General features: G+C 56.7%; 48 protein-coding genes (2 of these 48 cut by a window edge). 2 read left to right on the top strand and 46 right to left on the bottom strand.

The window, feature by feature from the left end:
- Positions 1-813: the beginning of a hypothetical protein gene (locus KJ970_01985; protein MBU2689666.1), read on the bottom strand. 4008 nt of this gene lie to the left of the window's left edge; only the first 813 of its 4821 coding nucleotides appear in the window; the start codon lies at positions 811-813; its stop codon lies beyond the left edge, outside the window.
- A 287-nt stretch (positions 814-1100) separates the two neighbouring features.
- Here KJ970_01985 and KJ970_01990 point away from each other — a divergent pair, with 287 nt between their 5' ends.
- Entirely contained in the window at positions 1101-1850 is a 750-nt protein-coding gene (locus KJ970_01990) for a PEP-CTERM sorting domain-containing protein (GenBank protein ID MBU2689667.1), read from the top strand.
- A gap of 114 nt (positions 1851-1964) precedes the next feature.
- On the opposite strand, the gene KJ970_01995 is transcribed toward KJ970_01990, so the two are convergent.
- The 33 genes from KJ970_01995 to KJ970_02155 form a co-directional block, all read right to left on the bottom strand.
- A complete protein-coding gene (locus KJ970_01995) occupies positions 1965-4145 on the bottom strand; it encodes a hypothetical protein (protein MBU2689668.1) in 2181 nt (726 codons plus the stop codon).
- Between the two features lie 134 nt (positions 4146-4279).
- Positions 4280-4978, bottom strand: a complete 699-nt coding sequence (locus KJ970_02000; GenBank protein MBU2689669.1) for an NYN domain-containing protein — start codon at positions 4976-4978, stop codon at positions 4280-4282.
- A gap of 30 nt (positions 4979-5008) precedes the next feature.
- Positions 5009-10516: a hypothetical protein gene (locus KJ970_02005; GenBank protein ID MBU2689670.1), complete on the bottom strand. Its 5508-nt coding sequence runs from the start codon at positions 10514-10516 to the stop codon at positions 5009-5011.
- A 283-nt stretch (positions 10517-10799) separates the two neighbouring features.
- Positions 10800-13013 carry a SpoIIE family protein phosphatase gene (locus tag KJ970_02010; GenBank protein MBU2689671.1) on the bottom strand — a complete coding sequence of 738 codons (2214 nt, stop codon included), beginning with the start codon at positions 13011-13013 and terminating at the stop codon, positions 10800-10802.
- Between the two features lie 127 nt (positions 13014-13140).
- Complete coding sequence (locus KJ970_02015) at positions 13141-13809, bottom strand: HEPN domain-containing protein (GenBank protein ID MBU2689672.1); 669 nt, start codon at positions 13807-13809, stop codon at positions 13141-13143.
- Between the two features lie 374 nt (positions 13810-14183).
- Complete coding sequence (locus KJ970_02020; GenBank protein MBU2689673.1) at positions 14184-14576, bottom strand: response regulator; 393 nt, start codon at positions 14574-14576, stop codon at positions 14184-14186.
- An 83-nt stretch (positions 14577-14659) separates the two neighbouring features.
- Complete coding sequence (locus KJ970_02025) at positions 14660-15832, bottom strand: hypothetical protein (GenBank protein ID MBU2689674.1); 1173 nt, start codon at positions 15830-15832, stop codon at positions 14660-14662.
- 21 nt (positions 15833-15853) lie between these two features.
- On the bottom strand, positions 15854-16018 hold the full coding sequence (locus tag KJ970_02030; protein MBU2689675.1) for a hypothetical protein: 165 nt from the start codon (positions 16016-16018) through the stop codon (positions 15854-15856).
- 188 nt (positions 16019-16206) lie between these two features.
- Positions 16207-19806 (bottom strand): hypothetical protein, encoded by a 3600-nt coding sequence (locus KJ970_02035; GenBank protein MBU2689676.1) that lies wholly within the window; start codon positions 19804-19806, stop codon positions 16207-16209.
- Positions 19807-19855: 49 nt separating this feature from the next.
- Positions 19856-20851: an ROK family protein gene (locus KJ970_02040; GenBank protein ID MBU2689677.1), complete on the bottom strand. Its 996-nt coding sequence runs from the start codon at positions 20849-20851 to the stop codon at positions 19856-19858.
- A complete protein-coding gene (locus KJ970_02045) occupies positions 20848-22170 on the bottom strand; it encodes a bifunctional folylpolyglutamate synthase/dihydrofolate synthase (protein ID MBU2689678.1) in 1323 nt (440 codons plus the stop codon). Before KJ970_02045 ends, KJ970_02040 begins: the two co-directional genes overlap by 4 nt.
- Complete coding sequence (gene accD, locus KJ970_02050) at positions 22167-23102, bottom strand: acetyl-CoA carboxylase, carboxyltransferase subunit beta (GenBank protein MBU2689679.1); 936 nt, start codon at positions 23100-23102, stop codon at positions 22167-22169. The genes KJ970_02045 and accD overlap by 4 nt, the downstream gene beginning before the upstream one ends.
- A 3-nt stretch (positions 23103-23105) precedes the next feature.
- Positions 23106-23627 carry a ribosomal protein S18-alanine N-acetyltransferase gene (rimI, locus tag KJ970_02055; protein MBU2689680.1) on the bottom strand — a complete coding sequence of 174 codons (522 nt, stop codon included), beginning with the start codon at positions 23625-23627 and terminating at the stop codon, positions 23106-23108.
- On the bottom strand, positions 23581-24297 hold the full coding sequence (tsaB, locus tag KJ970_02060) for a tRNA (adenosine(37)-N6)-threonylcarbamoyltransferase complex dimerization subunit type 1 TsaB (protein MBU2689681.1): 717 nt from the start codon (positions 24295-24297) through the stop codon (positions 23581-23583). Before tsaB ends, rimI begins: the two co-directional genes overlap by 47 nt.
- Positions 24278-24769, bottom strand: coding sequence for a tRNA (adenosine(37)-N6)-threonylcarbamoyltransferase complex ATPase subunit type 1 TsaE (tsaE, locus tag KJ970_02065; protein MBU2689682.1), 492 nt, complete (start codon positions 24767-24769; stop codon positions 24278-24280). Before tsaE ends, tsaB begins: the two co-directional genes overlap by 20 nt.
- Positions 24766-26355: a bifunctional response regulator/alkaline phosphatase family protein gene (locus KJ970_02070; GenBank protein ID MBU2689683.1), complete on the bottom strand. Its 1590-nt coding sequence runs from the start codon at positions 26353-26355 to the stop codon at positions 24766-24768. The genes tsaE and KJ970_02070 overlap by 4 nt, the downstream gene beginning before the upstream one ends.
- 63 nt (positions 26356-26418) lie before the next feature.
- On the bottom strand, positions 26419-27702 hold the full coding sequence (locus KJ970_02075) for a HAMP domain-containing histidine kinase (protein MBU2689684.1): 1284 nt from the start codon (positions 27700-27702) through the stop codon (positions 26419-26421).
- Between the two features lie 21 nt (positions 27703-27723).
- On the bottom strand, positions 27724-29001 hold the full coding sequence (gene serS / locus KJ970_02080; GenBank protein MBU2689685.1) for a serine--tRNA ligase: 1278 nt from the start codon (positions 28999-29001) through the stop codon (positions 27724-27726).
- An 8-nt stretch (positions 29002-29009) separates the two neighbouring features.
- Positions 29010-29948, bottom strand: coding sequence for a hydroxymethylbilane synthase (gene hemC, locus KJ970_02085; GenBank protein ID MBU2689686.1), 939 nt, complete (start codon positions 29946-29948; stop codon positions 29010-29012).
- Positions 29949-30090: 142 nt separating this feature from the next.
- A complete protein-coding gene (locus KJ970_02090) occupies positions 30091-30966 on the bottom strand; it encodes a hypothetical protein (protein ID MBU2689687.1) in 876 nt (291 codons plus the stop codon).
- Positions 30960-32018: an NAD-dependent epimerase/dehydratase family protein gene (locus tag KJ970_02095; protein MBU2689688.1), complete on the bottom strand. Its 1059-nt coding sequence runs from the start codon at positions 32016-32018 to the stop codon at positions 30960-30962. Before KJ970_02095 ends, KJ970_02090 begins: the two co-directional genes overlap by 7 nt.
- A gap of 82 nt (positions 32019-32100) precedes the next feature.
- Positions 32101-33192, bottom strand: coding sequence for a dTDP-glucose 4,6-dehydratase (rfbB, locus tag KJ970_02100; protein MBU2689689.1), 1092 nt, complete (start codon positions 33190-33192; stop codon positions 32101-32103).
- Positions 33185-33640, bottom strand: a complete 456-nt coding sequence (locus tag KJ970_02105; protein ID MBU2689690.1) for a dTDP-4-dehydrorhamnose 3,5-epimerase family protein — start codon at positions 33638-33640, stop codon at positions 33185-33187. The genes rfbB and KJ970_02105 overlap by 8 nt, the downstream gene beginning before the upstream one ends.
- A gap of 41 nt (positions 33641-33681) precedes the next feature.
- Positions 33682-35025, bottom strand: coding sequence for a UDP-glucose/GDP-mannose dehydrogenase family protein (locus KJ970_02110; GenBank protein MBU2689691.1), 1344 nt, complete (start codon positions 35023-35025; stop codon positions 33682-33684).
- A 76-nt stretch (positions 35026-35101) separates the two neighbouring features.
- A complete protein-coding gene (gene pyrF / locus KJ970_02115) occupies positions 35102-35839 on the bottom strand; it encodes an orotidine-5'-phosphate decarboxylase (GenBank protein ID MBU2689692.1) in 738 nt (245 codons plus the stop codon).
- 1 nt (position 35840) lies between these two features.
- A complete protein-coding gene (locus KJ970_02120) occupies positions 35841-36785 on the bottom strand; it encodes a dihydroorotate dehydrogenase (protein ID MBU2689693.1) in 945 nt (314 codons plus the stop codon).
- Positions 36769-37647, bottom strand: a complete 879-nt coding sequence (locus KJ970_02125) for a hypothetical protein (GenBank protein ID MBU2689694.1) — start codon at positions 37645-37647, stop codon at positions 36769-36771. Before KJ970_02125 ends, KJ970_02120 begins: the two co-directional genes overlap by 17 nt.
- The gene (locus KJ970_02130) at positions 37644-39482 is read right to left on the bottom strand and encodes a tetratricopeptide repeat protein (GenBank protein ID MBU2689695.1); all 1839 of its coding nucleotides are present in this window, start codon (positions 39480-39482) and stop codon (positions 37644-37646) included. The genes KJ970_02125 and KJ970_02130 overlap by 4 nt, the downstream gene beginning before the upstream one ends.
- Positions 39479-40792 (bottom strand): dihydroorotase, encoded by a 1314-nt coding sequence (locus KJ970_02135; GenBank protein MBU2689696.1) that lies wholly within the window; start codon positions 40790-40792, stop codon positions 39479-39481. The genes KJ970_02130 and KJ970_02135 overlap by 4 nt, the downstream gene beginning before the upstream one ends.
- A 129-nt stretch (positions 40793-40921) precedes the next feature.
- Positions 40922-41887, bottom strand: coding sequence for an aspartate carbamoyltransferase catalytic subunit (locus KJ970_02140; GenBank protein ID MBU2689697.1), 966 nt, complete (start codon positions 41885-41887; stop codon positions 40922-40924).
- Positions 41881-42456, bottom strand: a complete 576-nt coding sequence (gene pyrR / locus KJ970_02145; GenBank protein MBU2689698.1) for a bifunctional pyr operon transcriptional regulator/uracil phosphoribosyltransferase PyrR — start codon at positions 42454-42456, stop codon at positions 41881-41883. The genes KJ970_02140 and pyrR overlap by 7 nt, the downstream gene beginning before the upstream one ends.
- 87 nt (positions 42457-42543) lie before the next feature.
- Complete coding sequence (gene recO / locus KJ970_02150; protein ID MBU2689699.1) at positions 42544-43365, bottom strand: DNA repair protein RecO; 822 nt, start codon at positions 43363-43365, stop codon at positions 42544-42546.
- Between the two features lie 15 nt (positions 43366-43380).
- Positions 43381-44637, bottom strand: coding sequence for a formylglycine-generating enzyme family protein (locus tag KJ970_02155; protein MBU2689700.1), 1257 nt, complete (start codon positions 44635-44637; stop codon positions 43381-43383).
- A gap of 197 nt (positions 44638-44834) precedes the next feature.
- Between KJ970_02155 and aroF the strand changes: the two genes are divergently transcribed.
- Entirely contained in the window at positions 44835-45920 is a 1086-nt protein-coding gene (gene aroF, locus KJ970_02160) for a 3-deoxy-7-phosphoheptulonate synthase (GenBank protein ID MBU2689701.1), read from the top strand.
- On the opposite strand, the gene KJ970_02165 is transcribed toward aroF, so the two are convergent.
- From KJ970_02165 to KJ970_02220, 12 genes are all read right to left on the bottom strand, one after another.
- Positions 45868-46569: a DUF502 domain-containing protein gene (locus tag KJ970_02165; GenBank protein ID MBU2689702.1), complete on the bottom strand. Its 702-nt coding sequence runs from the start codon at positions 46567-46569 to the stop codon at positions 45868-45870. The genes aroF and KJ970_02165 overlap by 53 nt on opposite strands.
- Positions 46553-47677 carry a hemolysin family protein gene (locus KJ970_02170; protein MBU2689703.1) on the bottom strand — a complete coding sequence of 375 codons (1125 nt, stop codon included), beginning with the start codon at positions 47675-47677 and terminating at the stop codon, positions 46553-46555. Before KJ970_02170 ends, KJ970_02165 begins: the two co-directional genes overlap by 17 nt.
- Complete coding sequence (locus tag KJ970_02175; protein ID MBU2689704.1) at positions 47674-48426, bottom strand: CBS domain-containing protein; 753 nt, start codon at positions 48424-48426, stop codon at positions 47674-47676. The genes KJ970_02170 and KJ970_02175 overlap by 4 nt, the downstream gene beginning before the upstream one ends.
- The gene (gene ybeY / locus KJ970_02180) at positions 48427-48966 is read right to left on the bottom strand and encodes an rRNA maturation RNase YbeY (protein ID MBU2689705.1); all 540 of its coding nucleotides are present in this window, start codon (positions 48964-48966) and stop codon (positions 48427-48429) included. It abuts the gene before it with no gap.
- The gene (locus tag KJ970_02185) at positions 48956-51298 is read right to left on the bottom strand and encodes an HDIG domain-containing protein (protein ID MBU2689706.1); all 2343 of its coding nucleotides are present in this window, start codon (positions 51296-51298) and stop codon (positions 48956-48958) included. The genes ybeY and KJ970_02185 overlap by 11 nt, the downstream gene beginning before the upstream one ends.
- Positions 51295-52386: a PhoH family protein gene (locus tag KJ970_02190; GenBank protein ID MBU2689707.1), complete on the bottom strand. Its 1092-nt coding sequence runs from the start codon at positions 52384-52386 to the stop codon at positions 51295-51297. The genes KJ970_02185 and KJ970_02190 overlap by 4 nt, the downstream gene beginning before the upstream one ends.
- Entirely contained in the window at positions 52296-52802 is a 507-nt protein-coding gene (locus KJ970_02195) for a LysM peptidoglycan-binding domain-containing protein (GenBank protein ID MBU2689708.1), read from the bottom strand. Before KJ970_02195 ends, KJ970_02190 begins: the two co-directional genes overlap by 91 nt.
- A complete protein-coding gene (locus KJ970_02200; GenBank protein MBU2689709.1) occupies positions 52799-53080 on the bottom strand; it encodes a hypothetical protein in 282 nt (93 codons plus the stop codon). Before KJ970_02200 ends, KJ970_02195 begins: the two co-directional genes overlap by 4 nt.
- Positions 53081-53163: 83 nt before the next feature.
- Positions 53164-54951, bottom strand: coding sequence for an aspartate--tRNA ligase (aspS, locus tag KJ970_02205; protein ID MBU2689710.1), 1788 nt, complete (start codon positions 54949-54951; stop codon positions 53164-53166).
- A complete protein-coding gene (locus KJ970_02210; GenBank protein ID MBU2689711.1) occupies positions 54948-55379 on the bottom strand; it encodes a VanZ family protein in 432 nt (143 codons plus the stop codon). The genes aspS and KJ970_02210 overlap by 4 nt, the downstream gene beginning before the upstream one ends.
- Entirely contained in the window at positions 55379-55843 is a 465-nt protein-coding gene (locus KJ970_02215) for a PTS sugar transporter subunit IIA (GenBank protein ID MBU2689712.1), read from the bottom strand. Before KJ970_02215 ends, KJ970_02210 begins: the two co-directional genes overlap by 1 nt.
- A gap of 122 nt (positions 55844-55965) precedes the next feature.
- Positions 55966-57671: the 3' portion of a sigma 54-interacting transcriptional regulator gene (locus tag KJ970_02220; GenBank protein MBU2689713.1), read on the bottom strand. It continues 1321 nt past the right edge of the window; only the last 1706 of its 3027 coding nucleotides appear in the window; its start codon lies off the right edge, out of view — the gene reads right to left on this strand; it ends in the stop codon at positions 55966-55968.

Consider the following 57671-nt stretch of genomic DNA (forward strand, 5'->3'; position numbering starts at 1 on the left):
GGCGCCGGATACGGATGTTTGCCAAAAGGCATTGCAGAAGACGCGGTGGTCCAGGGGTGTATGCTGCGCCTCAAGGGTTCCGGCATCGTAAAAGAGATTGCTTTCGATGATTTGATGCCGAGGCGTCCCGATCACGACATCATTGGTAAAGAGGTTGCCGATCAGAACAACCGTTACCGTCCCGCTGGTCGAAAGATCCAAGGGGTCATTTCGCAGAAATCTGCAGCGTTCCAAATGGAATTGTTCACCACCATCGAGATGAACCGTCGCGGCCTCTCCTGACACCCAAGACCGGTTATCCAGAAACTGGCAATCCTCGATTCGGAGATCCGGCGATTGCTGCGCATAAACGGCGTTGCCTTTGCCGGGACCATTGCCATAAAAGGCGCGATTATGGGAAAAAACACAGTTCTTTATAATGAGGGGAGCCTGATCTACCCGAATCGCACCCCCTCTTGCGGACTTCCCGTAGGCCAGCGTGAATCCATTGATCTCCGATGCGAGGGTATTGTCGATGACGGTGATGAGGGTTGCTTCATCCGCGCCATATAGAATCGTCGTCCCCGCCCCTTCGCGGCCGAGAAGGGTGACGCCGCCGGGCAGGTCCGGGAATTGCTGGTAAGATCCCGGCCCCACGCTCACCGTATCGCCCGGCATGACAAGATTGAGGGCCCTCTGCAGGTTGGACTCGTCTTCCGGAACACGGATCGTTGCCGGGAGAACAGCTTCGGAAAGAACGGCCGACAACAGCATAACCATGGCGAGGAGCGGGCAGGGCTCCCGCATCGGCCGGCAGCCATCTCTTCTCATCATCCTCACGGGCTCCATGGCTGAGCTCTCCGATAAGCAGTCTGCCAAGAGGATAAGGGGTGGGGGGATAAAAGGCAAGGAGAGCGGGACCGGGAGGGATCCGATAAAAAGAATTGGAGTCCATAACCATATATATTTCCATCAATTGCAGCTACTCTTCTACATCGTATTAGCATCACTCATTTTAAATCCATTGACAGTAGGTGTCCATATTTGTTAATATAGTAAATGATAGTTTACATTCTTGGGGTCGCTCTAGGGCATCTTGGCTGTAAGGAGTCACCAAATCCATGAAAAAAGCACGCAACACCTTATTCGTCATTCTGTTAGCCGTTTTCATCCTGGCGCCGGCATCAGAGGCATCCCTCTTCCTCTCCTCTTGGGGGATTTCCTACGGCAATTGGGATCCGGTCTCCACTTTGGCGCCATCGCATATCGCCTATAGTGTCGAGGATTGGACGGGTAGTCCGAGTGATGGATACCTGGACCCCGGATATGGCGGCAATGGCTATGATGTCGAGGCGGTCTATGCCGGTTGCGACAATGACTATTTCTATGTTGCCGTTGTCACGGGATTTCCTATCGCCGGCCGCCGTTCGGGCGATGAAATTTTCGCCCCCGGAGACATTGCCATCGACACCAATCTCGATAATATCTATGACCTGGCCGTCGATACCGACGCGGGTGGCACATTGCGTCAAACCAATCTGACTTGGGAAAACCCCTCGGTCGGCGGGCATCCGGTTTGGGGCGGGGCTTCCGATCCTCTGCGGGTCACCGGCTGGAGCCAATCCTCCGCTCCGGCGGCCTGGTCCTACGGCGCTTTCCATGGACGGTATGCGATCGAAGCGATGATTGACCGGAGTTTTCTAGGTTCCGAAACGGGATTCGCGATGCATTGGACGATGGGATGCGGCAACGATGTCGGTGAAGTCAGACTCGACTGCACACCGCCGGTGCCGGAACCAGCCAGTCTCGGTCTTCTCGGTCTCGGGCTGATGGGCGGCGGACTGCTTCGCCGGCTGAGACACAAGAAATAGATTTTCTTCCCCCCCTCGGGGAGCTGCACCAAGGCGGTGGATGCTGAACGGATCCACCGCCTTTCTCATGCCCATCCTTGGTACCATCGCTGGTATTTAACTGCGGGTGTACAACTACGGAATCATCACCCTCAGGGGGTGGTCTTCCACCGCCCAGACACCTTTGAGAACATTTTGGCCGTCCTGGAAGGCCAGATAAGAATACTTCCCATAGTGTGGAATCTTCCGGCGCGCACTGTCGAGAGCGCCGGCGTCAGCGGCGACAAGATAGGCCGCCACCTTTTCTTGATCATATGGATGCCGCCAAATATAGATCGCCATATTGAAATCAGCGCCCATCTCCTGTTCCCACAGCCGCAACGATGAGGTGGAGAGGGCCGCCTCCACCGGCTGATCCTTGAGAAACTCCTCGGGGATTCCCGCCTCCCCCGGGTATCCAAGCCACAGGATCGAACCGGTGATCGATGCCTTCTTCCAGCTCTTGGCGGAAATCACCTGCCCGCCCTCTCCACGCGTCAGCTGCTGCGCGAGAGTCTCGTAGGCGGCGGCCAGAAGGCTGTCGGCGGGATCAGGGAGCGCCGGCAGAACGACGGTGAAATCGGGATCCCCCATGAGCCATGCCAGGGTCGGCGGCATCTCCTCCCAGGGCATACGGCGGAATGTATAATGATCGGGATCAACCGTTACCGAGACGGGTTTCTCATCAAGTTCAATATCCCATGTCGCGTTGCGCTTTTCCAAATCAACAATCCGCTTCGTTTGCTTCCCGCTCACTGTCTCAACGATCAGGGGAACCGGAAGATTAAAAACCTTTCCCTTTTGCCGGAGAACTCCGGTGAGCTGATATGATCGGCCGGCCGATTGCAGTTTCACTTCGGCCAATTCCAAATCGGGAGCGCCGGTTTGTTCAACCCATTGTATGAAAAAGTCCGTCAAATCCCTTTTTGATGTCGCTTCAAATTCCCGCCGCCAATCTTCCCATGTCATATACTTGAAGGCATAATCCTGCACCACCCTGCGGAACGTTTCGAGGATAGCCTCCCTGCCCAGAAGCTCCTCCAGCATGATAAAAACCATCGCGCTCTTGCCATATCCAATCGATCGAGAATCGGGCGTCGTCCGGGAGATAAACTGCGTGAGGGGAAAATCATTATCCTCCCTCACATAAGCGCTGTAATCCCGGTTAATTTGAAAGCGGTAATCGCGGCCCCCGTCCGGTCCGCGCAACTTGGCATATTCATAATCGGCGCAGAAAACGGTTATACCTTCACACCAGTTCCCCATCTTATAATCGGGATAGACGCTGTTCCCCCACCAATTGTGCACATACTCGTGCCCCAAGGATGTAAACCGGATGAAGGGCAGCCGCAGAACCTGCGAGCCGAGGAGGGTGAAAGAAGGCATGCCGTATCCGGTGGGGAAAAAGTTCTCTACAACGGCGAACTTTGTGAACGGGTAGGGACCGAACATTTCGTTATATTGGTGCGCATATCCGGCCAGTGATTCCAGATAGCCGATGGCCAGGTCCGGGTCATCTTCATAGAGATAGACAGCGAGTTGAATCCCATCGACATCGGTATCCCATACTTTATAAGGCCCCGCCACCAAATGCAGACCCTCCATCGGACGCGGCTCCCAAAAGAGGGTCCTGGAGCGGCCGCTCGTCGAATCCCCCTCTTCCGAAAGGATCCGGCCCTCGGCCATGGCCTTCCACGGCCAGGGGAGGGAGAGATCGAGACGGAAAGGGGTCAGCTCATCTTCGCCATGCGGATACCAGCAGGTGCCGGGTGTCAGAAAGGCCCCCTCGGCCGAAATGATTCCCGATGTCTCATCGGCCAATTCCATCCGGCTGAAAGCGGGAGTTTCCAGGTCGTCGTAGATCTCTCCCTCATAGTTGAGGCGGATATCCCAAGAACCGGCCCGATCCAGTCTCAAAACAAGAAGATCACGCGTCTCCCCCGACTCAAGATTGTTGTTGATGTTGAGATTCGCATATCCCTGCTTGGCGCCCTTCTCCAGCGATTCACGCCGCACCGCTGCGGCGGGCAATGGGATCCACCCCCGGGTTCCCCTGAGGCGGATCGCGGCCTCTCTGACCACCAATCCTTTATGAAAATAGAGCGCCACCTCACCGGCCGGCGCGGCAAGACGCAGGGTATCGATGGCCTGAATATGATGAGCCGCGGGATCCAATGTCACCTGCAGCGAGTGGCTGCGGATCTGCACCGGATCGTCCGCCAGAGTCGAAAAGCAGGACAGTGCAAGCCCCCATCCCAGAAGAAGTAAAATCCGCATTATCCGCCCCATCCTCGGTGACCTCCTTCCACTCTCAAGAATCGTCTTTAACTTATAAAGATTAGAGGTCCGCGGCATGCAGTGCAATGAATCACTGCGCCGGATGCATCCATGCTTGGGGCAAGGGCGTTCCGTTACTTCTCCTTCTGAAGGCGCCTCTGCTGCTTGCGGCGGCCCCGTTCCTTCTTTTTCCGAAGCGCTTCCCGTGCTTCCCTGCTCATTTCGGCGGCTTGAGGCATCGGCTTTTCGGGAACCGTCGCGGCGGTTTTCCTTTTTTGCCGCGCGGGAACCGGCCGCACCGGCAAACCGGACGGCGGCGGTGGGGGGATCTCTTCCTCCTCCGGCCACCCCCCGCCCCGCTTCAGAAGCTCCGCTTCGACATCCGAAAAATCGCCTTTAATCCGTTTCTCATCCGGATTTTCAGGCCGTCCGGCCAACTCCTTGAAAAAGTCGATCGGGGAGACAATCACAGCGCCAGCGGGGAGGCCGGGGCTCAATGTTCTGAGATCAGAAGTCAGCACCCGAACGCGGCATCCGTGGGATAGATATTGCGAGGCGAGATATTGAATCCGGTCATCCGCTTCTTCGGGTTGGAATGTATAAATGGTTTCCAGGTATTCGGAAGACACAACATCCGGATTCTGTTCGAGACGGTTGCCATCGTAGACAATGATGACGCGCTCACCAGAACGCATGGAATATCTCGAAAATATCTTCTCCAGGCCGCGGCGGGCTTCATGACGCCTTTGGGTGACCTGCAGCTCCTCAAGATGAGGGATTTGAAAGATGAGATTGTGTCCGTCGACAATCCAGATGCGCGGGCGCTTCACCATGGGTTTACATTCCGGTGGCGGTTGGCGCGTTCATCGCAACAGGATCAACCGCCGGATTTGCCGACGTTGTGGATCGGACAAGCGGGCGAAATAAACGCCGCTGGCCACAGGATTCCGGATCTCATTCCTTCCATCCCATTCCACATTGTAAAAGCCGGGATCATGCCGGCCATCCGCCAGACGCCGGATCATACGGCCATTAACATCGTAAATCACCAGGCTGATCTCTTCCCGTCTTGGAACACCGAAGCGAAGAATCGTTCTGCTTCCAAACGGGTTGGGTTTGGGGGAATCGAGGACAAGGCGGATAGGATTTCCAGGCACAGAAATGTGAACAGGCCCCAGGTGATGAACACCGCCGTCAGGGAGCAGGGCGGCGATCAGGTATTCATAATCACGCCCCGCCTCGGCGGAATCATCCTCAAACAGCAACGCACCCCATCCGACAACAGGCTGCTGCGGGTTTAACGTTTCATAAATATCCTCGCTGCCCGCGATACGCCGCTGGATAAGGTATCCGGACGGCTGGATGTCGGATTCGACTTCCCACATCAGGAGAACCTTGCCGTCAGATGTAACCTCAGCCCGGGCGTACCTTAAAAACACAGGGGTCAATGCGAGATGAACGAAGGCTGCCATTGGTTTTATAAAGTATGGATTGGCCGAGACGATGACATAGTCATCGGTGGTGGGGTTGTAACGAAACACGGCGCCGGGGTGCCCGCCAAGAACAAGAGGATCCGCGTCGCTATCGACGACAAGAAGGCTGTTGTTTTTGTCCATGAAAAGATCGACGGGCCGTCGGAAATGTTTCGATTGCGAGTGGAAGCTGACCGTTCCATCATGAATCCTGAACACCGCGCCCACGGCGCCCGTCTCGGGATTAAACATGGCGCCGCGATCCAATACAAAGAGATCCCCCGCCGGATGAACCAAGACGCGGTAGGGATCGACAAACAGCGTGTCGCTGGCTATAACCTGGAGATCATTTGTATAGAGGTCCAGGCGGAAAATGGCCCCGGGCCGATTCCCCAACTCAAAAGGATCGGCGTTCATATCCGCAATGTACAACCCTCCGTTGTCATCCAGATCGATTCCAATGGGAATAGACAACGCCGAATCGGAATAAGCGACCTCCACATCGCCGCTGGGAAGATCGACTCTGTATATGGCGCCGTGCCGTGACGGGAAAGCGTAGGGGTTCGCCAGTGGATCCACGACAAAGATGAGATTTTCATTGACGACGACCATCTGGGCGGGATCCAGGAATGTCGGTTCCGCCGCAAGAAAATGGAGCGAACCATCGCCGATCTCTACTTTATACAAAGCGCCGCGATGGTTGCCATAGCCCATCGGATCGGCATCCGAATCGAGAAGCACCAGGGTTTCATCTTCCAATGATAGGACTTCGGCGTCGATCGGAGTGTACAATTCACTTCCGCTTGTAACGAGCTGCAAATTACCGGAAGGCATACCTATTCTAAAAACACCGCCGACAGGAATACCCGTGTTCAATGGGTCAATATCCGAATCGACGACATAGACCGCTCCTGGAATCAGGTTCATTCTCACAACATGAACGAGTTTCTTGGCCCCTCCCCAGCGGCCACTGGAGCCGTAAACCTCCGCAACCCTCTCAATCCGGGTGCCCGGCGGGGTCACAGGGTCCAGGATCGCCTGATAGGAAATTTCCGCGGAGTCACCGGCCGCGATAACCCCTTCCCAGCGGAATACGGCGCCTTGGTCGCTTCCAATGACCTCAAATGTCCCATTGTCCGCCTGGAAGCTCCCTTCCTGTAGCGTAAGAATGGAGGGGAGTGTATCGACATAGGCGGCTTCAGGCTCGATTGTCTGTCCCGTGTTGGCCACGACGGCGTGATATGTGATCAGGTCGCCGGGATCCAGCATACCGCCATTGACATCCACTGAAGCAAGGTTTCGCAAGACGGCGATCGGCCTGGGAATATAAAGAAAATTCCGAAGAGCGCGGAATTGATTTGTATAAGCAAGGTAGTTGACCGCTCGCGTATCGGGATCCACCGTGAGAATCGCTCCGACAAGATCCTGGCCGATGGGATCGGCGCCCCGGTCGGCGACCATGACCATCCCATCTTCCCGGACCTGTGAGCGGCCGGGCATGGTAAAGTAAGGCGAATGGGCATAGACTTGAACATTCGATGTGGCGGGATCAATCGTAAAGAGAGCGCCGGTTCTTGCCGGGTAGCCGTAAGGATCTGAAAACTCATCGGTGAGCAGGATCCTTCCGTCAGGGAGGAGATCCAGGTCTTTGGGATCAACAAAGTAGTCGGAAACAATTGTCTCCACCAACGCCCCTGTTTCACCGTCAAGACGAAAAACAGCGCCGGTATTCCTGCCGGTTCCCTGCGGATCAGCACTGATATCGGCGACATAGATATCGCCGTTTCCGGCCCGAACCAGGCTTTGAGGTTTGCGGAAAGGTTCTGCCGCGGAGAAGAGATGCATCGGACCCTGCAAGCTCTCGAGACGGAAGATCGCCCCCTTGCGTTCCGGTACAGGATCCTGAAAGGGGTCGGCCAATTCGTCCACAATCAGAAATTCGCCGCCGTCGGCTTTCAACTCGACCGGCGAATAGAGATTGTCGCTCCAATAGAGCAAATCCAACATGCCCGTGAACAGATCAAGATAGAAAATGGCGCCCGTCGCGTGATCCAACCCGGCCGGGTTGGCCGACGCATCCAGGATTACGATATTCCCCTCTCCATCCAGTGCCGCTGACACGGGATCGCTTAGAGCCCGATCACTAAATAGGGCGCGCGATCCAACACCATCCTCATCCATTAATAGAAGCGCCCCCGGCCGGTTGCCAAGACCCAACGGATCGGAATCGCGGTCGACCGCGATAAGATCTCCCTGGCGAAGGGGGGTGACCAGTCGAAAAGTTAAAGGGGGTAATCCATCGAACAGACCCCCGCCGATCTTGAAGTTCACATTATAGGGTTCCCAGAAGCTGACTTCCCCCTGGGGATCCATCACAAAGTTGGCAATGAGGTCCAGCGATTCATCCCGCCGCACCGAGCCCAGCCAGAGGGCGCCGTTGCTCCCCGCCATGATACCGATATGCCCTGAATCGGCGGAGACGGAAACGATTTCTATCCCCGGCAATCCGCTGAATTCAGCATTGATCGTTTTCGCATCCACCACACCCGTGTTCTTCACAATGGCATGAACCCGGACTGTATCCCCCGGCAAGAGCGGCGGTCCGTCAATATCCGCGCCTTCGAACCACGATTCTCTGAAATCTCCTTGCCCGAAAATCGTCAGGCATGTTGGATCATTGAGACGCCAGCTTTCCAGCTGGGTGGTCAATATATTTCCTGCAATGTTATAGCGCCAGATAGCGCCGCGATTTCCTCCCATATTGTTGGGATCGGCGTCAATATCGGCGAGGAGGATATCACCAAGGGTATCTTGTACTCCGCTGGTCGGGCCGACGAGCCTGGAATCCGCAAAAAAGAGCCGTACCGAGCCGTCCGATCGATCGATCTCAAAAAGGGCGCCGGTCGGAGAACCTATCCCCAGGGGATCGGCCGACCGGTCCACCACCAAGAGACGTCCATCCTTCAAAGGAATCAGACCACGTGGATCGACAAAGTCGGGATGTGTAAAAGTTCGGAGCACTTCTCCAGTGGTAGGATCCAATTCAAAGACGGCGCCGGGATCACCACCCAAACCGAGGGGATCGGCGGCGACATCCGCCACCATCAGCCGGCCGTATTGATCCAATAAAAGATCAATCGGGTGAAGAAAGGGCTCACCGACACGAAGCGATTCAGGTTGATACGTTGACCGCGAGAGCTTATAAACACCGCCCGGCTCGTCCGGAAAGGGAAAGGGACGCGGAACACCGACATCCGCGACATAGATCTGGTCGCCGGCTCCCAAGGCGACCGCGGCCGGCGTTCTCACGGGGAGCCCGGCGGCGAGGGGCGAAACCTCGCCCCAGCCTGGATCCATGACAAAGATGGCGCCGGCTTCTCCTGCTACAATATCGGCTTTGGAATCGGCAATGATCAGGTAGCCGTCGGATCGGAACACCAATCCGGCGGGAGCAACCAATTGCTGCGACTCGGTGAGGGACACCAGCCCCCCAATACTTGTGTCGAGACTATAAATTCCCGTGGGGTCACTGACAACGACTGTCCAGGCATCCAGTGCGGCCGGCAACCCAACCCGCCACTCCATCTTGAAATCCGTCTGATTGGAGAGTCCCCGGATGTATTGTTCAACAGGAGTCCTTGCATATTCCTCTACACGAATCCGGAATGTAATCAACTCCTGGGCGCCGGGAGCCAGAGAACTCGTCCAGCTGAGTCCCGGCAGATCCTGCAAATACTTGAATTCTCCGCTCGCGGCCACTTCCGATCCGGGTAATAATGTTATGCCGGTCTTGAAACTGTCGACGACCGTCAGCCGGCCCGTATCCTCATCTCCGGTATTCCGCAGTTTCAGCCGCACCTCCATCGGATCACCTCGGCCGAGCGGCGGGCCGTTGAGATCCCCGACCGTAATCGTCGACGAGTCAAGGTCCGCGCCATAAACGGGAACCAGCGTTCTGCAGAGGACAAAGCCATCCCGGCTCCAGGTGCCCAAAACCTGGTTGGTTTCCGGGTCCATCTCAAAGACAGCCCCCTGACCATCCTCCAGTTGAAGAGGATCGGCGGTGCGATCGAGTACAAATAGACGGCCATCCCGAAGCATCGCCACATCGACGGGATCGCGAAAGAATTGATGGCTGGCCAGGGTATCGGCAATCGTCAGGGTGGATCGGTCCACCAGGTAAACCGCTCCCGGCGCGCCGCCGATGCGGAAGGGATCCGAATCCCGGTCCAGCAAAATATAGTCATCATCCGGCGTTCGTCGTAGCGATGTTAGGTTTGTGAAACCCGCCTGGGAGAAAAGGCACGTCATTTCAAATGTTGATGGATCCAGTCGGAAGATAGCTCCCGGCCCTCCACCCACACCCAGCGGATCGGCCAAACGATCGAGAATAAGGTAGCTGCCGTCGAAATCCTCGATGATTCGAACCAGATCCCGGAATTCCGGCGAAGAGGCGAGAATCTCCTCATACTGCGTTACCGGATCAATACGAAAAACGGCCCCGATCGGGGATCCCGTGCCGAGAGGATCGGCGCGCCGATCCAAGACAATAAGGCGATTTTCGGAATCGACCAGGATACTGATCGGTTCAGAAAAACGAGGAGAAGCCGCCATAAGCTCCGCATCTTGCGACGGATAATGATAGGGATCGATCCGGAAGACGGCCCCATTGTTATCTCCAAATCCTCTTGGATCAGCTTCGGCATCGGTCACATAAAGAAACTTCTGATGGGCCACAAAGAGATCTGTGGGATCGACAAAATCGGAAGGAGATGAGATGAGGATGACGGTATTCGCGACATCGGGATTGATGGTAAAGGCCGCTCCCGGATCTGAGTGAATATGGTAGGGGTCTGACATCCGGTCCAAAACCATGAGATTGCCGGAGTAGAAACGCATTTCGCCGGGGGCGGGAGTGGAGACGAGGATGAGCAAGGCGACCAGGATAGGGAAGCCACCTCGCAGAACCTTCCAGCCTGTTCGGAGATGTCGAGGGTCGCACTCGCAGCGGTACATATGGCTTCAGCCCTTTCTCTCCCCCATCTGAAGCGGCCCTCGGGAAGAAGTCGTTCTCGATCTGGGATCTTGTCTCCCATATCATGATGCCCAGATTGGGCTATAAACGTCAACGGACTCAATTTGCTCCTAGGAGCTTCCGGTCAGAAAAAGCCGGTAGGGAGCCTTAACGACCGATTTTTAGCAGAAGGATGGTGAGATCATCCGATAAGGTGCCGGCCCCCGAGAAGGCCATGACATGGTTTTGGATCGAACCGACCGCCTCACGGGCATTCCGACCCGAAAGAGCTGTCTTTAAATGGGACAAGAGCCGGGCTTCGCCGTACATCTCACCCTCGGGGGACTCCGCCTCCGTCAGCCCATCGGTATACAAGAGGAGGTTGTCACCCTTCTGCAAATGAATCTCTTCCTCCTGATATGCGACGCCTGGAACCACGCCAAGGACCACCCCACCCTCTTTGAGAAAACTCGTCGCACCGGATACTGAAATCAATATCGGATAATTATGGCCCGCACTCGCGTAGGTTAGCCGCCGTTGACGAGCGTCAACAATCGCAAGGAAGCAGGTGACGAATTGGTCTGAGGAGGTCGATTGGCAGAGCAGATGATTGAGACTCGTAAGGATGGGCCCCGCCGTCGCGTCGGTTTGAGTTAATGTCCGGATACCGGCCGCAACCATGCTCATCAGCAGCGCTGCAGGAACCCCCTTTCCGGAGACATCGGCGATAGCCAAGGCATAGCGATCCCGCGGGAGGGGCAACACATCGAAATAATCCCCGCCCACATGCAAGGACGGAATCTGCACGCCCCACATTTCCAAGCCGTTGCCTTGGGGAAAGGCGCTGGGAAGGATTGATTGCTGAATTCTGCGGGCGAGGGCGAGCTGTTCCTCCCAGTGCGCTTTGTCCACACTAGTGCGGAGTAACTCGGCGTTCTTTATCGCCAAGGCCAGGTACCCCACCAAGGTTCTGACCAGGACGACCTCTTCCCGATTGAGTCGTTGCCGGGTGACCTTTCTCGCAAGAATCAAAGCGCCAAGAAGCTCGGAGCCGCTTGGAATCGGAAAGACCAGCGAGGGCTGGACACCCTGCCATTGACGCACGCCCCAATCATCAAAATCCCGCCGCGTCAAAGGCCGGTTCTCATGCCAGTCGATAAGGTCGACGGGAAGGCGTCCCTGGAGCCACTTCAACGCTTCCGGATCCAGCAGATCCGAAGCCATTAGCTTAAATCCATCTCCATCCGGATCTTTTTGTATAAGCGCCGCTCCCTGCAAACCAAGTCCCTCGATGAGAAGAGCGACCATCCGTTCAGCCTTCATGGGACGCTCCGGCGATGAGACCAATTGCTGGGAGGCCAAGGCCAGAATCTGCCGGTGGTCTGTACGCGCGCCGATGAGAAGAGCATCCAAAAACGATTCCACCCTTTGTAATAGCGGTTGGAAGATGAGCAGAGCCAGAACAAGAAAGGCCGGATCCAAAATCTGGGTATCCACGCCGGCCAATCGAAGAGCCGCCTGCCCTAAATACCGGATCACCGCCAGATAGACTCCCACCGTGACCGCTGTGACAAGGGCATATAGGATGGATCGCCGGACCAGGCTGTGGAGATCCAGGAATTTGTATTGAACGACCGCCAGAGCAATCGATCCGGTCCCCATGACCAGAGCGGCAACGAGTACAGATGAAGAAATGATCGGCTTCAGGTTGTATCCCATGAGGTCTGGAATGGGATACGCCACACTGTACAAGACGACACATGAGCCCAATCCGCCGAAGATCGTCTGGAGTTGTCGTCGGATGGTCGGATTGGTGGCTCTTTTGAGGCTACGGAGGATAAAGCCGAGACTCGCAGCCATATAGGCGAGATTCACCAGGGAGAACAGCTTCTGATGAGACTTCACAAGCAGTGATAGAAAAACTTGAAAGACGGAGAGAAGTGGATTGAAAAATCCCGAGACGGTGAGGAGGGCGTCTAAGCCGAGATCGGGACCGAGATACGACGAGCCGAGGATGATGAGAAAGTGAAAGGCATGCGGGACAAGGATCATGATTTCCAGACTTGGATATCGCCGGAGGATCGGCAATTCCTGGGGGAAGAGCACCGACATGAGCAGGAGGGCCGGAAAGAAAAACTCCCAGAGATAGGCGAAATTCCTGACAAAATCGATCTGGGATGGTGTTCCCGCGGATTGGAGGAGAAGGAGCAGAAAGCTGGAGGATCCCAACAGAGCGCCCAGCGCCGCGCTGGACAAAAGAAGAGCGGCAACTTGGTTCAGCCTCTGGCGCGGCGCCTCCCGGAAAATGACCATCCCCAGGAGAAGGTTTAAAACCCCAACCACCAGATTGACCGCGCCAAGGATCAGTTCGTATGAAGACACACGCTACCCCGGTTCTCAAGATCAGCCGGCGAGAAAAGGGAACAGGTGTGACAAAGAGAATCCTGATTGAGATCGGGGAGGCCCGATAAGCGGCGGCGGATCGTGCCGCCATCCGGTCTTTCAGGAATCAGTCTCTTCTTTTGGGGCGTGTCTCACGAGGTCTAAAAGGATAAGGGCTGTCCGGCCGCCGGCGAGGCATCGAATCGGGCGTCGTCCATGGCCGCTCGTTTCCCTCGCGTCCGGGAGACCGGCGAGCTGGAGGAAAATCTCTATCCCCCCGATCGATCGGTCGCTGGAAATCATCAAAATTCGGTTGCGGCGGTTCATCCTCCAGTTCAATCTCCTCCATCGGAGGAATGGGAGGAAGATCCGGGATAGCAAGAAGTTCACGAACCCGATTGCAGAAGACTTCAGAGTTACGAAGAATCGCCTGGGTATCCTGAAAATGACACCGGGCTCCTTCATAGACGAGATCCTTCTGTTCTTTTGCAAGAGAGAGAACATCAACCAGATGTCTCTCCAGCTCTTCTGGTTCGACAAAAAGCTTTTTGAGGCCGGTTAGTAGGGAATACATATTCGTATCCCGATAACCCTTTTTGCGAATGAGAGTTCTTGCGGATCTGAACATGGCGAAATAGCTTTGTACGAGACAATCTTCAAACCGTTTCTCGGCAAAGCATGTCCGGGCGCGAGTCAGCTCCTCCTCGGCCGTCAGGATTTCTTTCTTGATCTCATCGATATCCGGCTCGACTGGTTTGAGCCGACCCTTTTTTATACAATCTTCAAACGGATCCAACTTAGCTCCTGTCCTTTTTATATCTGGTTTGTGTCACCTTTCATGAGGTACTTTTAAGCAAACCAGCTCTTAAAAAGAATTTCAAGCCCTTAAGTGTACACGTCCAACAACTTTCACACCCGCCTATTGAAATTCGGCTCGAAAAGTACACGGTCGGACCATAAACCGAATCATCGGCCTGCAATGAGAGTCCAGGACTTCCATCGCCTTTATATTCTGTGATGAATGATAAAGGAATCCAGTCAATTATTCGAACCATATCTATTTTACGTGCCTTCCACCTCCAGGGTTTCCTGGAGGATTCCCTGGGACCTTCACGGGTTTTTCTCCGCCTTTGTCGAGGGTTCTCCCGAGGATTCGATAGGTTTTTAGTATTAACTCTGGCTTTGATTTTCGTTAAGACGCTTTTCAACCCGATCCATAAGGTCCTGTGGATTATAGGGCTTCATGATAAACTCATCAGCGCCGACCGCGGAGCACCGCTCCCTCGCCTCCGCGGTTGTTCTTGCCGTGAGAATAAATACGGGAATCTTCGCTGTCGTCGATTGTGATTTCAGCCGCTGGCAAACCTCAAATCCGTCCATCTTCGGCATCATGAGATCCAGCAAAACAAGATCGGGTTTCTTCTCATCGGCCCTGGCAAGGGCCTCCACCCCATCGGAGGCGACAGCGACGTCATAGCCGTTCTTTCGGAGAAGGAGCTCCAGGAATCGCCGGAGCGCCGGCTCATCTTCAACGACAAGGATCGTCTTGCAATCCTTCTGCATTCACCCCCCGATACAACCCTTTCTCCCCGGGTCTGTTATCCAGACGAACCCTACCCTGCAATAGGATCCCCCACCCGGTCTGATTATTTATGCAAAACCGCCTTCAAATATTCAGTGTAATTGAAGTTGGGTGAATTCTTGCTGTCATGACACTTTACGCACAACGCCTCGGTCACCTTTGGTGCCTCCGGACCGCGCACATGGTCCGTCCCAAAACCATGACAGGATTCACATTGTACATTCCTAAAATCAGGATCCGTCTTCGACGCGGAGAATCCGGATGGATGATCGATTCCGGTCACATGGCAGGCGAGACATTTCTTGTCTTCAGCCTTGCCCTCGTCCATAAGAGAGGCGAAGGCATGGGCATGAGGCGTCTCTTTCCAATGATCATATTGCTTAACATGACACCGTTGGCAGTTTTCCCCGCCCAGATACCGTGTCCGATTGTCGGCTTGATCACGATTCGCGCTTGAGAGCTTGGCTGATTCCTGACGAATCAGCTTGAGCTCGGTATTGAGATTTTCCACGCGCTTATCAATATCCGCATTTAGATTGACCGCCGTATCGAGCGGGACATTGTCTCCACCCCAATCCAAAATCCTACCGTCGGTGGAAATAATGAGTCTGGAAACACCGGCCCACTGCCCGCGAATCCCAGACTCATTAATGATGACATCACCTACCTGCCGGGGATGCCGGTCGCTCCGAGCGCGGTGACCGACAAGGGCCAAATCGATACCCGGCATGGATTGAACCAGCTTTTCGGTACTCCTCCCGTCCATGTGCGATAGAAGAACCACCAGCTCCGCCTTCTCCCTGGCCTCGGCGATAATGCCCGGAAGGGCATCCAGGGGGTCCTCAAAAATGATCTCCATATCATCAGGAAGTGACGCTGAGGTGAACTCAGAGCTGCCGATGACCCCGACGAAGGCAATAGGGACATCGTCGATCGTCCTCACAATGAATGGCTCAGCCAAAGGTGTCGCGACGCCTTCCTTTATAAATTTCAGATTCGCTGAGACAAAGGGTATGGTATTCCGGCTCATAAACCGCTCGGTCTGAGCCCACTCCGTCAGCTCCCTTTCACCAAAGGTCGCCGCCACGGTGCCCATTTCTTCCATGATCCCAAAGATAAACTCGTTCTTCGCCTCGCCCACAACATCTTCAGAGGACACAAAATCACCGAGGTCGAGTTGGATCGGAGTCTTACCTTCGGCCTTGAGTGCATCAATGAGTCCAGCCCGCCGGGCCAAACCGCCTTTCTGGCCGGAGTGTCACCCACAGGGGGCGACTTCGCCCTGATTAGCCCCGAAGGAGACAAAAACCATTTCTGTATTAACGACCCGGGCGCCGTGTCCCCTCGACAGCGGGCTGCAGCCCACCACCAGGAGAATCAGCGCGGTCATGAAAATCGGCCCATATTGCCGGAGCTTCAACATGCTCGACCCCTCCATCCATAGGTACTAAAGGTAATCTGCGAAAAAGACCAACCATTCTATATTAGAATGCTGATGCGGCACCTTCAAGACCCGATACAGGGCGATGATGGCTCGAATTTCCAGAAGCAGCCTCCCGGCACCGCATCCTAAACACCCTTCATCTCTCAACGGTTCCGAACCCGCGAGGCCTAATATGAGGATTGCCTCCGTTCATACTTCACATCGGGTAACTGCTTTATATTCACGCGGAAATAATATTGGGATGTCCGGCCGGAAATCCTCTTCTCCAAGCGGGCTTCCCAACAATGCAGATCCCGGTAGAGGGTGAATCCCTGGCTTTTCACTTCTTCATTTTCAACATCATAATAGACGCTGTAACTCAAACGCCAGTTTGGAGTTACATTGAGACTCGATGATAGATTCAGGTCACTCCGTCGACTCGAGCGGGTCTCCCCCTGGCTTAGAGTATGGGTGAGATTGAGGCTCCAACCGCCGCCGCGGGATCCAGTAGAGGGGTTTTCTCCCGGATCAGATCGGCCCATATCCTCTGGATCCCCAAAATCCCCATATTCCGGGGACGCCTCATCCCCCAATCCGGCGCCGCTGAGGCGGAGGTAGTTCTGAACGCTGAGGCGGGTTCGCTTATCCCGCTTCATGTCATACGAGTGACTCCATCGGCTCTCAAAAATCCGGGATGGGATAAGGCGGATGGTGTTTTCGAGGCTGCTCCAAGGAGTCTCATCCTCAAGGAAGTTGTACCCCGTGCTGGTAGTCCAAAGAATCAGGTTATCGATCTTTCTCTCACTTTCGCCGGATCCCCATTTCAGATTGAGTTTCTGGGTCAAACCGAAGCTCACCTGGCTGACCTTGGAACCGCCGATACTAATGCCGCCGACCGAGGGAAAGCGGTTTCTTTGAACACCGTTTGAATCAGGATATTGAAGATCGGGAAAATCGGGCTGATAGCGGTACGAAGCGGTCGGCTCGATCACATGGCGGATGCCGGCAAGCGGCCCTATCCGGGGAAAGAAGGTCCCGTAAATGGTGCTGGACGTCGAGAGCCCGCCGGACCAGACGGCGCCCACTTGATTCTTCTGCCCCAGAAGATCCTCGTCGAACCATGCCGTGGTGGCATTGATGGAAGGAGAAATATTGAGGATATTCCCCAGCCGGCGCGCATCGGAGAGCCCGAAGGTCGCCCGGGAGGCGCTGTGGCTCTCCGTCGGCATGTGAAAATAGTCGGTTGAAACGGATCGAAACGAGAATCCGGTTCGGAGATAGGTCGAGGCCAGCAGATTTCTCCACCCGGCATCGTCGGTCGGTGTTGAAGCCCGCCCTAATGTGAAACTTGTCGGCGAAAAATCAATACTGGGGGCGGTCCACTTCACTTTGACACCGGCGGATGACGTTTCATCCAAATACTCCGTTCGATCCATTGTGAGAGCGAGGCTTCCCCAGTTCCACCGCTGTCTCAAATCAAGATTGGATTTTAAGGTTCTATTGAGTCGCTCATCGGTTCCGGCGCCAAAATCCCGATCCCCGCGATATTGGGCATCACTGACAAAGTCTGCGCGGAACTTCAGCGTCAGATTGTCTCGCAGCGTCTGCGAATGATCGGCCTGGAAATCCCAACGAATCGTTTCGCTTTTATCGGAATATTGCTCTTTGGAAAAGGATCCGAAGAAGCTTCCGGAGAGGAGGTAGCGCATCTTATAACGGTACCGGCTGTTGAAGATATAACGGGGTCCCCGCTCGTAGTAATCACCCCATGTCAGGAGATCCATATAGTCATTAACGGCCCAGTAATATCCGATATTCCTAACGAAACGTCCGCGATCGCGATCGAACCCGAACTCCACATCGGGCATGAGGATGCCGCTGCGCCTTCCAGATCGCAGGGGAAAAATCCAGTATGGAAGGGCCATAATGGGGATCCTGCCGATTTTCAGGATGACCGGCCTCGCCAGGGCCTTATCCTTTGTGCGAATCTTCGCGGAAGAGCTCCAGAAAGAGAAGTGCGGGGTGTCGCTATCACAGGTCGTGTACGCCGCGTCCTTCACATAAAGCGTGTTGTCTTCAACCCTCTTGATTTCATCACCCCTGTAGATCCCATTTTCAAATTCGGTGACGCCGCCGTGAATGAGCCCTTTCCGGGTATCCAGCCGGTAGGACATCCGGTCACCGTCCACCACGCTATTATTATCCTTCAATTTCGGCTTGCCCGTCGCAACGATGGTTTCTCGCAGTGAGTTGAATTGCACGCTATCGGCTTCGAGGGTCATTCCCTGGTATTGTACAATCGACTCGTTTTCCATGATGACCATGTCTTCCGACACAAGAAAAACAATATGCTGGCCCTCGTAAACGACTTGATCCTTCGGATCAAAAGCTCCGAGGGCGGCAAGGGAATCCGGTTCACGCAAATCTCCCGAGGCCAGCAGGGACCGCCGGGCTTCAATCAGCGGATGGGGATCATCGGCCACCCTCGGCCTCCCCCGGCGCGACAGCGGGCGTAAGGAATCGGGCGGTGCGGCGGCGGTGGAATCAACCGCGCCTTCCGCCGAAAGCGAATCGCGGGCCCCTTTTTTACGGGGGAAAGTATATATACCTTTGGCATCACCCCGCATTTCGACACGGTGAGCCTTTCCATCCTGGAACAAGACCACAATTTCAGCGGCCTGTGACCAATTCCGGCCGACATCCTGCCCCCGCTCCTTCAACGCTGGAATGTACAAGCTCTGCGCGCCGCTGCGCACATCCATCCTGCGAATCCGGTCATCCTGAAAATGGGTGACGAGGGTGTCCCCCAGCGCAAAGGTTTCTTCACCGGGACGATCCTTGGGCAGGTATTCCGCCCGGGCATGGCCCAGGACGAGCAGCCGCTCCGGTCCTTCGGAACCGAGGACGAGACGCAGCGTGTCACCGGCCACCGAGCCGTCGGGGTCCCACGCCTTCGGAGCTCCGAAAAGCTCCATCCGGTTTTGATCTTTGAAAAAACGGGCCTTTCCACCCCGGGCCCCCATCCGGCCCTGTTGAACAACGACATCGCCGATCGCTTCAGCCCGGCCCTGAGCCTGGTCCATCTGCAGCGTATCGGCTTCAACGATGAAGGGGGGTTCTTCCTCACCGGCGGCCCGCACCAGATAGGGCCGCTGCGGGGCTCTCGCAAGGAGAAGGAGATTGTTTCGGGTGCGATCGAAGAGGCCGACATCACCCATGGCCCGCGTGCTGTCGGCAAGATCAATGACTTTTACATGTCCAAAGGCCTGGGAGCGCTTGACGGCATCTTCATAGACCACCGTGTCGGCTTCCACCCTTTGGTTCTCATCTTCCAGCCAAGCGCCCGCCGTGAGCCGGCCCCAGCCTTCCTGCCGCCGGTAGAGCAGGGATGCTCCTCCCATCCGGCCCTCCGGGCCCTTTCCTTTGACATTTCCGATCATTGTCAGAACACCGGTGCGTCGATTGTACATTGCGGAATCTGATGTCATGACGCGGGATGTGTCGGCGATGTGCACCTCGCCCTGGAGGAAGACCTCCTCGCGGCCCGGATCCCAGATCCCCTCGAGCGCCGTGGCGCGAAAAACCCCATGTTGAATCTCGATATGATCCATGCGGCTCCGGCCGCCGAAAATGCCTTCAAGCCTCTCTCCGGTGATATACCAAGGCTCGGATTCAGAGGTTTGCGGGTTTGCCGGCAGGGGCGCAAGAAAGACGAGAGAAAGCAGAAGCAAAACCCGCCGGAGGGAGGCGCAGCAGGTCAGGTTCCGATGGGGTGATAAAATTTTCATTTGGAACGGCGGCTCCACATGAAACCCGGCGGCTTTCTGCGTCGAGGGACTACGCACCGCCGGAAAATTCGTTCTTGCCAACCCGGTTTAAGGCCTCTAGCGATGCGCCGATCACAGCGGCATGAGGACCCAGGGCCGCCAAACAAAGTTCCGGGTGCTGTTTCTGCGGGAACATCATCCGCTCCTCCATCATTTCCCGCGCCGGTTTCAAGATCAGCTCTCCGGCCTGCGCCACACCCCCGCCCAAGACAATCCTGTCCGGATCGAAAATATTGACAAACCCGGCCAAGGCCGCCCCAAGATAGCGCCCCGTTTGGCGGAAGGACTCAATGGCGGGGGCATCGCCCGCTCGGGCCGCAAGCGACAAGGTCTCTGGTGTCGGCTGTTCGGAGGGATCCTTCAAAAACTTCTTCAAGATCTGTGTCGGCTCGCCGCCGGCTAACTCCATGTACCGCAAGACGATTTCCCGGTTCCCGACGAAACCCTCGAGACAACCGTAGCTCCCGCAGGCACATTTTTCACCATCGATCTGAAGGGGAGTGTGCCCCATTTCCCCCGCCCAACCATGGACGCCGGTGAAGAGCTCGCCATCGAGCAGGATCCCGCCACCAACACCGGTTCCCAAGGTCAACCCCAGCAAGACGCGGGCGCCTCTCCCGGCGCCGGCGCGGCCCTCGCCAAGGACAAAGGCATTCGCATCATTGATAAGAAGAACGGGTGAGCCGAGCCGCTCTGCCAGCATCGCTCCAAGAGGTACATCCCTCCAATGAGGAAGGTTGGGTGAGATCTGAACAATTCCTCTTGATGTGTCGATGAGCCCGGCACACCCGATGCCGACCGGTATGTTGCGGGGTTCGACTCCGGCGATGCGGGCCGCTTCGAGAAGAAGCCCCCCCAGCGCATCCGCCAATCGGGTGACGGTATCTTCGGGTGTGTCCTGGGATCGTGTCGGCAGGATTCGATCGTGCTTCAGGGTTCCCAGAACGGAAACAACCGCGGCCTTGATACTTGTGCCTCCGATATCGGCGCCGACCGCGACTTTCACAAAGTCACCTCCACGGACTCCTGAAGTGATTCCCGAGGACCGATCCCTAACGCCCGGCAGGCCTCATCCATTGTAAAAAACGACCCGGAGACAACACAGATTTCATCATCACCGCGTTCTTCCAGGGCGCAATTCAGAGCATCCTCCACGGATGGATGCATTGTATAATTCAGCCCCTCGGCCGCCTCCGCGAGCACCTCTGTGGGAACGCATCGGGGGTGTTCCGGCGAGCAAAAGTGAAAGCGGCCCCCGGCTCGGCTCAACTGGTGAAGAAAATTTTTGTGATCCTTCCCCTTGACCATCCCCACGATCCAGCGGGCCTTCCCGAGCTCGGGCCAGCGGTTGAGCGCCCGGACCAGCCGGCGCCCCCCCTCAGGATTATGAGCCACATCGAGCAGTATCGGATATTGAGGAAGCAGAACTTCAAGCCGGCCGGGCCAATGGGTCGACCGAAGTCCGGTCCGGATACCGGCTTCCGTCAGCGGCCAGCCTTGCTTTTGTAACAGGGCGGCTCCCAGAAGAACCATGCGGGCATTCTCCACCTGGTGGGCGCCGGCCATCGGGATCTCCCAGCAGCCATCCAGCCAGGCGGGGAGGTCTTCACCCTTTCTTATACTTCTCCACTGTGTAGAACGTGGATGAAGCTGGAGATCTCTGACGGCCAGGGCTTCTCTATCCAGCTGTACCGGGACGCCCCGTTCGAGAGCGACCGACAGCACGGTATCCCGGGCCTCCTTCGGGCATCCGGCCAGAATGAGTTCCACCCCTGGTTTGAGGATTCCGGCTTTCTCTCCGGCGATCTCGGCCAGGCTGGCTCCAAGGGTCTTCTGGTGGTCGATGGAAAGGGAGGTGATGATCGCGAGTTGCGGCGTCACAACATTTGTCGCATCAAGCCGCCCGCCCAATCCCACCTCAAGCACGGCAATGCGGACGCCCTGTTGAACAAAGATCCAGAAGGCAAGACAGGTCGCCGCTTCAAAGAATGATAAACTGTTCCGCTCCACCGCGGGCCAGATAGTCTCAAGGCCCTCAATAATCCAGCCGGGCGCGGCCATCCGGCCGTCAATGCGGATGCGCTCCCTGAAATCGCGGATGTGAGGCGAGGTGTACAAACCGGTACGCAGCCCGCAGGAGCGAAGCACGCCGGCCATCATGGCGCTCGTCGAGCCTTTACCATTCGTCCCGGCGATATGAACGGAGGCGAAGGCATTCTGCGGCGAGCCAAGATCCCTGAGAGCGGATTGAATGCGGGACAGCCCCAACTTGATGCCGGAATGTTCCAATGTGTATAAGCGATCCAAGGCCTCATCGTATGTCATAAAGAGACCTCTTCGGCGTCAGAAGGCATCTCCTCCGCAACACCCTCCTGATCCTTCCCCGATGGCGCCAGGAGGCTCTGCATCGATCCGCTGTCATAAAACAATCCGAGCAGGGTCGATAGTTTTTCCCGCATCAACGTTCGGGGAATAATGGCATCGATCATTCCGTGCTCGAGAAGGAATTCAGAACGCTGAAAACCGGGGGGCAATTCCTGATTGATGGTCTGCTCGATCACGCGCGGGCCCGCGAAGCCGATGAGGGCGTTCGGCTCGGCGATATTGATATCCCCCAAAGAGGCAAAGCTTGCCGTAACCCCACCCGTCGTTGGATCGGTGAGAATGGAGATGAAGGGAAGACCCGCATCATCCAACCGCGCCAGCTGGGCGCAGGTCTTCGCCATTTGCATGAGGGAGAGGGCCCCCTCCTGCATCCGGGCTCCGCCGGAGCAGGAAACGATAATAAGGGGAATACGCTCTTTTAGGCTGTATTGGATCAAGCGGGAGACTCTCTCTCCCACCGCGGAAGCCATGCTTCCACCTAAAAACGAAAAATTCATGAATCCGATCGCCACGGGATGGCGGTTGATCTGGGCGCAGCCGCTGATAATCGCTTCGGCGGATGGGTCCGTCGCCGTGGCTGCCTTTAGACGATCCGCATAGCGCTTTGAATCGCGGAATTCGAGCGGATCGGTGGAGCGGATATTCGAGAACATCTCCTTGAAGGAATCGGGATCGACGAGGAGTTGTATATAGGTTTGCGGGGGAATCCGGAAATGATGGCCGCAGGTTCCGCAAACCCAGGCATTTCTCTCTAACTCGCGGCGGTAAAGGATCTCGCCACACCCGCCGCATTTGAGCCACACACCATCGGGCACCTCTTTTTTCTCCTGCGTCTTGAGCGATTTACGCCCGATCCGCCACCAGGATTGCATTTCCTATTCCTCCTCTGTCCGGAGAGGCTCCGGCGGCAGGTGATACATCATAACCAAAGCATCCTCTCCTTCACGCTGGTAATACAATTTTCGGATGGCGACCGAGCGAAATCCTAAACTCTCATACAATCCCCGGGCCGCATCATTGGAGAAACGGACTTCAAGGGCGATCCAAGCTGACTTCCGCTCACGGGCCTTTTTCAGAAGACGGTTCATGAGGGAGCGCCCGATCCCGCGCCCTCTCCGATCGGGGGCCACGGCGATATTGGCCAGATGAACCTCATCTTCAACACACCAGGCCACGAGATACCCGATAATCTCACTTCTTGATTCGACAACCCAAACCCAATTCCGTCCTCCGGCGCCGGTGACCTCCGCGGCAAAAGCCCGGGCGGACCAGGGATCAGAGAAGCAAACCCTCTCGATGGCGGCCACACCCTCGACATCCGCCAGCCGCATAGGCCGGATGATCGGATCTTCAATCCCTTCGTGGGAGTTCTGTTTTGTACTGTGGTCGGCGGACATCGGCACCCTTGAGATATCGCGGAACGAGGGCCGCGAGCTCCTTTCCTCTAAGATTCTCCCTGCCGGTCCCGGACCCGCAAAGGGCCACGGTTACGGCCGATGGGTGCAGCTCCGGATAAAGACGCCACCCTCCCCTCCAAAGTTGATGCGAGAGATCCAAGCGGTCAATCCCCGGCCCGGCCAGGGCCCCCCGGTCAGCCGCCGGATCAAGCCGGTGACCGATTTCCGCGCGAAGGGTGGAGGGTTCCCAACAGGCCTCCGCGATCAGGGGATGGTACCCTTCGGTGTCCCGTTGAAGGAGCGCGGCATAAACCCTGCCTTTGGGGGCCGGGAGGGTCGCCAGAACCGGCTGATCCCCGGCGATGCCGGCCGCCAGCGCCTCAAGAGAAGAGACCGGAACAACCGCGATCCCCGTTCCCAAGCTCAGACCCTTGGCAAGGGCCAAACCCACGCGCAGCCCCGTGAAGGAGCCGGGGCCGATATCAATGGCGATCCGTTGCAACACGCCGAGTTCCCAATCCGCCCACTGGAAGAGGGAGTCAATCAAGTCTATCAGGCGCTCACCGGTCCTTCCCCGGATCCGAAGAGATCCCGCGGCGACGACCTCTTGGTCTTCCATCAAGGCGACTTCGGCGGTGGGGCCTGATGTCTCAATCCCGAGGATACGCATCGACTTCCTTCCCCTCAAGGGTGCGGGCCAGTTTGTCCCATTCACCCATGGGCGCCTCAAAAACGATCCGCCGGATCGTTCCCCCGCGATGGGCCAGCCAAATCCTCAGCGCCCTTTCCGGGAGATCGGAGCCCAATCTCTCCGCCCACTCAATGAGACTCAGTTCTCCGGTATCCCAGTATTCCTCCCACTCCGCCAATTCCAGCTCATCGACGGAGGGCAATCGGTAAAGATCAAAATGGTACAGAGGATGCACGACCCGGTACTGATTCATCAGGGTGAACGTCGGGCTCCGGACGCGGCCCTCATATCCAAACCCCTCGGCGGAACCGGCGACCAATCTCGTCTTGCCGGTGCCCAGCTCTCCCATCAGGGCCACGACCGCATGGGACGGAGCGGTCTCCGCAACTAAGACGCCGTACCGGCGGGTCTCCTCCTCATCCCTGCTGAGGACAGCCCGGGCCCATCTCATTGGAGATTCCGCGGAGTGAGGGTTACGACCGGCAAAATCATCTCTTCGAGGGAAACGCCGCCATGTTGAAAGGAGTTCCTGAAAAGGCGCTCATATTTGCGAAAGTTATTCGGATAGAGGAAGAAATAGTTTTCCTTTGCCAGTATGTAATGTTTCACCAAGCCATCCAGGGGGAGCTTGAAGATCTGGGGATCCCGCACATGGATGGCCGTCCGCTCGTCGCAAACAAGGTTGTCACCGTACTTGTACCGTACGCCGGAACTCGTTTCACGATTGGCGCGGACCCGTGTCGCTTTTTTCACCTGCACGCTGCCGTGATCGGTGGTAATAACGACGTGCACCCCCCTTTCGGAGAGCGTGCGGAGGGTCTCCATCAGGATCGAGTGTGAGAACCAGGTCCGCAGGTGCGAGCGCAGGGCATCTTCATCCGGCGCCAATTCTTGTAATAGCTCCGACTGGCTCCGCCCATGTGAAAGAGCATCGACAAATGTAAAAACCAGCGCCGAAAAGGAAAGGTCGGCAATGCTTCCCAATTGGCGGCTAAGCTCCAGGGCCTCGTTCCGGTTATAAATCTTCAGATAGCGAAGGGCATCGGAACGTACGCCGTTCCGTTCAAGAAGTTTCTTTAACAATACCTGCTCATACCGGTTTTTGCTGGTCTCAGTGTTCTGCGCCTCCTGCCAATATTCCGGAAACCGGCGGGCGATCTCAATGGGGAAGAGCCCGCTGAAAATGGCGTTGCGGGAATAGGGTGTCGCGGTGGGAAGGATAGAGCAGTAAAGATCGACATCCGAATGAAACATCTCCGTTAATAACGGCTCCATCACAAGCCATTGATCCAGTCTCATGCAATCAATGACAATAAGGGAAACTTTCTTCCCCTGCTTGACCAACGGCATGACTTTTTGTTCCACCAGGTCGTTCGAGAAGGGCGGTCTTTCTCCCCGGGCTTGATCCACCCAGCCCCTGTAATGGACCTCAACATACCGGCAGAATTCTACATTGAGGCTTGAGATATAATCCTGATGCGCCTGTCGTAGAGCCGAATCTTCGGAACGGAGAAGCTCCAAATCCCATCGCACCATTTTGTAATATAATTGGGCCCAATCATCCCACTTAAAATCGATTGTGGATAGGGAACGGATCTCGGCGACATCCTGCACATACCCCCGGACCCGCTGTTCTTTCACAATTTCGCGCCGCTCGAAAACTTTTTTGCAGGCCATCCAAATCTGACTGGGATTGACCGGTTTGATAAGATAGTCGGTGATCCGCCTTCCGATCGCCCGATCCATCAGGTCCTCTTCCTCGCTTTTTGTAATCATAATAACGGGGAGATAGGGATGGGTTCCCTTGAGGGCGTCCAGCATCGCCAGGCCATCCATACCGGGCATCATTTCATCGAGTAGAACAAGATCCACAGGCTCGCGCGAGATGAGATCGAGCGCATCCAAGGCATTGCTCGACGGAAGGATCTCGTATCCTTTCCCCTCGAGATAGAGAATATGCGGCCGCAGCAGATCGATCTCGTCATCAACCCAGAGAATCCTCCGGGTTTCATTTCGAGCAGAGATCTTGTCCGCCATCTCAAGTACCTCAATGACCTATGGATAGGGCCGTCTTATCGGTCGCCTTCCCCGAGGAATGAATCAAACAGGGAAGGAAATGACAAAGGTGGTTCCCTTGCCGATCTGGCTCTTTTCGACCCAGATCTTACCGCCATGATAATCTTCGATGATCCGCATGGCCAGGGTCAACCCCAACCCCCACCCGCGGGTCTTTGTGGAATAGCCGGGGGAGAAAATCTTTTTGAGTTCCCGGGGCGACATTCCCCGTCCCTCATCACTAATCCGGATCTCGACACATTCGGTTTCACGCCGGTGGGCGACAGAGATCTCAATCACCCCCCCGCTGTCCTGCGTCGCGTCGATAGCATTCTTTAGAACATTCTCAATGCACCACTCAACAAGCTCTTTATTCACACTCACCGGCGGCACCAGACCGTACCCTTCACGAATTTCAGCCTGCTTCCGCAGATGCGGCAATCGTCGTCTGAAATAGCGGACGGCTCCGCTGACGATCGGAACAACATCCTGGACCCGCAGCTGAGGCACCGACCCGACCTGCCCGAAGCGGAGAGCGATCTTGTTCAGCCGATCGGCATCCCGGTCCATCTCCTCCACGACATCGTGAATGAATCGCCCGTCGAGTGAAACGGAATCGGGAGGCTCATCTTTGTCCCCCCTCTGGTCCATCACCTTCTCACGAAGAAGCTCCACCCAGCCCAGCAAACTGCTGATCGGGGTTCCCAATTGATGGGCCGTTTCCTTGGCCAAACCGATCCAGATGGCTCGCTGCTCCGAGGTTTTCATACTCCGGTAGCCGAGGTATCCCAGAGCGAGGAAAAAGAAAAGGGTTATGAATTGTACAACAGGAACCCATCGCAATTCACGAACCAATGAGCGCTCACCGTAGTGAACATAACCAAAGAGTTTTTCTCCATCGGGAGCGTACATCGGGATCGGGGGATTGGTGGCATCAAAGCGGTGAACCATATCGATGACCCTGCGTATCGGCCCCTCCGGCGGATTCTCGGGATCGATGCCGGCCACCGTAGCGACGTCCACGGCCTCCGGAGGAATCCCGATATTCTTCCAGACAAAGGGACGTCCATCGGTGTCGGAGAGGATCAAGGGCAGGTCGCTGGGCTTGATGATTTCTTCAAAAACCGTTCTGAGCTCATCCGATTCGATGGCTTGGAATGTGGTCAGGGCGGCGAATCGGGCAAGGAGTTCCGATATCATCCGGGATTCATCCCGGATCTTTCCGATCCAGGAGGAGGTGTAGAGAAAGGTCAGGGCGATCAGGATGAAGCTTCCGAAGAAGAGATAACCCTTTAGCAGACCGGGCAGGTTGCCTCGCGTAATAGCCATGACTCCCCGACTCCCCCGCCTCTATTGGACGGGAGTTAGGATCTCCAACCCATCCATGTATGGTTGCAACGAAGCCGGGATCTTAACCTCGCCCGATGCCGTCTGATGAACCTCCAGTAGGGCTACCAGAAGACGGGGAAGCGCGACACCGGAACCGTTCAATGTATGTACAAAATGAACCTTGCCATCCTCGCCGCGATAGCGGATCCCCGCCCGGCGGGCCTGAAAATCCTCAAAATTGCTGCAGGATGATATTTCGAGCCAACGTTCCTCGGCCGGCGCCCACAACTCGAGGTCGTAACATTTCGCGGCGGCGAAGGAAAGGTCGCCCGAACCCAAAACAACCACACGGTAGGGCAATTCCAGCGCCTGAAGAACCGCCTCTGCGTTTTGTACAAGTTTCTCGAGTTCGTCGTAGGAGGTTTCGGGCTTCACAAACTTCACGAGTTCGACTTTGCCGAACTGGTGGACGCGGACCAATCCGCGCGTATCCCGGCCATAAGCCCCCGCCTCTCGGCGGAAACAGGAAGTATAAGCTGTCAGATAGATCGGCAACCTGGAAGCCGCCAGAACTTCTTCGCGGTAAATGTTCGTCAGTGGGACCTCCGCTGTCGGAATGAGAAAGAGCCCGTCTTTCTCCGACGCATACATGTCCTCTTCCAGCTTTGGAAGCTGACCGGTCCCAAAAGCCGATTCCCTGCGAACCATGAGCGGCGGAGCGATCTCCGTATAACCATGCCGCTTGGTATGCCAATCGAGGAGGAAATTGATCAAGGCGCGCTCCAGCCGCGCCCCGGCGCCTGTAAAAAGGGTAAATCCGGCGCCGCTGATCTTCGCGGCGATATCCAAATCGAACAGGCCCAGTTCCGGACCGATTTTCCAATGGGGTTGCCGCCCCTGCGGGAACGAAAAATCACCCCACCGGCGGATCTCCTGATTGGCCGTCTCCGCCGGGCCGATGGGAACACTCGCATGCGGGAGATTGGGAATCCATTCGTGGAGCCGGTCCAATTCGGTTTTCAACTCTTTGATCTCATTTTCGAGATCACCCTGTTCCCCACTCAGACGCCGGGTTTCCTCAATGAGATCACCGGCCTCTTCACCCACCTTCCGCCGCCGGGCCACCTCCTGTGAGCGGCGGTTTCGTTCCGCCCGCAGCTCTTCAACCCGGGCAAGTTTGGCCCGCCATATCTGATCGATTTCCAAGAGCCGATTCAGATCAGCCCCCGTTTCACCCTTGGCCTCAAGCGCCCGGCGCACATCATCCGGACGACTACGAATCAACTTCAAATCAAGCATAAGACCTATCAAAGCTCCTTGCGGGCGACATCCAGAATTTCCCGCCCCAGTTCTCTCAACATCTGGCGACCCAGGTGATCTCCGACCCATTCAGGATCATCAGGAGACCCATCCATCCCCAAACGGAGGATATTTTCCCCATCGGAAGAACAGATGACCGCCTCCAGTCTTAGTATATCACCCTTGATACACCCCAGCGCGCCGACGGGCGCCCCGGGCCATGCTTCCAGCGTGCGGAGAAACGCCCTCTCCGCCTTGTTCTCTTTCCGGCTGAGGGAGTCGTTGAGGACCGCAATAGATTCTATCGTCTCTTTGTCCCCCGTGCGCGCCATCAGACCCAGAGCCCCCTGGCCCGCCGCCGGAACCGAAATGTCGATGGTGAAAATCTCGCTCACCCTATCTTGAAGACCCAACCATTCCATCCCCGCCGCCGCAAGAACCAGCCCCTCCATATCCCCGGCGTCCAGATGGGCGAGGCGCTCCTCCACATCCCCCAGACAATAAGTGATCTCCAGATCTGAGCGATACTGCTGCAACTGGGCTTTTCGCCGAAGGCTGCTCACACAAACCCTCGCACCGGCTGGCAGCTCATCCAGAATCCGGTGGTCCCTGGAGACAAAGACATCCAAGGGTGTCTTGCGCTCAAGGACCGCGGCGATGTGGACCCCCTCGGGCAGAAAGGGCGGAAAATCTTTCATCCGGTGAACGGCGACATCAATCTTGTTGGAAAGCATCGCCTCATGAAGGGACTCGCTGTAAAATTCCCGGATCGGAATCTGTCCACTATGGGGGCTTTTCCCCCGGCGCGGCGCCTTTACGGGGAAGGCGAGTACGTCCCAGACGAATCCCTTCGTCCGTCGTTTCAGACTCTTTAATATTGATTGCGCCTGCAGGTTTCCCAATTTCCCTTGGAGAACACCCAGACGTAGAGTGCGGTCTGCGCCCATGGCGCCGGATCCCTTCCCTCTTTAGCATTACATACTGCTGTTGATTGCTTAACCGTTTACGCCACGCAAATCTAGCATGGGGTTATCCCACGGTCAACTCACGCACCGTTGCCGCTCACCGATCGGTGGACCTGAAAACTCCTCAGAACCAGGCATCCGCGAGAAACAGAGCCATGACGATCAGTCCGGCCTGCATCGTCAGCCAAATCCATAGAGCGATCCGAGACGATCCCGTCAAACGACCGAGACGATGCGTCAGGTGATCCCGTCCACCGATCCATGGCCGGGAACCCCTCAGAATTCGAGTCAATGTAACAAAAGACATGTCGAGCAGGGGCAGTGCAAATAGGATCAGGAGCGGGAGGATGCGGACGGTAACCGGCGTCAAACCCGCCGCCGCCTGGACAATCCAAACCCAACCCCAATAGCCGAGAAGAAAGGAGCCGCCGTCCCCCAGAAAAATCCGGGCCGGGGGAAGATTCCAAACGAGGAGACCGGCCGTCGCGCCGACGGCTCCCCACAACACCGGCTCGTCTGAAAGTAAAGCCAATCCAATGAAGGTGAGAAACCCCGTTCCCAGAGCCACACCATCCATATTGTCTATTAGATTGTGGGCATGCAGGAGCAGCCACAGAACCAACACTTGGAGTGGATAAAAACCGGCCCCGGCGGTTCCGAGAACCCAGGGGGCCGCCAACGCCAGGAGTCCGGTAAGCGCCGCCTTTAGTGCCGGATTCATTTCCCGAAGATCATCCCCTATCCCGAGAAGGGTGAAGGCCCAAGCCAGGGGCAGAGGACGCCACCCATCGTCAAAGAGAAGGACGGGCAGTGTGAGCGCCAGGCAGAGGACGCCACCCCCCGACAGGGGAACAGCCCTTTCAGCATGCCGGTCCGGTCGTGGAGTCGAGAGCCATCCCCAACGACGGCCTAAAGAAATAGCGGGGAGAGAGAGTATGAATGCCGGCAGGAATCCGGCAAGAAAAATGAAGAGGGTTCGAATCTCAGCTGGGCTCAGCACGGAACTCGAAGAGGGGCATCGGGGCCGCAATAACTTAAGACCGAAGGCAAAGCAGACCTTGTAACAGATTCCGGGAGTGGCAATTGTTTGGCCTTGGCAATATCCCGAATCGTCAAGAGAAGGAGCGTATCAAGATCAGCCAGAGGGCGGTAACCGGTCAAATGGGTGATCTTGTCCAGTGAAGGAACCCGTCGCCGTATATCTTCAAAGTCCCTTCCGTAGACGTCGGCGTAGGGGACGAGGCGAACCCTCGAAGAGCTCCCCGTAAGGGTCTTGATTCTCTCGGCAAGGTCTAGAACCGTCGTCTCTTGATCGCTACCGATATTGAAAACATCCCCCTCGGCGGCCGGATTCTCGGCGAGCATCAAGACGCCGCGAACCACATCCCCCACAAAAGAGAAACAGCGGCTTTGCAGACCGTCGCCATAGACGGTCATTGTTTCCCCCTTGAGCGCCTGGAGAATCAGCCTTGGCAATACCATCCCAAAATGACCCAGTTGCCTCGGTCCACAGGTGTTGAAACAACGGACAGCCACGACCGGAAGCCCAAGCTCTTTCCCATAACTCAGGGCCATGAACTCATCCACAACCTTCGACGCGGCATATGACCAGCGCATAACCGAGGTCGGGCCCAGAATACAATCATCGCTCTCTTTCAACTTCGCGCTGAGACCTTTCCCATAGACTTCGGAAGAGGAAAAGAGGACAACCTTGATCCCGCCCGATTGATGGCAGGCCTCCAAGATCGAGGCGGCGCCCTGCAAATTGTTCATGAGGCTCTCGAGGGGCCGGTCGATGATATTGCGGACACCGACAGCCGCCGCGAGATGAAAGACAAGATCGACACCGGGAAGAAGCCCTCGGAGCAATGTGCGGTTCTTCACATTTCCACGGATAAATTGCGCTCTTCCAGTGGCTCTGGCGGATTTCAGATTCGCCAGGCGGCCTGAGGAGAGATTGTCCACAACGATGACACGATGCCCTTGATTCACAAGAGCATCGGTCAAGTGGGAGCCGATGAACCCCGCCCCGCCCGAAACGAGGATCTTCATACAAAGCTCCCGCTGGATGCGATTCCGGCGTCTATAACTTTATCTGCCATCAAGATAAGGCTAGGGTGAGGTTGGTATGGTGTCAAGATGACTTTGCCTGTCTTTTATCATCGAGAAACTTGTAGTTCCTGCGATAGTAATTTAAAAACTCGCCCGATTTGAGAGGACGCCACCAATCTGGAAAGTCCCGATACCAGTCGATCGTCTCGCTCAATCCGGTATCGAAGGTATACTCCGGTTTCCAACCTGTGGTTCCCTCCAGCTTACCCCAACCCATCGCGTACCGGCGGTCATGACCAGGCCGGTCAACAACATGCGCGATGAGGGAATGCGGCTTTTTCAAGTGATCGAGAATCGCCGCGGCAATCGTCAGAACATCCCGTTCATCCCCAGTGGCGACGTTGAAAACCTCCCCTTCAATCTCAGGGACGGCCAGCAATGACTCCAGCGCCCGGCAGTGATCGATGACGTGGATCCAGTCTCTCAAATTTCGCCCGCTGCCATAGACAGGCAATTTCTCGCCCTCGATGGCGTTGGTCGCGAAGAGAGGGATGAGCTTCTCCGGATATTGGCGCGGCCCGTAGTTATTGCTGCATCGCGTAATGATCACCGGCCGGCCGTAAGTGGCAAAATATGAATAAGCGAGACGGTCGCCCCCCGACTTGCTGGCCGAATAGGGATTCCGCGGGAGGAGCGGGCTGAATTCGGTCGCGGGGTCCCCCAAAACCTCGCCGTAGACCTCATCGGTCGAGATTTGGAGAAAGCGCAGGACGGGAAACTGGCGGATGGCCTCCAGCAGCACGTACACGCCGAAGACATCCGTCTTGATGAAATCCGACGGATCGCCGATCGACCGGTCCACGTGGGTCTCCGCGGCAAAATTCACGACAAAATCGGTCCCCTCCCCAAGGAGAGCGTTCACCAGAGAAACATCACAGATATCCCCTTTTACAAAACGGTACCACGATTGCCCCTCGAACTCCGCAAGGTTGGACGGATTGCCGGCATAGGTCAGCTTGTCCAAAACTGTAATCCGGGCTTTGGGATGCTTCCGGTGCATATGATGAACGAAGTTGCTGCCGATAAATCCGGCGCCTCCCGTGACGAGGTAGCGTCCTTCGTCGAGGGCATGGCTTAACTGATCCCGGGAGGGGAACCGACCTTCATTATCCATCAACATCGCTCCAATCGTAGGGAACCTCACCACTGTGCGGTGAAACTCTGTACTCATCCGGCTCGTTGTAGTTGTAAACTTCATCAGGGATGTTGAGAAGCAGCACCGGCTCGGTGCCGATTCCCTTGATCCCGTGCAGAACGCCCGGTGGGATCCGAACCAACATCGGACGGCGGTCGCCGATAAAAAGCTCGTTCACCTCGCCATGCGTGGGTGACCCTTCGCGGCGGTCGTAGAGGACAACCTTCCCCATCCCTTTAACGACGGCGAAGTGATCCGTTTGAATTTTGTGATAGTGCCATCCTTTAACCCGGCCGGGGTAAGCCACGCTGAGATAGGCCTGCCCGAATTGTTTAAAGAAAGGATCGTCCCGGCGAAAAATCTCCATGAGATATCCCCTGGCATCGGAGATGACCTTCAACTCTTTGGTAATCACGCCATCAATCATGATTCGCCGTCCTTTCAGGGACCGTGCAGACCCCATCCACACTAAAGTTTTTTCTTGGCTGATTTTTGTTGACGCAGAAATTCTCCGCGTCCCACGCCTACATAATTGAAGCCCATGGAGTCCATATTGGAGGGATTGTAAATATTCCGGCAATCAACAAGGTTGGGCGTCTTCATGAGCTGGCGGATTTTGGCGAGATCCAACATCCGAAATTCATTCCATTCCGTCGCAATGACCAGGACATGCGCATCCTTGGCGACCTCATAAGCATCCGAGCAGAACCGCGCGCCTTTCAACTCCTTCTTCGCATTGGGCATGGCGACCGGATCGAAGACCCGGACATGGGCTCCCAATTTCAAAAGGTGTTTAACAATCTCCATCGCCACTGATTCCCGCACATCATCGGTCATCGGTTTAAAGGAAAGCCCCAGGACTCCAATGTTCCTGCCCTTCACCGTACCGGCTGCGGCGCTGATCTTCTCAATCATCAGTTTCTTCTGACGCTGGTTAACGCTGATGGTCGCCTTGACGAGCTTTGATTCATAACCCAGTTTTTTTGAAAAATGCGCAAGCGCCCGCGTATCTTTCGGGAAACACGATCCGCCGTAACCGGGTCCGGGATGAAGGAATTTGGGTCCGATGCGCCCGTCCAAACCCATCGCCCGCGACAATATTTTGACATCGGCGCCGGCACGCTCGCAAAGAATCGACATCTCATTGATAAAGGAGATCTTTGTGGCGAGAAAGGCGTTCGAGGCGTATTTAATCAGTTCGGCCGTCTCCACACTGGTTTTCACCATGGGTGTTTCATTGAGATAGAGCGGCCGGTAAATTTCCGAGAGAATTTTTTCGGCCTTCTTCGTCCAGGTTCCGATCACAATCCTATCGGCCCATAGAAAATCACGCACCGCTGATCCTTCTCGCAGGAACTCGGGGTTCGACGCTACATCGAAAGGAACCTTCTTTTTCAGATGGGTGGCGATAATTTCACGAACCTTCGCCCCCGTCCCCACCGGCACCGTGCTCTTTTGTATAACAAGTTTGTAGCCGTTGGCGTTCTTGGCTATTGTTCGGGCCGCCTCAAAAACCTGCGAAAGATCGGCTTCGCCTCGCGCATTGGATGGCGTCCCCACGGCGATAAAAATAGCGCGGCACTTCTTGATGGTGCCGGCCAGATCCGAGGTAAACTGCAGCCGGCCTTCTTTCATATTGGTCCGGACAAGCTCTTCCAAACTAAACTCATAAAACGGGATTTGCCCCTTCCTCAGCGTTTCAACTTTCTTCTTGTCGATATCGACACAGATGACCGTATTCCCAAAATCGGCGAGACAGGCGCCTGTAACCAATCCGACATATCCCGTTCCCAACACACAAATCCGCTCCATGTTATCTCTCCTGTGGGCGATGAAATTGACACGTCTTTCCTACAATAGCAGTTCCGACCCGCCCTGGTCAAAAGGCCTACACGCCCGTTTGGGTCTCTAAAACTGAAGAAATTTCCCGTCGTATGGCCGCGGCCGCCGCGGCGGGATCCTCCGCCCTGAGGATCGGGCGCCCGACGACGATCCACCGGGCTCCATCGCTGATCGCTCGGGCGGGGGTCATGATCCAATGTTGGTCATTGGCCGCCGATCCGGCGGGGCGGATGCCCGCACAGAGGACACGGATCGCTTCCCCGAAGCGTTCACGGAGCGGTTCGAGACTCCTCGCGGGGGCCACCACACCGTCTAATCCGGCCTGAAACGACCTCTCGGCAAGTCGCACCACCTCGGCCTCCAACTCCCTCTCCGGCAACTCTTGATTGCTGGTCAGGACCGTCACCCCAAGAAGCCGGGGTCGAACCGCATCGGGAAATTGAAGCGCCGCTTCCGCCGCCTGGCGCAGGGCCTCCGAACCGGCGGCGGCATGCAGGGTGATCAGACCGGCTCCGAGGTGGCCCACCGACTCAACGGCCCGGGCCACCGTATTGGGAATGTCGTGAAGTTTGAGATCGAGAAAGACCTTCTTCCCCTGATCCCTCACCCATCGAACGATATCGGGCCCCTCCGCGCAGAAGAGCTGGAGTCCAATTTTAAACCATTCGATTTCATCACCAAGTCTCTTAAGAACAGGTCGGGCCTCATCCAAGCTGGGCACATCCAGGGCGACGATCAAACGATCCTTGGCCTTCCGCTTGATGTCTGAACTCTCGGAGACCATCTCACACTCCTTCCTGTGGCCACTGGAGCGAACCCACGATCTCGGCTAGACATGATTTGCCGAGTCTCTCGATCCGGGAGGGTAATTGATCCAGAATTTCCACCGCCGTCCCCGGGTGGGCGAACGAGGCAGAGCCGATTTGTATGGCCGAAGCCCCGGCCAAAAAGAATTCCATGGCGTCGGAGATGGCGGCGATCCCGCCAACCCCGACAATCGGCCCCCCCAACGCCTTGAACAATTGATGGACCCGGGCCACGGCGACCGGCCGGATGGCCGGTCCTGAAAGCCCGCCGAAACCGCGGGCCAGACGAGGTTTATTTTTCTCGGTATCGATAACAAGACCGAGCAGGGTGTTGATCGCGGTCAGCGCATCGGCCCCGCCCTCAAGGCAGGCCCTTCCAATCTCTTCGATCGAGGTGACGTTGGGCGAAAGCTTCGCCCAAAGGGGACGATCGGTGACCGAGCGGATGTGCGCGATGACCTGATAAGCGGTTCGCGGATTCTGACTGAATTCCATCCCCCCTTCGCTGACATTGGGACAGCTGATATTAATTTCGAGCCCCGCAACACCAGGCGCCCGGCCGACCCTTTCTGCAATCCGGACAAAATCATCGATCCGCCGGCCCCCGAGACTCACAATAATCCTGGGTCCTAGATCTCTTAAGGGAGGAAGAATTTCAGCGAGAAAACGATCCATACCGACATTCTGCAGCCCAATCGAATTGAGCAGGCCGGCATCTGTTTCAGCAATCCGCAGGGGATGATTCCCCGCCCGGGGCTCCAGGGTAATTGTCTTGGTGACGATTCCGCCGAGCCGATGGGCTTCGGTCAAAGCGATTGATTCGAGTCCGTAGCCGAAGGTGCCTGAGGCGGCCAACACCGGATTGGCCAGCTGAACGCCGCCGACATTGATGGAAAGATCCGGTCGCTTATTCGACGAAGCCATCCCAATCAACCTTTTCCGCGGGGAAAACCGGGCCCTGGCGGCAGGCCAGCGCATAGGCGCCGTAACCCTCGCCTCCCCGCACCGGTACGGCGCACCCGGCGCAGAGACCGCAGCCGCAGCCGAAAATGGTCTCCAGACTGACCTGGAGAGGAAAGCCGAATCCCTCATTCCAAACTGAAACCGCCCGCAACATCGCCGTCGGGCCGCAAATGTACAAGGCATCCCGGCCGGGATGAATTTCACCTGCATCGATCCCGTCATTGAGCAGATTCAGAACCGTCCCTTTGCGGCCCCGGCTACCATCCTCACTCGCCTCCTTGAATGGAATGGATGGCTCCACCGGCCAGCGTTCCTCATGCGAGCGGTAGCCATAGAGTAGACATTGCGAATGATTGAGATCACTTAAACATTGGGCCAAGTAGAGCAGAGGGGCCACGCCCCGGCCGCCCCCGACGAGAAGGGCGCGGCGGTTCTTTAGGATGGCATAGCCGGCACCCAAAGGACCGGTCCAGTCCATTTCCGCCCCGATCTCGAGCCGGCTCATCCCCTGGCTCTCGCGGCCGACGGGAGCATAAACGATTTCCAGAAGCCCCGATCCGTCATCTTCTACACGCCAACCGGCGACGCTGAAAGGTCTTGGCAATCTGAAGAAACCAGGGACGGTTGCTTGAAGTTGTACAAATTGGCCTGGGACCGGAGGCCCCCAGGAACCGGGAAGATGCAGCGCCAATCTCCAAAGACCGGGAGCCGTTTGTTCATTGTGTTGAATCCGCCCCCGCCCCCGTCCGGCCCTGCCGGATGGATCCGGAAGGGGCCAGAGAAGTTGGTTCTCAATGGAGCGATACCAGGGATCGGCCGTCATTGGGGATCATCCTCGGCGGGATTGAGAGGAATCGAATCCCCGGGCGCGGGCGCACTGGTGGAATCGGCGGCTTCCATAACCGAGACTGAATCACGAAGCGCAGGGGCACTGATGAAATCGACGGCTTCGGGCATCAAAACTGAATCAGGCGGGACCGGCGAAAGAACAGGCGCGGGACCCGGAGATGAAGCCGCCGGAGAAGCGGGCGGAGGAGGAGGTCCCACAAGACCCAGCCGGCCCCAATCACCGGGCTCAATCGGCATGGGCAGCCGTCGATTGAGGGGCGAACCGGGCGCAACCGTGTCGGCGGCGGCGGCGATCTTTTGTTGTTCTTTGACCTGTTGGATCGAGTCGGCCTTTGCCATCGCCAATGAATCGGCCGAGATCTTCTTCGCCAACTCAATGAGGCGCGCTTCTTCTTTTGCCCGCGAGACAAGGGATTTCAACGTTTCATCCGCCCCGCCTTCTTCCTCCATGATTTTCAAGAGATAGTCGGCCTGCGGGGAACCCGGATATTTTTGTATAATATCCGCAAAACGACTCCGCCCCTCTTCCTTGGATTTAGGATTGTTATACTGAATCCAGGCTACAGCATAAGCGGCGCGGGCGCCGATATCGGTATCATGGAACTCTTCCGCAACCTCATCGTACTTTGCCAACGCCTCCTCTATCCGATTCGAAGATAGATAGAGCAATTCAGCGACCATGAAGGCCGCCTCGGCTCGGGCGTCGCGGTCTACCTCTTCCTGGCTCTGCGCCTGATTCTGCAGCTCCTCGATCTGCTGCAGGTTCTTAAGCCTGGTTCCGGCCTCATCCCGGAAAATTGATTGTACTTTCATTTCGGAAGCTTCTTGATAGGCTGCGCGAGCTTTCTCAAAATCCTTTAGATAGACTTCATATGTATAACCTATCTGAAACCGGGCTTCCGTCGCTTGAGCTGATTGCCCGAAGCCGTCCAGAACCTTCTGGAGGGTTTCCAGGGCTTCCTCCGGCCTTCCATCAAGGTTGTAGGCTTCCGCCATATGGATCCAAACCCTGGGCGAGTCCTGCGATTTCTTCGGATCGCCCTGAAGCAGACTCTGATATCGATTCAAGGCCTCTTCATACCGGCCGAGGCGGACCAGCGACTCCCCCGCCTGGAGATTGGCCTCGAGATAAACGGCATCATCCCTTGTGAAACCGGCCAACCGGTCAAAGGCATAGAGGCTGCTGTCATATCTCGCTTTTTCGAAGTGGATCTCCCCGATCCGGTCGAGGGTCGCCTCCATGTGTTTGCTTTTCGGAAATTGCTCAACGAGATCCTCATAGGATGAAAGGGCCAGTTGATCCTCGCCGTCATCCTCAAATCCCCTTCCGGCAAGAAAGAGAATTTCATCCCGGCGTTCAAATCCGGGATACTCAGTCGCGATGCGCTGAAAACATTCTTCAGCCAGAGCATACTCTTTCCTTCGGTGATGACAGAGGCCGGAGAGAAACAGCGCATCCGGGATAAATTCACTATCCGGGTGATCACTCAACAGGCCGTCGAAGACGCGGAGGGCTTCTTCATAATCGCGCTTGCCGTAATTCGCCGCTCCGATGAGATAGATGGCGTCGTCGATACCGGCCCACCATCCGCCGCCCTTGAGGATTACCTTCTCGCTCTTTTCGATCGACTTGTCATAGAGTTTGATCGCTTCCGGGGAAAGGCGGTCAGAGGCGGAATTGGTTACGATCCGTTCCGCTTGAGCGTAATATTTCTTCGCGAAGTAGAAGGTATTGAAGTATGAGCCAAATCGGGAACATCCCGCCAACAAGGGTAGTGGGAGCAGGATCAGGATCCACAAACGTTTCATAGAGCTCGCACGAGCAGACCCGAATCGGCTTCGGCCCGGCTCTTTTCCCAGTGGACCAGCCGCCCCTCAACAACGGTCAGCGCAGCCCGTCCCTGCAATTCCCAACCTCCGAAAGGACAATTCCTTGATTTCGAGGCGAACAATTCAGGATCGACGGTCCAGGTCGCCTGCGGATCAATCAAGGTCAGCTCCGCAAGCTCGCCGGCGCGGAGATGGCCGCTGTTCCATCCCATGATTTTTGCCGCCCTCTGACTCATCAAACGCACCAGATCCTCCGCGCCGACGCGGCCGGGACGAAGCAAATGCGTCATCACCAGACCAAGCGATGTTTCCAGTCCGATGATGCCGAAGGAGGCTTGATCCAACTCGACCTCTTTTTTTTCTTGCGAATGCGGAGCGTGATCGGTGGCGATGACATCGAGCGTTCCATCGACAATCCCTTGCAGAATGGCTTCGACATCCCGTTCGGTGCGCAGCGGCGGATTCATTTTGAAGTTGGCGTCATACGATTGCAGCGCGGCATGGGTCAGGGTGAAATAGTGCGGCGCCGTCTCCGCCGTGACCGGCACTCCTTCGGCCTTGGCTCTTCGAATCGCGTCGACACTGCCCGCGGTCGATACGTGTGCGATATGCAGGCGGCACCCGGTCAACCGGCTGAGGGCGATATCCCGCATCACGGCGATCTCTTCGGCCGCGGCCGGTATGCCGCGAAGCCCCAAGACGGTTGACCAGTAGCCCTCATTCATCACGCCGTCGCCTTTGAGCCCCTCATCCTCGGCATGGGAGATGATCAGCATATCGAATGTCTTCGCATACTCCATCGCCCGCCGCATCGTCCGGCTGGAGAAGACCGGAAACCCATCATTTGAAACCGCGGTCACCCCCGCTTCCTTGAGTTCCGCCATCTCGGTCAAATCATCGCTCTTTAACCCCCGGGTCACAGCACCGACCGGATGGAGATGCACACCGCAGGCTTCTCGCGCCCTGGCTAGTAACAACTCCACGACGGACCGCTGATCGACCGGCGGATTCGTGTTGGGCATGCAGGCGACCCGCGTAAAACCGCCCCGCGCGGCCGCTCGAAGACCCGTCGCCACCGTTTCAGCATCCTCATATCCCGGTTCCCGCAAATGAACATGCATATCAGAGAGACCGGGGGTCAGCAATCCGCCTTGAAGATCGATCATCAGATCCGATTCAAGATCGGCCTGGTCGCCGGGTTCGACCAGCCGGCCATCCACAATCCTCAATCCTTCCCGCCGGTTGAGGGGTCCATCCGGATCGACGACCCGTCCCCCGACAAGATCTATTACACGCGCCTGCGCCCATATTCTCCCTAAGTCCGCGGTTTCGGGGACGGCGACACGATGGACGATCCCCGACGATTCAGAACCACGGGATGAAGAGGGTGACGGATGTGGATTCGGTTGATTCATTGTCTACCCCACGCTCCCTTCCCGGAGCATTTCTCGGACAGCGGGCGTCCCTTCCCGTCCCGCCCACAACAGGAAAAGGACAGCCATGCGTATGGCGACCCCGTTTGTGACCTGTTCTAAAATAACGGATCGATGTCCGTCGACGACGGCGTTTTCGGCTTCCACCCCCCGGTTCATCGGCCCGGGATGCATCAACAGCGTTTCAGGCGGGAGTTGCTCCAAATGTTCAACCTTTAAACCGAAGGTCCGGGCATACTCTCTCAGCGAGGGAAGATACCCGCCATCCTGCCGTTCCCGCTGCAGTCGCAGGAGATAAACGACTTGGGCTCCGTCAAGCGCCTCTTCCAGTCTGTAAGACGTCTTCACCCCAAGGGATTGAATGTCGGGCGGCAGAAGGGTTTGAGGAGCACAGACGACAACCTTGGCTCCCATTTTTGTTAAACCCCAGATATTCGACCGGGCCACACGGCTGTGCGCCACGTCACCGATGATTGCAACGCGGATTCCCTGCAGCCTGCTGAGATGCTCCCGCATCGTATACAAATCAAGGAGGGCTTGTGTCGGATGTTCATGCTGCCCGTCACCGGCATTGACGACATTCGCCTTGACATGTGTTGAAAGGAATTGCGCCGCGCCCGAGGAGCCGTGCCGGAGAACGACCATCTCGACCTTCATCGCTTCGATATTTCTCACCGTGTCTATTAATGTCTCCCCTTTGGAGACACTGGACCCCGTGGTCGCGAAATTGAGAACATCAGCCGAAAGGCGCTTCGCGGCCAGTTCAAAGGAGACACGCGTCCGGGTGGAAGGCTCGAAGAAGGCGTTGCATATAGTTATCCCGCGCAGAGCGGGAACCTTTTTGATCGGGCGGTCCAGGACCTCCCGGAACGAGCGGGCGGAGTCCAGAATTTCAAGAATTTCCAAGGGTTCCAATTCCCGCAGACCTAACAAATGACGGCGTTTCACGATGGGCCCTCCCCTTGGCCGGATGCGGAATTCCCATGGGCTTCGATGATGTGCACCCCATCCTCGCCATCATCCTCCATCAGCTGAACGCTTACATTTTCACGGCGGCTGGTGGGAACGTTCTTCCCCACAAAATCGGCCCGGATCGGCAATTCCCGGTGTCCCCTGTCAATCAGAACCGCCAGACGGATCGCCTCAGGCCGGCCGTAATCCATGAGAGCATCCAGAGCCGCCCGCACGGTGCGCCCTGTGTAAAGCACATCATCCACTAGAATGATCACCTTATCATCCACTTGGAAGGGAAGCTCCGAGGTCCGGACCACCGGCTGCGCCGCGATCCGCGAGAGATCATCGCGATAGAGGGTGATATCAACGATCCCGAGAGGAACATCGGCCCCCTCGATTTCCTGAATGATCCGCCGGATCCTCTCAGCCAAGGGGACACCGCGGCGGCGGATCCCGACCAAGGCGAGGCCCTGGGTTCCTCTATTGGCCTCGATGATCTCGTGCGAGATGCGGATCAGCGCCCGCCGGATTTCTTCGCGGTTGAGAATTTCCGCCTTGGACCGCAGGGGTGCGCCATTCTTCCCCCCCTCTCCTTGTGGATCTTGCTCACTCATCAAAATTCCTCCAGGTGAAAAAGCGCGGCCGGAGAGAAGCTAGCATGCCTTTTCCCCCCCGGCAAGCAGCCCTCGTGTCGATGCGAGGGATCCATTGCGCGTGAGGGATTGCAGGCTTTTCAGGCTTTTCAATCCCCGGTAACCATCAATATGAAAACGGAGAAACCCCTCGACGACACGCGTCAATAAGGGATCCAGGGCGGGCTTCCAACCCAATGGCGTCATCGGCAGATCCGATGCCACCAGGTCCATCAAGACCTGCAGGGCATCCGGGGAGAGGGGGACCGCGTCTTGAAGTGGACTCCGGTGACGCGGGCAGACCAGTGCTCCATCATGGATCGAAAAACTGAGGCCCGGCGCGGCGCGATCCGCCTTCGAACAATAAAGACAACCCTCGAGATTGGGCCGGTACCCTTGAAGCCCCGCCAGGCGAAGTTGATAGGCTTTGAAAAGAGCGGAAAGACGCGGGAGGGGGGCCGATTCCAGAAAAAAAAGAAATTGACGGAGGGCATCGAGGCAATCGGGGCCCTCTTCCTGACCCAGGACGAGGCGATCGGCAAACTCGGCCGCCGCGCACCCGTAATGATAGCGCACCGCGTCTCGCAACAAGGGTTCGTGAAATGTTTCGAGTTCGGCCGAGCGAATCAGCTGAAGATCCCTGTCCTTCTTCAGATAAAAAACAAAAGAACCCTCGGCCAAAATATCAAGGGCCGCGCCGAAACGGTTTTTCGGATTCCGTGCCCCCTTGGCGATGGCGTGAAGCTTTCCATGGCGGCTGGTCAGGAAAACCAGGATGCGGCTGGTTTCACCAAACCGGTGCGAGCGGAGGACGACGCCATAATCCTCCGCAATAACACTCATCGGTTCTTGCCTCCATTAACGATGGGATGAAGCGCAGCGAACCCCGTTGAAGAGATTTCTGTCATCGGTTGCCATTCCCGAGCGAAAGGCGCATCGGCATTCCGAGGCATAGGTGACCCAGGAGCCACCCCGTACCGCCATGACGGTCCCGACGACTCCGGGATCTTCCCGGCCGTCCCAATAACGGTAGGGATACTCCCACATCCGTGATTTGGTCCACTCGGCCACATTCCCCGCCAGATCATAGACGCCATAGGGACCGGGGCTGTCGATCGTCTGAAATCCACCCGCCACACGGCCGTCATAAAAACCGACCGGCGTTGTTCCCGGCTCATAGGGATCACCGCTGTGATAGTGATTGAAATGATCACCGCTCCCCGCGGCGCCCCAAGGATAACTCCGCTCATCCCCGACATCGCAACCGTTCCCACCCGATAACTCGCAACCGCCGCGCGCCGCCTTTTCCCATTCGGCTTCGGTCGGCAGGCGCCGTCCGGCCCATTGGGCATACGCTTCCGCTTCAAAGAAAGAAAGACCGGCCACGGGATGATCCGGCCAAAGAAGACCGATACGGTTGGTCCCCGTCTCCCATCCTTTGGGGGCCGTAATCTCCTCCGTCGTCTTCCAATCCCAACCTTCATCGGACCATAACACCCGGGTGTGGTACCCATACTCTGTCATGAAGCGCCAGTATTGCGCGTTGGTCACCTCGGTTCGCTCCATGTAAAAGGTCTCTACGACAAGTGTCGTTTCCGGCATTTCACCGGCGGCCCCCTCCCCCGGATCGCTCCCCACAACGAATGATCCGCCGGGAATTTCAACCAGCGGTGAGAGCTCCGGTGCGGCGGCCGTTTCAAAAACAACCCAAGGTCCAATCGCCGAGCGGGTCGAATCCTCATAGAAGATCCGCCAGGAGGCGACATAGGTGTGAGAGGGATCCAGATTGTAGATAAAAACAGTGAGGCTGTCGGCCAATAAATTGCGGATGACCGTATCGCTGCCGACGGGATGATCGGGCCATTGGTGAACATCGAGACTGTCGTCGGCGACCCGCACCTCGATCACCATGGGAACATGGGTCGAATCATCTTTGTGCGTCCAGGTCAGGGCGACATAGTTCCAACCCTCGACCCGCACCTCAAACTCCTTTTTCTCAACAGGGATCGGATCCGGCTCCCCCTCGTCGGGTTTGGTGGTGGAGTCATTGGAACAGGATGCAAGGATCCACATCCCCATGGTGAGCAGAAGGATCCTCCGCAGATATGTTGGCATGATCGGCTTCCTTTCACCCCGGTTTTTCTATCATAACCTCCGGGATCGTTTCCCTCCAGACGGCATTGCCCTAAAAGGCTGTGGACGGATAGAATGGGCTGGAGTGACCCCGTCATCCCGGCCGAGGATCTGGTCGAAGATCCGGCCATCGGCAAATCGAAGCTACCGGAACCGGCCGGAGGAATCCAGGAGAACTCATGATTCTACGCCTCGTCAAATCCGTCACCAATGAGCAAATCCGTCTTTTGGAGAACCGCATCATTTCCCTGGGATTGCGGGCGGATGTCAGCCGGGGGATCGAGCGAACCCTTATCGGCCTCGTGGGTGATACGAGCCCCATCGATCCGGGTCTCTTCACCGAGTTGGAGTGGGTGGAAGAAGTCATCCGAGTCTCCCGCCCCTACAAGCGGGTCAGCCGGGAGCAGCGGCCCGAGGGTCTCACAATTCGGGTCGGCTCGATTACATTTGGAGGGCCCGAGGTCGTGATCATGGCGGGGCCTTGCTCCGTTGAGGACCGGCCCTCGCTCCTCTCCCTGGCGCGACGGATCCAAAAGGCGGGGGCCCATGCCCTCCGCGGTGGAGCCTATAAACCCCGCAAATCACCCTACTCCTTCCAGGGGCTGGGACGTGAGGGATTGCTCTTTCTTGCCGAAGCGAGCCGCGAGACCGGCCTCCCCATTATCAGCGAGGCGACCGGCCTGCATCACCACCGAACACCGGCCGGGGCGTTGGAAGAAGCGACCCCGGTCGATGCGGTCATAGAGATGGCCGATATCCTTCAGGTGGGGATGCGGAATATGAAATCGTACGGGCTGCTTGAAGAGATCGCCCGGCGCACCGGCCCCTTGAAGATGCCGGTTCTTCTCAAGCGGGGGGAATCGGCGACCCTCGAGGAGTTTCTGCTCGCAGCCGAATATCTCGCGCTCCACGGAAATCCGCTGACCCTTCTCTGCGTCCGGGGGATTCGGACCTTTGAGAATCAGCAGTATCAGCGCTACACATCCGACATCGCCGCGATCCCGATCTTGAAGCGGGAATCGCATCTTCCCGTCATTTTCGACCCGAGCCACGCGACGGGGGATCATTCCCTCATCTCTCCCTTATCGCTGGCCGCCGTCGCCGCGGGGGCCGACGGTCTTCTTATCGAGACACATGAGAGCCCAAGGCAAGCGATCTCAGATGGGCGCCAGAGCATCACGCCGGATGAATTGACCGATCTGATTGTTGAAGTCAGGCGTCTGAGCGGGGTTCGGACGGGTCGGGATCAGATACCGGCGCTTTAGCGGAGAGGTTGCCGGAGAGGTCTTCACCCGGCATGACCGTGCCCGCGGAAATCACCAGTTTTAATCCTTCCTCTACAGTCAGATCCAAGGGGATCACATCCGTTTCCGGAACAATGAGAAAGAATCCCGACGTTGGATTCGGGGTTGTTGGAAGAAAGAGGGCGACTTGTCCTTTCCCCAATGTCCGTCCGACAACGCCGGCGGGAGGCCGAACGACAAAGGCCAGGCTGTGGATGCCGCGGCGCGGGTATTCGACAAGAACAACCCGGCGGAATTGGGTTTCACGATTCGCCAGAATCGCTTCACTGATCTGTTTGACCGCCAGGTAAACCCGGTTGATCAAGGGAATCGCCCCGATCATCCGCTCCCATAGAGCCAGCAGACGTCTTCCCAAAAAATTATTGGTCAGCAGACCGACGAGAAGAATGAGGAGAATGAGCGCGACAAAGCCCATCCCGGGGATTCCCTCGGGACGGATATATTCCCCCCGTAGAAAATCCCCCAGAAGAGAATCAAGAATGATAAAGAGTTTGTAGAGGGCCCAAAAGGTGACGGCGGTGGGGGTCAGAACAAGGATGCCGGTAATAAAGTGGCGGCGCAGGGTCTTGCCGAATGAAAGGGGTCCGCTCCCATCAGATTTGCCCATCATGCAGATCCTCTTTTAACTTGGATTCCCGGGATCCTTCCTTCCGGCCCGGGGGCATCGCAAGAAATCTTATTTTGATGGTCTGGATTCGCCTTTCATCTCTGGAGGCGACAACCATCTCGATGCCATGGATCTCCAGACGTTCACCGACCTGCGGTATCCGTCCCAATCGCTCCAGAAAGAGGCCGGCGAGGGTTTCATATTCACCATCCGGCAACTCGACTGAAAACCGCTCATCAAAATCTTCCGTCCTAAAAGCGCCGTCGGCAAGCCAGGTCCGGCGGTCGACACGGGTCATCTTGGCTCCCTGGGATTCCGGTTCTTCCAACAAATCCCCCACTAGAATTTCGAGGAGATCTTCCCGCGTTACAAGACCGGCGACGCCCCCATATTCATCCACCGCGATGGCGATATGTTCCCCCGTCTTCCAGAGCTGCCGCAAGAGATCATCGCACTTCATTGTTTCCGGAACAAAGGGAACGGGCAGGGCATACGCCCCAATCTTGTCGGTGAGAGACCGCGTGGAGAGCAATTCCCGGATCGTCACCAAACCAATAATCTGATCGAGGTGCTCGCGATAGACGGGAAAGCGGCTCCATCGTTTCTCGATCGTGAACCGAATCCAGTGACGGACTTCATCGTCGGCATTAAGGGGATCCATTTCAGACCGGCTGATCATGACCTCATCAACACTGCGGCTGCCCAGATCGAGAACCTGCTCGAGAGCTTCCTGATGGGCATGACCCCGCGTCTCTTTGGCTTCAGGCCGGCCGTGGCGCCGTTTCCCTATAAAACCCGCCAACAAACCGAAAACGGCGGCGGCGGCTTCTACTGGACCTTCCACCCAGTCCAACCGCTTCGGGTAGACCCTCCGGCCGTCCAGACGGCGGCCGGCGAGAAATCCCAGAAAAGAGGGGACCCAGAGGATCAGCCAGCCGGGGCCGGGGAGAGCGCCCATCGGCGCCACCCGGAAGACCGATCCCAGGATGGTTATCCCCAGGGATCCCATGCCGCCGAGGATCAAGATTCGCTGAGTCTGGCCCTTCCAGGCTTCAAAGAGAACCCAGACACCCCAGAAAAGAGATCCGGCGAAGATCAGCAGATTTATCATGACGCCGGCCTCGGGGGCTTGGTTTTGACGCCAAGCAGGTGGCGATAGATATCGCCTAATGTGACCATTCCCATGGGACGACCGCGGCCGTCGGCAACGAGGGCGAGATGGATCCGTCTCTGACGGAAGGCATCGAGCAGACGCGACACAGGCTCCCTGGGACCCACCCTAATGATATCTTTGCTGAATTCAACCGCCCTCTTCACTGAACCTTCATTATGAAGTGATGCGGCCAGATCCTTCGCTTGTACAAAACCCCTGACAGGTCCCTTCATCGAATCCATGATCGGGATTCGCGAATATCCCGAACGCTGGATGACTGTTCTGAGATCCTCAACCGTCGCGCTCGAGCGGCAATAAACAATCTTTTCCGCGGGCGTCATAATTTTGCCGGCCGGAGTGGATCTGAGCGTCAGGACACGATTGAACAATTCCTGGTCGGCGGGTTCCAGTTCCGGCTCCGTGCCGGGATCACATTCTTTTTCGCCCGGCGGACGGCTCCTAATCCATCCCACAACCAAGGCGAAGAGGATGAGGATCGGGGATATAAGGATCGCGGGGACGGGCCCCACAACATCGGGGAGCAGGGTCGCGACGGCGATGCCGCCTGTCATAAGAGACCAGACGAGGGCCCAACTGGTTCCCGCCCGGAAGGGACGCCGGCCGCCCCACCACTCGAGCGACAGAACCGCAAGGAAGGGAACGGCGAACGAAAGCATCGTACCGAATAGAGCCGGAGAGACAGACATTTATTTAGAATCCCCCTCCCCTGGCCTATTCCAGAGTCCGAGATAACGGCGTTCCATCCGCCGCATCTCTCGCTGCGTCTCCGGCCGATCATGATCATATCCTAATAAATGTAAAACGCCGTGAATCGCCAGATGGGCAATAACCTCTTCTATCTCCTTCTTCAGTGACTCAGATTGTTTGAGGGCCTGATCGGTGGAGATCAGGATCTCTCCGATCAAGGGTTCCTCGGCCGGTGTCAAAGGGGAATCTGAACGGAGGAGCGGACGCTCGCCGCTCCATTCCTGCGGGTCAATGTAGGGAAAGGCGAGAACGTCCGTCGGTTGATCAATTTTTCTATAGGTCCGGTTGAGGGGATGGATCACCGGGTCCCTGACAAGGCTGATATCAATCGAGAGCCCGGTGGGAACCCCATGATCCGCCAAAATCCGGACGAGGATGGGTGCGAGGCGTCTTCGCCCGGAAGGAGCCAGCCGCTGTCGGTTTATGATCCGGATAGAGGGCCTGCTGCTGGGCGCAGAAGGCGGTTCCTCAGGAGTCACCGATTCCCTCCTGGGTTTTTTCGGGCGCGCCGCCCGGCGTCATTGGATCCGGAAGATCCGGACTCTCCCCCGAATGCTGCGATTCCGGCATTTCATTGAGGGGCGGACTGAGCTCCGGGGATTTCTCTCCTTCGCCTCCCACACGCTCCGTACGAACGGGCGCTAGGCCGGGATAAGCGATCCGCCCATGAAAGAGCGCCGCGAGGATCGGTACAAACGACTCACGGATCCGGGCCAGATCATAGAGGCTCAGACGGCTGTCGTCCAATTCGCCTTCCTGCGCCCTCTCATGAATGATCCTCTGAACCAGGCCTCTAATACGGCTCGGGGTGGGGTCTTCCAGGGATCGGGACGCCGCATCGACCTCATCCGCCAGCAGGATGATCGCCGATTCGGGAAATGAAGGCCGGGGGCCGGGATAGCGGTATTCCTCATCGGAAACATCGGCTTGGCGCTTCTGCGCTTTGTGAAAGAAATACCGCATCATTGTCTTGCCGTGGTGTTCCCGGATCCCTTTTTGTACAACTCCCGGCAGCTTCTCCGAGCGGGCCAATTGAACACCCTCGCGCACATGGGTTTCAAGAATGAGGCGGCTCATCGTCGGGGCCAGCCTGTCGTGCGGATTCTTCTGCCCCGCAGAGAGGTTCTCGATGAAATAGTCGGGTTTGGAGAGTTTACCGATGTCATGATAGTAGGCGATGATCCGCGCCAAGAGGGGATTCGCCCCGATAGCATGCACGGCCGCCTCCGCCAAGGCTCCTACCATGAGACTGTGGTGATAGGTTCCAGGCGCCTCCAACATGAGACGTTTCATTAGAGGCCGGTTTAAATCTTGGAGTTCCAACAGCGTCATATCGGTGCAACGCCCCGAGAGCGCTTCAATCAGGGGGATGGTGAACAGGGCAAGGGCTACCGAGATCAGAGGGTTGGCAATAGCCCATATCCCTTCGGAAATCAGGCCTTCCCAAGGTGAAGACTGGGAGAAATTCGTAGCCACGAGAGCCAACAGGTGCGCGGCGGAAACATAAAGTACAAAGCGATAGAACTCCTTGCGCTCCCTGAGTGAGCGCACGCTTAACACGGCCGCCGATACGCCGGCCGCGGCAATGATGAGATAGCCTAATCCCAGATCGGCCGATAATCCCACCGCCGCCACGAGGAAACAGGCCACCGTCAGCCCCAGACGCGGCTCAAAGACCAAGGCGATGATGACAGCGGCGGCGCTGAGAGGTGAAAGCAGAGCGGGCCAGTTAAGAACGTTCAAGATAATACCGGAGAGTATCAGGAAAATCCCGAAGAGCGCGGCCACCACCGTGATCTCGCGTCGCGCCCGGAATACATCGCTCTGGTAAACAGAGAGATAGAGCCCGAGCCCCATCAAGAGCAATATCAGCAGCAGACACCGGCCGAGCCAAGCGCGCAGCCGTTCTCCAAACATCGGATGCCCCATCCGCTGCTGTTTCCAATACTCATAAGATTCCAGTTTTCTTAAATGTTCGGTTGTGATTCTCTCATGCGCACCGATAATCTTTTCGCCTTTGAGAACCATTCCAATGGATGTCGGAATAGACTCCCGTGCGAGCAGCCGTCTCCCCCGTGTCGATTCTTCATCGAATAGAGCGTTGGGTTCGCTGTAGGCCAGCACAATTTCCGTTAAAATAGACCGATCCATACCGGCAGGGATGTCGGTGGCGCCCAGGATTTCGTTGCGGATTCGCCGGGGACCGAAAAAGCGGGTGGGCGGGCCGACCCATTCCCCGTTCTCCCCCCGGAGAGAGACGCGGCTATACCCCTGGATGTAGGCCTCGGTTATGCTATCAACGATCCCTTCGGCAAAATAATGATCCAGCCGCTTGCGGGCTTCTTGAAGAAGCGAAGGCCCGGTCGTCGATCCCAAGAGGGAAAGAACAACTCTTTGAGACAATCGGCTGGCTGGATCATCCCCGGAAAGGGGCCTGTCTTCGCGATAACGGCCCTGTCTAAGATCTGAAACGACCCTGGCGAAGGATTGAAAACTTTCATCAAAGGTGACTCGCACGGAATCCTCGAGGATAAGAATCGGAGGGATCCGGTTCGCCGCCTCATTCTGCTCACTGAGGAGGACCTCGGGTTCTTTATTAATCGGGAAATCAAAGGCGGCGATCACCGCACGGGGTTGAATCGTCCCCGGCCGATAGGGGGTCGGACGATACGCACCCTCCCGCGGGAAAAGCGTCATTCCACAGAGCAGTAAAAGAAACAATAGACCAAGGCGGTATAACAAAGGGTGGCCGTCAAAACTTGCGTTCATCCGGCGCCAGATGCGATTCCGGCGTGAAACCGGCTCCGTCATTTCGAAGCTCCCGAGCCCGCGGCGTCTTCTCCATAGCGGTCAAAGGCCATTATGATATCCTTCACAAGGCGGTGTCTCACAACATCCTTTTGTGAAAGATAGACAAAACCAATTCCATTCACATCTTTCAGTACATTTTGAATCAGGACCAGGCCGGATTGATCCGCATCGGCCAGGTCGATTTGGGTCACATCACCGGTCACAACGGCCTTTGATTCAGGTCCCAGACGCGTCAGGAACATCTTCATCTGATTCAGCGTCGTATTCTGAGCCTCATCCAGGATGATGAACGCACTGTGAAGCGTGCGCCCCCGCATATAAGCCAGTGGCGCGATCTCCACCACCTGCGTTTGAATCCAGCGTTGGAGTCGTTCAAAACTCACAATGTCATGCAGGGCGTCATAGAGGGGCCTGAGATACGGATCCACCTTCTCCTGCAGATCACCGGGCAGAAACCCGAGTTTTTCCCCGGCTTCAACGGCGGGCCGGACGAGCACGATCCGCTCGATCTTCTTCTCTTTGAGATACCGGACACCCAAAGCCACCGCCAGGTAAGTCTTGCCGGTACCGGCCGGACCGATGGCGAAGACAACATCGTTCTGCTCCATTGTTTCAACGTATCGGGATTGGCCGACGCTGCGGGCGCGAACGATTCTGCGCTGGCCTTGCACAATGAACTGAGGACTATTCGCCGACTCCCCGGCCGCCGTCTCTTCAGCAAGGGAAAAAGCGTATTCCAAATGTTCCTGGGTCAAGACGTTCTCCCGCCGGGCTTGCGCTATAAGATATTCCATGGCGACACGCGCCAAGCTCAGGGCGGCGGCGTCACCTTGCATGTGTAAAAGGCCATCCCGGGAGTGGGTGCGGACATTGAACCGCCGATCCAAGGAGCGAAGTGTTGAATCGTTTTCCCCAAAAAGTACAAGATGGTCCAGACCCTTGAGGGAGAGGGTCAACTTTCGATCCTCAGATGGAGAGGATTCGCTGTCGCCGCCGGCTACTTCGGAATGCGCAGGCGCGTCCCCGGTTTGAGACTCACCGTGGGACTGGCCAGCACGTCCTTGTTTGCTTCGTAAATATCTTCCCATCTGGCTCCTGTTCCGTAGATCAGGCTGGATATTTTCGTCAATGTATCTCCGTCTCGGACCACGTAGGTCGCGGCCTTCTTTTCGGCAAGTCTAAGCCGGCGGACTTCCGGTTGGAGCCCCCGGTAAACCTTATTCAACTCCAGCACCTCTTCCCGGAGTGAATCGGCCACCATCTTCAAGCTGTCAGCCCGCTGTTGCAATCGAATCGGTTCAGCCCGGAGGACTTCGAGACGGGCCGACAGAAGTTCACAGTAGAGGTCTTGATCCGATGCCGAAAGGGCCTGCATCTCTGCAACCGTCAGATACTCACCGGTGGCGACATCCGGAAGCTCAACCGAGTGCTGTCCCGCACACCCCGCCAGAGACAGCAAACCGCAGATGAAAACCACCCCACAGAATACTCGGCCGAAAATCATTCTTCTTCCTCCTCTGAACCGCTGATCAATTGCTCGAGAAGGGCTTTTTCCTCTTCCAGATCGGAGATGCTCTTCTGCAGCCTCTCCACGTTCTGCTGCAAGCGCGCAATATCATCGCCCGTGGTATCCTGTTCATTCCGAACTGTCTCCAACCGGGCCTCGGCCAGCTCCAATTGGGCTGGTATAATCGGACAGGGTTTATGGGCACAGCCACTGAAGATTGCCGGTGACCCCAAGATCAAGACGGCAATCATCCCCCTCATTTTTCTCAACGTCATCCTCCTCCTCCTAAATCCAGTGTCTGATGCTGATGGTCGATCCGCTCCATTGTCAAGCGCACCTGTCAAGATTCACCGCGACCTCATGATTCGGTTCCCTCTTCCTTTCCCGCGATCGAGTGGAAGCGGATGTGAAGTTGCTCCAGATCTTGAGGATCCGGCTCCGCGGGCGCCTTATCCATCAGCGACGCGGCGCTGGTCGTCTTTGGGAAGGCGATCGTATCGCGGATTGAGGTGCGGCCCGACATAATCATGACGAGCCGGTCAAGACCAATGGCGACACCCCCATGGGGCGGAGCGCCCAACTCGAAGGCCTTCAGGAGGAAACCAAACCGCCGTTCGATCTCCACGCTGTCCAGCCCGATGATCCCCATAACAGCCTCCTGAATCTCTCTTCGGTGAATTCGGACGCTTCCTGAGGCGAGTTCTGTTCCGTTTATGACCAGATCATAGAGTTGGGCGCGGATAGCCAGCGGATCGGCGGCGAACTTTTGGGGATCGGGATCCAGAGGCATGCTAAATATATGGTGACATGGAATATAGCGCCCTGTCTGCGCATCCTTTTCGAAGAGGGGGAAATGGGTGACCCATAGGGGATAAAAAGGCGGGGCATCGGGATCGAGGAGCCGATCCACCAATGCGCTGCGAACCCCACCGAGGATACGGCTGGCCTGACGGGGTTCGTCGGCCGCGAAGAGAAGAAGATCCCCCACCGCCGCTCCGGTCGTCATCCTGATGGATTGAGCCGTCTCCGGTTCAAGGAATTTGGAGATGCCCCCATCCAGACCATCCTCTTTTACCCGGGCCCAGGCCAACCCGGGTGCCCCTTCCGCCTTCGCCCGCTCTTCCAGTCCTTGAATGTCTTTTCGAGAATAGTCCGCTCCACCCGGGACGCAGAGACAGCGGACCGCCCGCCCCTCTTGCACCGTCTCCTTGAAAATCCGGAACTCGGTGCGGGCGACGGCTTCAGAAATATCTTTAATCTCGACCGGTATCCGCAAATCCGGCTTATCGGTACCGAATCGATCCATGACCTCGTCATATTCGATTTTTAGGAAAGGCGTCGGGAGATCCACACCCAGCGCCTCTTTGAAGAGGTGGGACATCAAACCCTCCACGAGTTTGAAGATATCCTCCTCATTGATAAAACTCATTTCCAAGTCAATCTGCGTATGCTCCGGCTGCCGGTCGGCGCGAAGGTCCTCGTCACGCAGGCACCGCGCCAATTGGAAATAACGATCCACACCCGCGACCATCAGGATCTGTTTATAGAGCTGCGGCGATTGAGGAAGGGCATAGCAGCGGCCTGGATGAACACGGCTCGGCACCAAGTAATCCCTGGCTCCTTCCGGTGTGGGCCGGACCAACATCGGCGTCTCCACCTCGAGGAAATCCTGCGCATCCAGGAATTCCCGCGTCGCGAGGGCCACCCGGTGGCGAAGCGCAAGGACCTTCTGGAGCTCCGGCCTTCGCAGATCGATGTAGCGGTACTGCAGCCTGAGATCCTCGCCGGCCAGGGCCGCATCCTCCACAAGGAAGGGAGGCGTGATCGACGGATTCAACACCTCGACCGAGGTGGCATAGACTTCTATCTGCCCGGTGATCATATCGGGATTTATCATTCCATCCGGACGGGCCCGTACCATGCCCTCAATACGAGCCACGAATTCCGGCCTGAGGGTCCGGGCTTTCTCCGTCACCTCCGGGGGGGCTTCGTCGGGATGAACGACGACCTGAGTCCGTCCATATCGGTCCCGCAAATCCACAAAGAGAACCCCGCCATGATCACGGGAGCGATGGACCCAGCCTGTGAGGGACACCCGCTCCCCCGCCTGGGAGAGACGCAATTCGCCACATGTGTGGCTTCTCATTGTTGTCGCTGATGTTGAGGGTTGGGACATCTTCCCTTCTCCTTCTTTCTTTCGAATTGTCGTGTCCATCGCCACAATAGAGAACCGACAATCGCACCGGCCAGATCTGCCATGAGATCATATAGACTCGAGTCGCGTCCAGGAACCCGCGACTGATTCAACTCATCCAAGCACCCAAAGAGAAGAACCGCGCCTATCACTATCAGATACAGTTTCCACCGGCGCCAGCTCTCTTTGTAATCCAAAACCCCCGCCACCAGCCAACCCAAAATGGAGTATTCGATGAGGTGCGCGATTTTGTCGGCATGCGGGAATCCAACCGGCATCGATACATCCGACCGGCTGGAAACAATAAACATCAGCGTCAGATATCCCAGGAGTAGAACAGATCGCACCCATCGTTTTTCAATCCACCTGGTGAGCGGCATCACGAACGGAGCTTTTCCTCTTCTTGAGAGATGGCGGAAAGGACTTCCTGCGGCGTCTTGGCCTTCAGGATCTTCTTTTGAAGATGGCCATCCTGAAGCAATCGCGAGACCCTGGCCAGGACCCGGATGAAGCCTCCCCTCTCCTCCGGTCCGACAATCGTCAGAACGAGGCGGACCGGCTTGCCATCCAAAGCATCAAAATCAATTCCTGTGACCGGACGAAGAATCCCCAGGGCGAGTTTTTTGACCGCTTGGGATTGAGAATGTGGAATAGCGATACCGTTTCCAATGCCCGTCGACATGATGCGTTCACGCTCGATGAGGGCGCGGATCACCTGACTCTTATGCGTCACCACTCCCGCTCCGACCATATAATCGACGGCGATCTGGATCGCCTCCTCTTTGGTGGAGACAGCGACATCCAGGGCAATAGATTCTGAACTGAGCAGCTCGGAAAGCACCATGTTTTTTACTTCCAGGAAGTTAGTCGATGGGAAACTGTGTCAAAAAAAAGTCCGGCAGGGCCGTTTCAGGCCTCCAGGACTAAAGACGTCAGACTACCAGAGGATGACTGATTGTCAAGGATCTATCGACGCCGGCGATCCAGATGGTAACGCTCGATCTTATTTCTCAAACCTTTCCGGCTCAATCCCAACATCTTGGCGGCTTGGCTCTTATTCCAGCCCGTTTGCTCCAAGGCCTGAAGGATGAAGTCGCGCTCCACGCTTTCCAGTTGGTCTTTTAGAGGCTGACGGGATATGCGGGGCCGCTTCGGACCGGTAATCTCTTCCGGCAACAGGTCAGGAGTCAGGCTGGCCTGGTCTTCGCCAAGGGTGACCGCCCGCCGGATCGCCTTCTCGAGTTCTCTTACATTGCCAGGCCATTCATGAGCGACCAGCGCCTGCAGCAGGCTTGGTGAAAGGCTCTGATTCTTCCTGTCCATGCGCTCCGCCGCTATCTCCGCGAAGGTCTCGGCCAGAAGGGAGATATCATCCTTTCGTTCCCGGAGAGGAGGAACAGAGATCGTGATATCGTTCATCCGGTAGTAAAGATCTTTGAGAAAACGCCCTTCCGCGACTTCCCGGCTCAGATCGGGCGAGCTGGTGGCGGCGACAATGCGAATATCGAGACGGCGATACCCTGTTGCTCCGACAGGACGAACTTCGCCGGAATCGAGGAGATGCAAGAAGCGGCGTTGTACCTGAATCCCTGATTTCCCAATCTCATCGAGGAAGATCGTACCGCCGTCGGCTTCTCCCAATAGACCCTCACGGTCTTGTGTCGCCCCGGTAAAAGCCCCTTTCCGATACCCGAACAACTCGGTTTCGAGCAGCGACTCGGGCAGGGCCGCACAGTCGACGGTGACAAAGGGGCTCTCGCTCCTGCGGCTGACGCGATGAATCGCCTGGGCCAGAAGTTTCTTTCCGGTACCGGTCTCCCCTTGAAGGAGGACGGTCATATCGGTCGGCGCGATCCGGTTGATGAGTTCGAGGATTCGGAACATATTCGCGTTTTGGGTAATAATATCGGCCAGGTAAATATTCCTGGAAATCTCATGCAGGTTCGGTGGCAGGCCAAGCTGGCGCCTCCACCCACGGCGGCACAGGCCGCGGCATAGTTCCATTGCCAGCGCGGAGGCATAATGTCCCTCGCCCGGCTGGAAGTGAGGTCGTCCGGAATCGGACCATCGCTCCACATACAGAAGGTGAATCCCATCTCCGAGATCGACCGGAACGGCCAGTGCGGAAGATGGTGTGACCTCGGCCCCGCTTTCACCCTCCCTCAGGCCCAGGCCCTGTCCAACCAGGATCCGTGTTCGATCGGGGGAGAGCTCTTTGTCGGGTATGAGGGATTTCAGCGGCAGCGTCCGTCGCCCATCGAGACGGGCCATCCCTCGGGAGGCAAAGACCTCCACCTTCTGGCCTCTTAGCAGACCGTACAGGACAGCATCGGCGTCGAGCGCGGAACGCACCACCCCCAGAACATCCCGAAGGCATTCCAGGACATCTTCGGTATTGCAACAGCCGAAGGTTGATTCAATCTTCCGGAAAACGTCAAAGCCGCTATGACCGGAATTCGCCCTCAACTCAAAGGCCTTGGATAGTCTTGTTAAAAGATCTTTTTCTTGCCGTACCCATCCCTCTTCGGAGGTCGACGGCATTGTCTCGCGGGCGAGGCTTAAGCGGACCCGGGACCCTTCCAGATCACCGTTTTCCAGGCAGGCATGTCCTTGCGCCAGCCAGGATTCGGCCTCGAGAGTGGGAACACCAAGCTCCTGGAAGATCCGGGTCG

Source organism: Candidatus Eisenbacteria bacterium (genome assembly GCA_018831195.1).
Classification (GTDB): domain Bacteria; phylum Eisenbacteria; class RBG-16-71-46; order CAIMUX01; family JAHJDP01; genus JAHJDP01.

Excerpts from the sequence above, each read along its gene's own strand:
- aroF (MBU2689701.1), top strand. The coding sequence starts at position 44,835 with ATGATTCTACGCCTCGTCAAATCCGTCACCAATGAGCAAATCCGTCTT.
- KJ970_01995 (MBU2689668.1), bottom strand. The coding sequence starts at position 4,145 with ATGCGGATTTTACTTCTTCTGGGATGGGGGCTTGCACTGTCCTGCTTT.
- KJ970_02190 (MBU2689707.1), bottom strand. The coding sequence starts at position 52,386 with ATGGGAAGATATTTACGAAGCAAACAAGGACGTGCTGGCCAGTCCCAC.
- KJ970_02215 (MBU2689712.1), bottom strand. The coding sequence starts at position 55,843 with ATGGTGCTTTCCGAGCTGCTCAGTTCAGAATCTATTGCCCTGGATGTC.
- pyrF (MBU2689692.1), bottom strand. The coding sequence starts at position 35,839 with ATGGTCTCCGAGAGTTCAGACATCAAGCGGAAGGCCAAGGATCGTTTG.
- KJ970_02045 (MBU2689678.1), bottom strand. The coding sequence starts at position 22,170 with ATGACATACGATGAGGCCTTGGATCGCTTATACACATTGGAACATTCC.
- KJ970_01990 (MBU2689667.1), top strand. The coding sequence starts at position 1,101 with ATGAAAAAAGCACGCAACACCTTATTCGTCATTCTGTTAGCCGTTTTC.
- KJ970_02200 (MBU2689709.1), bottom strand. The coding sequence starts at position 53,080 with ATGACGTTGAGAAAAATGAGGGGGATGATTGCCGTCTTGATCTTGGGG.
- KJ970_02005 (MBU2689670.1), bottom strand. The coding sequence starts at position 10,516 with ATGCGTTTCTACTCCGGCAATCTCATGGTTTTGGACCGGATGTCAGAC.
- KJ970_02030 (MBU2689675.1), bottom strand. The coding sequence starts at position 16,018 with ATGTTGAAGCTCCGGCAATATGGGCCGATTTTCATGACCGCGCTGATT.
- KJ970_02170 (MBU2689703.1), bottom strand. The coding sequence starts at position 47,677 with ATGATAAATCTGCTGATCTTCGCCGGATCTCTTTTCTGGGGTGTCTGG.
- rfbB (MBU2689689.1), bottom strand. The coding sequence starts at position 33,192 with ATGGATAATGAAGGTCGGTTCCCCTCCCGGGATCAGTTAAGCCATGCC.
- tsaE (MBU2689682.1), bottom strand. The coding sequence starts at position 24,769 with ATGAGATGGGCCCGGGCTGTCCTCAGCAGGGATGAGGAGGAGACCCGC.
- KJ970_02095 (MBU2689688.1), bottom strand. The coding sequence starts at position 32,018 with ATGAAGATCCTCGTTTCGGGCGGGGCGGGGTTCATCGGCTCCCACTTG.
- KJ970_02130 (MBU2689695.1), bottom strand. The coding sequence starts at position 39,482 with ATGAAACGTTTGTGGATCCTGATCCTGCTCCCACTACCCTTGTTGGCG.
- KJ970_02210 (MBU2689711.1), bottom strand. The coding sequence starts at position 55,379 with ATGCCGCTCACCAGGTGGATTGAAAAACGATGGGTGCGATCTGTTCTA.
- KJ970_02105 (MBU2689690.1), bottom strand. The coding sequence starts at position 33,640 with ATGATTGATGGCGTGATTACCAAAGAGTTGAAGGTCATCTCCGATGCC.
- KJ970_02165 (MBU2689702.1), bottom strand. The coding sequence starts at position 46,569 with ATGATGGGCAAATCTGATGGGAGCGGACCCCTTTCATTCGGCAAGACC.
- KJ970_02020 (MBU2689673.1), bottom strand. The coding sequence starts at position 14,576 with ATGCAGAAGGATTGCAAGACGATCCTTGTCGTTGAAGATGAGCCGGCG.
- tsaB (MBU2689681.1), bottom strand. The coding sequence starts at position 24,297 with ATGCGTATCCTCGGGATTGAGACATCAGGCCCCACCGCCGAAGTCGCC.
- KJ970_02155 (MBU2689700.1), bottom strand. The coding sequence starts at position 44,637 with ATGCCAACATATCTGCGGAGGATCCTTCTGCTCACCATGGGGATGTGG.
- KJ970_02035 (MBU2689676.1), bottom strand. The coding sequence starts at position 19,806 with ATGAAAATTTTATCACCCCATCGGAACCTGACCTGCTGCGCCTCCCTC.
- KJ970_02120 (MBU2689693.1), bottom strand. The coding sequence starts at position 36,785 with ATGGCTTCGTCGAATAAGCGACCGGATCTTTCCATCAATGTCGGCGGC.
- KJ970_02175 (MBU2689704.1), bottom strand. The coding sequence starts at position 48,426 with ATGTCTGTCTCTCCGGCTCTATTCGGTACGATGCTTTCGTTCGCCGTT.
- rimI (MBU2689680.1), bottom strand. The coding sequence starts at position 23,627 with ATGTCCGCCGACCACAGTACAAAACAGAACTCCCACGAAGGGATTGAA.
- KJ970_02110 (MBU2689691.1), bottom strand. The coding sequence starts at position 35,025 with ATGGAGCGGATTTGTGTGTTGGGAACGGGATATGTCGGATTGGTTACA.
- KJ970_02125 (MBU2689694.1), bottom strand. The coding sequence starts at position 37,647 with ATGACGGCCGATCCCTGGTATCGCTCCATTGAGAACCAACTTCTCTGG.
- KJ970_02075 (MBU2689684.1), bottom strand. The coding sequence starts at position 27,702 with ATGGCTATTACGCGAGGCAACCTGCCCGGTCTGCTAAAGGGTTATCTC.
- recO (MBU2689699.1), bottom strand. The coding sequence starts at position 43,365 with ATGAGTGTTATTGCGGAGGATTATGGCGTCGTCCTCCGCTCGCACCGG.
- KJ970_02000 (MBU2689669.1), bottom strand. The coding sequence starts at position 4,978 with ATGGTGAAGCGCCCGCGCATCTGGATTGTCGACGGACACAATCTCATC.
- accD (MBU2689679.1), bottom strand. The coding sequence starts at position 23,102 with ATGCAATCCTGGTGGCGGATCGGGCGTAAATCGCTCAAGACGCAGGAG.
- KJ970_02070 (MBU2689683.1), bottom strand. The coding sequence starts at position 26,355 with ATGGCGGACAAGATCTCTGCTCGAAATGAAACCCGGAGGATTCTCTGG.
- serS (MBU2689685.1), bottom strand. The coding sequence starts at position 29,001 with ATGCTTGATTTGAAGTTGATTCGTAGTCGTCCGGATGATGTGCGCCGG.
- aspS (MBU2689710.1), bottom strand. The coding sequence starts at position 54,951 with ATGAGAAGCCACACATGTGGCGAATTGCGTCTCTCCCAGGCGGGGGAG.
- hemC (MBU2689686.1), bottom strand. The coding sequence starts at position 29,948 with ATGGGCGCAGACCGCACTCTACGTCTGGGTGTTCTCCAAGGGAAATTG.
- KJ970_02185 (MBU2689706.1), bottom strand. The coding sequence starts at position 51,298 with ATGACGGAGCCGGTTTCACGCCGGAATCGCATCTGGCGCCGGATGAAC.
- KJ970_02195 (MBU2689708.1), bottom strand. The coding sequence starts at position 52,802 with ATGATTTTCGGCCGAGTATTCTGTGGGGTGGTTTTCATCTGCGGTTTG.